We start from the raw sequence: 57,671 nt of genomic DNA, 5'->3' as shown, positions 1-57,671 counted from the left end.
CAAAGCGAGCTTGTGGCGCGAAGAAAACGCAAAATCAGACGCAGGAAAATACCGCCTGTGCCCATACGGAACATCACCCCACAAACCAACGCCAAAAGGAACCATCATGATGCATGACACCATCGCCGAGCGCATCGGCAACACCCCGATCGTCAAACTCCACAACATCATCGACGGCGTGCGCGCCACAATCGCCGTCAAAGTCGAATACTTCAATCCCGGCGGATCGTCGAAGGACCGCATCGCCGAACGCATCATCGACGACGCGGAGCGTGAAGGCAAACTCAAGCCGGGCGGCGTCATCGTCGAACCGACGTCAGGCAACACCGGCGTCGGCCTCGCGCTCGTCGCACAACAGCGCGGCTACCGCACGATCTTCGTCCTGCCGGACAAGGTGAGCGAAACGAAGCGCGCGGTGCTGCGCGCGTACGGCGCCGAAGTCGTCGTGACGCCGACCGACGTCGAACCGGACGACCCACGCTCCTACTACCGCGTCTCCGACCGCCTCGCACGCGAAATCCCGGGTGCGTTCAAACCGAACCAGTACTTCAATCCGGCGGGGCCGCGCAGCCACTATGAGACGACCGGACCGGAGATCTGGGAGCAGACGGACCACAAGGTCACGCATTTCGTCGCCGGCATCGGCACAGGCGGCACGATCTCCGGAACCGGCAACTTCCTCAAGGACGCGTCCGACGGCGCCGTGACCGTCATCGGAGCCGATCCGGAAGGCTCGATCTACTCGAACCCGAACGACATCCACGGGTATGACATCGAAGGGGTCGGCGAGGACTTCATGCCGGGCGCATATGACACGCACGTCGCCGACGCGATCGTCCAGGTCAGCGACGCAGAGGCGTTCCTCATGACGCGCAGGCTCGCGTCCGAAGAAGGCCTGCTCGTCGGCGGGTCGAGTGGCATGGCCGTCGCGGCCGCCGTGAAATACGCGAAGGCACACGACCTCGGCGAGGACGAGACCGTCGTCGTGCTGCTGCCGGATTCGGGACGCGGCTACCTCGAGAAGATCTTCAACGACGAATGGATGATCGAACACGGATACGCGGACGTCGTCGCCGCGACGACACGCCCGTCACTCGTCGACGAAGTGCTCCTCCCGGCGTGACGATGGCAGCGATGCATACAGGAACCCACGGGCACGGCACACATCTCACACATCCCACATACGGCACATCAGGAGACGACATGCATACGACAACCAAGCGCGCGGGCGGCGCAGTGTTCATCATCCACCACGCGCGGCTGCGCACCCACGGCGGCGGCAGCGTCACAAGCTACATCGCACAGCCGCACCATAACTGAACGCGCAGCTCGGCGCAATACAACACCACACCGCACACCCCCACAACCAGTAATCCATACGGCATGACAGACAAGGAACGACAGATGAGCACCTTCGACACGAACGAGACGACGACCTACGGCATCGCGACGCGCGGCATCCACGCAGGGCAGGAACCGGACCCGATCACGGGAGCCGTATCCACGCCGATCTATATGACGTCCACGTTCAAGCAGGACGGCGTCGGCGGCCTGCGCCACGGCTACGACTACAGCCGCTCCGTCAACCCGACGCGCGACTCGTTCACCGAGCAGCTCGCGGCCGTCGAAGGCGCGAAGCACGCGATCGCATTCTCATCGGGACTCGCGGCGATCGACGTGCTGCTGCGCTCGACGCTCAAACCGGGCGACGCGATCCTCATCGGCAACGACGTGTACGGGGGCACCTACCGCCTCCTCGCGAAGGTCTTCGTGCCGTGGGGCGTCGACCTCGACGTCATCGACATCACCGATCCGTCCGCCGTGAGCACGGCGCTCGCGCGCAAGTCGTACCGGTACATCTGGGTCGAGACGCCGTCCAACCCGCTCCTCAACATCACCGACATCGCGCTCACGTCGGCGCTCGCGCACGAGCATGGCACGCGCGTCGTAGTCGACAACACGTTCGCGTCGCCTGTGCTGCAGCATCCGCTTGACGACGGTGCAGACGTCGTCGTCTATTCGACGACGAAGTACATTGGTGGTCATTCGGATGTCGTCGGCGGCGCCGTCGTCACGAATGACGATGGAATTGCGGAGAGCGTCGCGTTCCTGCAGAACGCGGCCGGTGCCGTGCCGTCGCCGTTCGATTCGTGGCTTGACATCCGTGGTCTCAAGACGCTCGACCTTCGTGTGCGCAAGCACAGTGAGAACGCGCTGACGATCGCGCATTGGCTCGAAGGCCATGATGGTGTGGAGCGCGTCTGGTATCCCGGTCTCGAATCGCATCCGGGCCATGAGGTCGCCGCGCGCCAGATGCACGGCGGTTTCGGCGGCATGATCTCGGTCGAGATCGCGGGCGGTAAAGAGGCGGCCGAACGGTTCGCCTCGTCGACGCAGCTGTTCACACTCGCCGAATCGCTCGGTGGCGTCGAATCGCTCATCGAGGTGCCGGCCGCGATGACGCACATGTCGGTTTCCGGCACGGCGCTCGAAGTGCCCGCGAATCTTGTGCGTCTTTCGGTCGGCATCGAGGATGTCGACGACCTCATCGGCGACCTCGAACAGGCGTTCGACGCGCTCAAGTGACCTGAAGGCGCTTGACGCGAGCGTCCTGCGTTCCGTCGTGTCCGCGCGTCATAGCGACACGACGGAACGTGCTCAGTTGACTTGGCACTGGCCGGTGTGGACGCGGCGCGCGGCTTCGTCGGACGCGTCGGTCATCACATACCAGGTCGCCCCTTGTTCGGCGTTGTGCTGCAACATGTCGCGGTCGGCACCGAAGTACAGCGTCGCATAGCTGTTCGTGAGCGCTTCGGGGTCGACGCCGAGCGGCGGCTGCGTCGTGCCGCAAATACGGTGGATCAGCGCGTGCGCGAGTTCGTGTTTGACCGCGTTCGGATAGTAGATGTCGCTGATCTGCGCATCGAAGTCGTCGAGTCCCTGATTGATGTAGATGATGTCCTGTGTGACGGGGCAGTAGGCGCCAAGTGAACGGTCGTCGCCGAGACGCCCCGATGAGCAGACCTGGTGGACCGATTGGAAATCGTAGTTCGGCGTGAGGCCGACCGCTTTGGCGAGTGCTTCGCCTGTCTCAAGATAGGTGCCGTCCGCACCTTGGGTGATCGGCACGGCTGTGATGTTGTGTTCCCATTGTGCGATCGTCGCGTTCACGTCATCCGGTTTGGTGTATGCGGGTTCTTTGTCGCCGTCGACTTCGATGACGCGGCCGTCCGACGTTTTGATGCGTACGCTTGTGCCGAGTGGTTCACCGTTGAGCAATCGTTGTTCGAGTTCGTCGAGATAGTCGATCTGCCCTTGGTAGTAGTCGGTGATTTCCTGTGGGTCGGTTGTCGTGCGCGAGTCGCCGAAGGCGTTCGCGCTTTTGAGATCGGCGAGGATCGTCAGGAACGCGCCGAATTGTTTGACCCCTTCTTCCGAAAACTCAGGCAACGTGTCCTTGAGTTCGTCGTCCGACATGTTCATGTATTTGGCGTACATCGTATCGACCGCGGACTTGTACTGTTGGAAATCCTCCGAATCCGAGTAGCGGTAGACCTGTTCGTCGGTCACACGTCCGTTCGCGTCCACATAGTTGTCCGGGTCGTATCCGCGTCTGCGCAGGTCTTCCGTCGCGGCCGATGTGGCGTGGGTGATCGCGGCTTCGGTCATCGATCGCATCATATAGGCGAAGCCCCAGCCGATTGCGATGAATATGGCGATGATCGCCGCCGTCACGCCGATCGCGATCTTGACGCCGTTGCCGCCACGCTTGGGCGCCGCCGTGTCGAACGGTCCGGATGGGGTGCCTCCGCCGTATGGCATGTATGGCGGTCGGCCTGTGTACCCGTACGGCTGCTGCGCCTGCGGCGCGCCACCGGAACGATAGGGCGAATACGGTTGCTGTGGTTGCTGCGGCGGTTGCGGTTGTTGCGGGGAAGCGCCATGGTTCTGCCATCCGTATGGCGCGCTCCCTTGTCCGGGGGAGTCATAGGCGCCGTCCTGCGGGTAGCTGCCCTGCGAGTAGCCTTCTTGCGAATATCCGCCTTGGGCATAGCCGCCTTGTTCCCCGTACCCGTACGGTGCCGGTTGTCCGAATGGGTCTTGCGATGGGTCGTTCCCGTAGCTCATCGTGGTGTCCTCCTCGAAGTATGCGACGCCGCGGCACATCGTGCCCAACATATGCGGCATGGCCCCACATAGTCACTGTATCAGCGGCCGCCCACTTCGCCCACGGCATGACATGGCGCCGCGCTCAGTCCTCGAAATCGGCAATCGCCTGCATGAACCGCGCACCGTACTTCTCAAGTTTCGACGTACCGACACCGTTGACGTCGAGGAACTCGTCGTCGGTGTGCGGACGACGCACCGCCATATCACGCAACGCGCGATCCGAGAACACGATGTACGGAGGTTTGCCGATCTCACGTGCGATCTCGCGGCGCACTTCGCGCAACCGTTCGAACATCTCCTCATCCGAACCACCATGTCCGCCGCCGAACGTCGTCGGTTCCGCGGACGGTGCGGACGTTGCGGTATGCGCGGGCGTCTGCTCACGTTTCGGCCGCGTGATGCTCTTCATCTCATAGTGGAACGCGGGATCGATCGTTTCTGCCGCGCGCGGACCGAACATGACGATCGGCAGACGGCCCTCCGTGATCATCAGGAACCCATCGGACACCATCTGGTTGAGCACATCGCGCACCGTCGACTGCGGTACTGAAGCGAGTTTGCCGAATGTCTGCACATGGTCGAGCCCACGGTCGAGGATGTCCTTCGCCCGCGAACCGCGCAACACCGCGACGATCTTGCCGCTGCCATACGACTGAGCGAGGTCATGCACGCACATGCTGATCAGGCGCGCGATGTGCGAGACGTCGGTCGTCGAGAACGTGCTCTCGCAATTGACACAGCCGCCCACGCAATGCGGCGCCGCACCATCCGCACCCTCGTCCGTTTCGCCGAAATAGCGTGTCATATAGCGGTGCAGGCATTCGGTCGTACGGCAATAGCCGACCATCGTGTCGAGCAGATGCCGCTTCCAACGCCGCACCTGCTCCTGTTCGTCCTCGGTGAGGCGCTCGTTGCCGCCGCCGTTGTCGAGCAGACGGCGGCGCGTGACGATATCCGATTCGTTCCACAACAACGTGCAGCGGCTCGGCTCGCCGTCACGACCCGCGCGCCCGGCCTCCTGATAGTACGCTTCGATGCTCTCGGGCATGTTGTGGTGGATGACATACCGCACATTCGATTTGTCGATGCCCATGCCGAACGCGTTCGTCGCGACGACGAGCGGCACGGCGTCGGTCACGAAATCACGTTGCGCGCGCTCGCGGCGATCGGGCGTGAGTCCCGCGTGGTACGCGACGGCGATCGGTGATGTGGGGGAGGGCTGCGCCGCGCCCGCGCCCTGCCGTGCGCGCAGCTGCGGCACGAGTGTGTTGATTGTCTCGGCGAGTTCCTCGGTCTGTTTGCGCGTCGCGCAATAGATGATGCCGGATTCGTCGGCGTGGTCGGCGACGTAGTGCGCGATCCAGTTCGCCTTGTCACGTGTGCCGAGTTTGAGGATGTCGAAGTACAGGTTCGTGCGGTCGAATCCGGTGACGACGACCTTCGGGTCGTGCAGGCGCAGCATATGGATGATGTCGCGGCGCACACGTTCGGTCGCGGTCGCCGTGAACGCGGCGACCGTCGGACGGTCGGGGAGGGAGTCGATGAACTCGCCGATGCCAAGATACGACGAACGGAAATCCTGACCCCATTGCGACACGCAGTGCGCCTCGTCGACGGCGATGAGCGCGATGTCCGCATGGTTCGCGAAATTGCGGAAACGCGGCGTCTCAAGACGTTCCGGGGCGACGTACAACAGCCGGATATGGCCCGCGTTCGCCGCGGCGAGCACATCGTCCTGCTCCTCGGGCAGCAGTGAACTGTTGATGAACGCGGCGGGGATGCCGATCTCGTTCGCACCGTCGACCTGGTCCTTCATCAGCGAGATGAGCGGCGAGATGACGATCGTCAGCCCATGCAGCAGCACGGCCGGAATCTGGTAGCACAACGATTTGCCGGAACCGGTCGGCATGACGCCGAGCACGTCGCGCCCTTCGAGGATGCCGCCGATGAGCTCGCCTTGGCCGGGGCGGAACCTCTCGTATCCGAAGTACCTGCGCAGTGCGTCGAGCGCCTGTCCGTCAAGTTCCTGCTGCGAAATCGTCATAACGCACCAGTGTAACCGCCGCGTGCGCATGTGCCTAGATGCCGTGCGTGTGTGGTGTGGGGTCGGTGGTTTTGTGTGCGGAAAAGGGGCGCCGATGCACAACGGAAGGTAGGGCGTATGTAATTTGGATGGTAGGAGGTGGCATCATCCTCAAGGTTGATGCCGTCTCCGCCAGCCTCTCGGATTCATCCTGCAGCCCGATGCCGCGTCCCGTCCGCGGCCCGTATCTTGTAATCATCAAGCAACAAGGGCAGCGCACCAAGCGCACGGATGAAAGGACAGGATGATGGACTTCCTCAACACGATCTTCGGTTTCGACCACACGACGAACGGCATTCCGGCAACGTCGATGAACTCGGCGGCGACGGTCTCGGTCATGACCGAGCTCGCGGCCCGCGACGCGAAGTGATCCGCACCGCAAAACCGCCACAGACCAGGCAACACCACCATGATGTGCAGTTCGGGGGACGCCGCCAACGTAGCCGGCGTCCCCCGATCCGTTGTTGTGTGTCCTCACATCCTCACGTACCATGGGGGAGACGCCATCCCGACCTCGACGATGAAAGGCCGTCTTCATGCCGAACACTGTGACCATCCAGCAGGACACGCTGACTCCTGAACTGTTCCTGCAGTTGTACACCTCCGTCGGCTGGGATGCGCCCGGCATCGACCAGGTGCGCGCCGCGCTCGCGCACTCGACCGCCACATTCACCGCATACACCGGAGACGAAGCTGTGGGCATGGTCAGATTGATTGGCGACGGTGGCATGTCCTTCTACATCAAGGATTTCGCAGTCGTGCCCACCGCCCAGTCGCAAGGCGTGGGGCAAGCGCTCCTCTGCGAGCTCGAGCGTTGCGTGCGCAGCAGGATAGGGTCTGGCTGGGCTGTGAGCCTTGAACTCATCTCTTCGCAACATGCCGTTGGATTCTACGAGCGGCACGGTTTTGAGGCACGCCCCAACGCGTGGGATGGCCCGGGCATGTTCAAGATGGTCCGCGCATAGCGCATGGCGTGGCGCATACAATCCCCGTATGTCTTCCATCGCACCCGCCGCCATCCGCGCGCGTCTCGAATCGTTCGCCGACCCCGCATACAAGGCGTTCAACGCGAAACTCATTCCGAACGTCGACCCGGACACGATGATCGGCATCCGCGTTCCCGTGCTGCGTGCGTTCGCGAAGGAGCTGCGCCGAGGTGGCGCCGACGCCGCCGCGCCGTTCCTTGCCGACCTTCCGCACCGTTATTTCGAAGAGAACATGCTCCACGCGATCCTCGTCGGCGACGTGAGCGCAACGGTTCCGGACGCAATCGCGCAGCTTACGCGATTCCTGCCATACGTGGACAACTGGGCCGTGACCGACACGATCCGCATCCGCGCACTGCGCCGCGCCGACGCCGACATCCGCCAATGGCTCGACCAACTCGCGCAATGGATGCAAGGTGGTCACACCTATACGATCCGCTACGCGATTGTTGCGTTGATGACCGATTTCCTCGACGACCGTTTCGACACATCCCAACTGCAGCTGGTACAGGACGTCGATTCCGACGAATACTACGTGAACATGGCGCGCGCATGGTATGTCGCGACCGCGCTCGCGAAGCAATGGAATCACGCGCTTCCGCTGTTGCAGGACCGCCGACTCGATCCATGGACGCACAACAAGGCGATCCAGAAGGCCTGCGAATCCTACCGTGTGTCCGCCGAGCGCAAGGCCCTGTTGCGTGAGCTGCGCGTGTGATTGTGCCGCGGGCGGCCCCACCCCTTACAGCACCTTGTAGTACTGCAGCAGTTCGTACAGGCCGAGCAGGATGAGGATCACGCCGCCGAACGCGCCGCCTTTCGCGCCGACCTTATGGCCGAGCTTGTGTCCGGCGGACATCGCGGGCACGGTGATCGCGAGCGATACGAGCGCCGCGGACAGCGCCGCCCACCAGATATCGAGCCTGTGGCCGAGCGCGAGCGAGACGCCGACGGCGAGCGCGTCGAGGCTCATCGTCAGCGACAGTATCGACATTGATTTGACGTCCATTTTCGCGAGCAGGTCCTGCTGTTTCGCGTCGTCGTCGTTCTTGCTGAACGTTTCGCGCACCATGTTCGCGCCGATGAGCATGAGCAGGCCGTCGGCGATCCATTCGGCCACGGCGCTTGAGCCTTTCGAGAACAGGCTTGCGCCGTAGAATCCGATGATGAGCATGACGCCTTGGAATATCGCGAAATACAGTCCGGTGATCCACGGGTCCGCACGCCGCATGTGTTTGACCTGCACACCTTTGATCGTGCCGACCGCGAGTTCGTCGAGCGAGACGCTCACGCCGATGAGCAGGTATTTGAGGAATTCCACATCCGCCTCCAAGCTGGTACCGCCTATACCGCTCAACCTAGCCGTGTCCGCTCGGCGTGTGTGGTTGTGCGCTCGTCGCGTATCGAGCGGATGGTGGACAATGTGGTTCCCATGCACCAAGATGTCCGATGACGGCGCTTCCGTTCCGCGGTAGAGTGTGGACGAATCCATCCGTTGTATTGCATGAGAGATGAGGAACGCCGATGACACAGAGCATGGAAGACCAGACGATGGTGCCGACGCAGCACAAGAATGACGACGACAAGTGCGACGCGTGCCCGTTCAGGACGTGGGCACAACAGCATAAGACGTTGCTCATTGCCTGCTTCGGCGTGCTGGGGGTGCTTCTGCTGCTGATGTTCGCCAACCGCAAGACCGTGCTGAACATCGCGAACCAGCCGTCGCAGGCGGGCGGCAATACGGCGAAGGTGATGGTCATCGACAACCACGGGTTCTCGATGTTCCAGTGGATTACCATCGGCAACGGTTCGAACAACCATCCGACGAACAGCGGCAACACGTCGAACTGTGCCAACACAAAGCGCGCGTGAGCGCCGCGGAAGGGCCGTGTTGATTGATGTTCAGAGATGGACACTATGTCATCGCTAGCATTGCGCACCCGAACATCGTGCCGCCCGATGTTCGAAATGAGTCCCTATATTGTACGCTAAGCGCTTTAGTGTTCAGGATGAGCCCTCAAGTTGTGCATACGATGCTCGTACGATCGACGATTCTGTGCACTACATGTGCCTATGTTTGAGATGGGTCTTGATGTTAAGCGATCGGTTCTTTTGTGTTCAGGCAAGGGCGTTGAGATTCAGATGCGATTGGGTTTGTGGACGTCGTGGAACATTGATCGCCAAGTAAGAACGATGGAATCGCCGCGACGCATCACGCCTTCGCGAGCAGACCAGCAATGCATTCGGCAAGTTCTTCCGGAGGCAGCAGCGCGTACACGTCGCCGGACAGCTCGTCGATGACCGCCGGATCGAGTGCCTCCGTCATCTTTCGCGCATCGCCGCCGAACCGCTTGAGCAACATACAGCGGAGCGGCGAGCGCTCGCGTATCCGCGTGACCGTATACGCGCCGTCCTCAAGTGCCCACGCCACTTGCGTATGCTCGTCGTCGTCGAGTTCCTCTTTGCCGGGGTAGAGTGCGCGTTCCATGAGTTCGTAGAGCACATCGAGCAGACCGGTGTCATCGGTCGCCGCACCCTCGTCGAGTACGCGTACGATGCGCTGCGGATCAACTTGTTCGATCGATTGCGCATAGCTGTCTTCCAACTCGTGATCCCTATCTGCATACGGTGCCATGCTTTGCATCGTAAGATATGAGCCTGGCATCCGATACGCGCGATGCGTGAGCGCACAAATCGCGTTTCCGCTTGCACAGCAGAGTTGTGAACGGACACCCTGTGTGCAACGCTCCCATGGTAATCACAACTGTGCGATATTGTTCGAAAATATGTGCATGTATGCGCATACAACACATCGATTGTATGGTTCTGTTCGATTCCGGATGATGTAGTCGGGTGCCGCTGAGCCACCCAAGTCATATCTTGATTTTCCGATCGATTTTACGATTTATGACCTATCCCAACTCCCACCATCACCACTGACAATACGTGAGCAGTCGCAGCCGCCATGTTATCCCGATGGAACCGACATCGTATCCCGCGATCGTGTCGCCACGGCCACGCGTTGTATCCTGGATCCAACCATTCGTCCGTGAAAAGAGGATGTATGTCGGCTGAAGCACCAAACAAACCGTGGTTTCAGATTAGATAGAACAAATGTTCGACTACTTCTGACGTTCGCTGGGTCAGAAAGTTAACATTTTGGTATATGATGGTCCCATGACCGTCGAACAAAAGTCCGAAGATACTGCGTTGAAACTCATTGCGACCTTGCGTCAGTCAATGACGCGCAAGCAACTTGCCGATGCCCTGTCGGTAACGACGCAGACTGTTGAGCGTTGGGAAACTGGCAAAACGGAGTGCAAGGCCGGATATGTTCCTGCGCTCAAGGAACTGTATCATGGTACGACTCATGAGGATGGTCTCGATTTTTCCCTCATTGATCTCTTTGCGGGGATCGGCGGCATTCGACGCGGTTTCGCTCAAGCTGGCGGCCATGCTGTGTATTCCAGTGAATGGAACAAGTACTCCGTATGTACGTATCGCACCAATTACGGTTTTGCGGATGAGGTCGACGGGGACATCACGCAGGTGAGTGCTGATGACATACCTGATTGTGATGTGGTACTTGCGGGGTTCCCTTGCCAGCCATTCAGCCTTGCGGGCGTATCGAAGAAACGTAGTCTGGGGCGTGACACCGGTTTCAAGGATAAGACACAAGGTACTTTGTTCTTTGATGTGGCGCGGATTATCGCTGCAAAGCGTCCGGCGGCATTCCTGTTGGAGAATGTGAAGAACTTACAATCCCATGATGGTGGGCGTACATTCCAGGTGATACTTGATACGCTGCAAAATGAGCTTGGTTATGAGGTGCATTACAAAGTCATCGATGCTCAACACTTTGTTCCTCAGCATCGCGAGCGAATCTATATTGTTGGTTTCCGTTCTCCGACCCACTTTACGTGGGATGATTTACGCTATCCTGACCATACTCCGAAGTTGCAGGACATCCTGCACAAAACGGATGGGACTGAACCAGAGCTACCGTGGGACAAAGGTAGGTATTTTGATTATGAATCCAATACGGTTCCGGAGAAGTATACATTGACTCCACGTTTGTGGCAGTATCTGCAGGATTACAAGGCGAAGCACGAAGCGCTGGGGCATGGATTTGGTTTCGGACTTGTGACGCCGGATATGGTGTCACGTACACTATCTGCCCGCTATCATAAAGATGGGTCTGAAATCCTCGTGGATCAGGGGGAAGGACGGCGTCCGCGTCGCCTGACTCCTCGAGAATGTGCACGTTTGATGGGATATCCAGATGAATTCCGTATTCCCGTATCCGACACACAGGCTTATAGGCAATTCGGCAATAGCGTTTGCGTGCCGGTCATTGCCGAGATAGCACGTTTGATGAAGCCTTACATCATGGACATTAAATCATTGGAAGACGATGGGATCATGGAGGAGGATAGCCTGCGGAATATTGAGAACGCGAAGAAGATGGCCATCGCCAACGCTAAGGTTTGATGTCAACTACACTGTGAGGGTATGAGCGATATGAATGGCATCCGAGAGGCCGCCGGTGATGTTGCGCCTTGGTATGACACGATTACTTTGGATGAGGTTCTGGAGAAGTTCGAAGCCATAGGAGCCCATGCGGTATGGGCTAAATACTTGGTAAGGAACAACAATTCCAAGAATCAGATTTATGTGGCCCCGAATGTAAATAAATTGGCTTTCCTACCGATGGGTCATCCTGTCTATACGCCGGGAAAGTCGCAAAAGCCTGGATTAAATAAATCAAAGAGAACACGTGAGCTGGTACGTATTCCATTGAACTGGACTTGGATTGATGAGGATGGTGAAGAATACGCTGCGCCAAAAACAGCATTCAGTTACTATCCGCAGTATCCTGAGGTTCGCTTGAGTGGTATGTTGTCTGGCTGCCCTGCGGCGCCCAGCAAACTGTTCAATATCGAACATCAGGGACATGACGAAGGAAGAATTCTGTTCCTAGGAGTCGTTGGTAATCCTGATTCTTCGGATGCCCATATCGCTGCCATTGCAACCGGGAAGGATGCGCCAGCATCGCAGGAAGTCTTGGGGGCGGAAGAGTTTATGCCGGGAACGCTTTTTGCGGTGCCCTTCAGCTCTTCTGTGGAGGAGATTGAGCGTGATTCTAAGGAGCATATCGGCAAGGCAGATGAATTCAGTGTGTTGAGTAACGCGTTGGAACATATTGTCGGTTATCCGATAATTCCTTGGCGCCTTCGCAATGATGGCACAAGGGAGGATCCTTACAGAAGCCCGAATGCGCCTGGGCTGACGTTGGAGGCTGAATTAGGCGTTGGGGAGAACGCGATTCCGGGACCTGATTTCGACATCTGGGAACTCAAAGCATATAAGGTTGATGATTTTCAAAAGCCTTTCAGCAGTCATCGCATCACATTGTTCACGCCGCAACCGGATTTTGGTGTAATAACAGATATAGGACAGTCAGCGTTTGTTGAAACATATGGTCATATCAATGAGAAATATGCGTCTCGTGGTATTGAACGATATGATTTCACCACTAAGGATTTTAACGGAATTGGGCAGGATGATCCTAATGCAGCGTTGGATCTACGCGTTTTTGGTATGGATGGTAATTCCTACAGCATGAGTGGCTCCGTGTCGCTAGTGGATCGAATCACGGGAGTGATTGTTGCTGGATGGTCATTTACCAAGCTACTTGGGCATTGGCAGAAGAAACATGATAGGGCGGCCTATATTCCATATTGTACATTTGGCAGTAAAGAAGATTATTGTGTCGAATATGGGCCGAACGTGTTATTGGGCATGGGGACGGATTTTGGAATGTTCCTCAATGCATTCCAAGAAGGGGAGATAGTTTTCGATCCAGCATTTCATATCAAGAGACGTGAAGACGGTGGCTGGGAGACCAAGTCTAGGAGTCAGTTCCGTATAGCGCTCGGGAATTTGGATTCAATCTATGAATCTGTGAAGGAAGTTTCCGTGGAAGCTCGATGAAGGATTGTCTGCTCTCAATGCGGCGACTAGAGAGAGCAGACATCTATCGCTGGTCATTGCGTGCATTATTTGCGCGGAGACAAGATGCTGGCGGCGAATCCTCGTCGTATCGCCTTGCTCCGAAGATCCCAGAGTAGCTCCACTTCCGCATCGGTCAATTCGACAGACCGCTCAAGTTTGCCAAGAGCCGCCAAATCTTGTTGAGTGTTATTGGAGTTACGCTCGCGCCAGCGCATGAAGATGTTCCAATTCTGTGAGGGTATTTTTTGCAGGTATGAACGTTTGTCATCTACGGACCATGATTCAGATTGCACCGTGGAGGATGAGGAAGATAAAGCAATCACCTTTTCCTGCGATTCAGTGGTCGCTAATGACTGGCTCTGCCTGTGTAAGGGTGCCGTAACAGGGGCAGTCTGCTGTGTAATCGTAGATTGTCTTTGACGGTGAGGGGTCTGATGAGATGGTCCCAGAGGATCATCTTTCTTCTCTGGCTCGATTGGCTTGGGGTGTGTCGGATTGGGGTTCGCTGTATCAGGGGTCAGACAGCTGGGGAATGTCTTCAGCTGTTCCCAGCATTCAGTATGCTTGGCCCATTCTGAGCAGTTGGTGACAGGGCGTGATGGATCGTTGATGACATCGCTAGCTTGTTTGGCTGCTCTCATGAGGTGCCCAAGCATTTCTGGGCCTATGCTTTGCGCATTCCATATTTCGGAGAAGTTGCACTGCAAACCAGCTCGGTATAAATCATAGGAATATTTTGCTATCGCGTACTCTGCGATATTCATCTGATATGCACCAAGATACCAATTCATCTTTTTGATGTTTCTGTGTGTTGTATCAAAAATAATGCGTTTGCACACTAATTCTTTGAAATAATCTTTATCTACTTGACTAATTATTTTCTTGTCATTTGTTTCAATGGCAAATTTGGCAAAGCACTTTTGTGAGCCAAGGCTAGCTATTTCCGGGAACCCCTGCCAGCACATGAGATATTTGGCAGCATCAACCATCTTGATTCGTTGTCTTGTCGGATTGGCTTCCGTGAACTGCTTGCGCTGGGCGCCTTGCAGACGGCTCTTTTCGACATCATATTGACCCCGTACCCGTTCGTAGTACCAGCGTGTTTGACGTTTGCCGGCCACCAAAGGCGTGAGTACCGTTCGGGATATCTGTTCAAGCTTGACTTGGAACTCACTATTGGCGGAGAAATCCGCTTCAGCTACCTTATTTTGACTATTGGTAAAACGAGATATATCAGGAATAAGATTCCTGGATTCAGTGGGATCGACAACGACAAGCTTGACGGGGATCACCACTTTTTCAAGTTCCGCGTTCGATGATGTGTTCCCTGTATAGTAAATCGACGCAGTGGTCTGTCCGCCGTTGACAATCTGCAGGTCGGTAATTGATGTGATGTTGCCGAGTGTGTTGAACTCTACGTTGGAAGCTGTCGCGGTAAGCCCGTTGTTGTATGCTACAAAACGATTCGGTGCCTCGAGTATGGTATTGCGGATTCCTTTGTTGATCTTGCCTCTCATAGACAGGAATGAACGGACGTTGGATTCCATGAGCTTCGAGCCGTATTCCTGATAGAGCTTCGCGAGCACATCGCCAGTCAGGAACAGCAGATAGGTTTTCATGCTGGTGTCGACTACCGGCGCATGAACAGCTGGGACACCGGGATTGTCAAGGTGAACGACTAGGTTTTCGCTACTTCCGGTTATCTCGGCTGCATCGCGTAATCGAGCCAAGTCCCATAGATGCGCCTCGATGCCGATTCCGCCTTCTTTTTTAGTTGGGGAATAGATATCCTGCACGGGCTGAATACCGGCATCACGCCCAGTGAATTCCCTATCCGTGATGTAGTACAGCCGGACTCGGCGAATACTGTCTTTGTGCTCGTGCATAAACTGAGCAAGTCCATAGACCTCGGAACTTTCTTCGGCTTGCTCCAAGAATGTGCCTTTGAGTGCGGAAATTACGAAATTCCGCATGCCTTGAAGACTTCTCTTGTATTCCAGTGTCTGAATGGTGGGTAATTCTTTGTTTTGATGGATGGAATAATCGTTGTCGCATCCGATGATGACGATGGATTCGTCTTGGTCATAGGAGGAGAAATCATAGCCATCTACCATCATGAAATTACTGCTGCCCTGACCGTGGAAGAAGTAGGGGGCGGGTGCATATTCTGCGATTACATCATTGTTGCGTAGGAGCTCGCAAGCGACATTGAAGAACGCCTCTTGATCCAACAGTTCTTCCTCGGCGGCATAGTTCTGCACTTGCTCAACAAGGTCGTGATGGTATTCTTCAAGTGATTCCATTGGGGATCATTACTCCATGATAATCAGTGGGTCATCTTCTGCCATTATTCTATACGGTTCGATTGCGTCGCGGTCGATGCTGTATGTCAGCGCATGTATCCCGCATGGCAGCGTACTCGCCATCACTCGCGGGAAATCGTCGCACACATCGTATATGGACACGGTGTGGGGGAGGAGCCTTGTCTCTTGAACGGATGACGAATAGATACGCAAGCCAGCGTTGAAGATGTCGTCTTCTAGTTTCGTGCGCACATTTTCCGGATTCTTGGAGAGGTCACATATGCGTCGCATGAGATCGTAGATGGTTATGCCTTTGCCGTCATCTTCCGTATTGAGCTCCAGTTCCACAGTGACGAGCCGAATGGGGAATTGGGCGGTATCCAGTTGCTCCGGCGAGGAAATCATGATGTCATGGCTGAACGCGTGAATTGCTTTCGCTTCCCAAGCGCATTCCTGACTGGGGAACGTGAAGTCTTGCGGCGCGCCAAGGGGACCGGTCCAGCAATCAATGATGGTGTCCATCGGTATACTCGTTGTCCGCTGTATGAATACTGCGGCTATGAGCTCGGCAGCCACCCCCCGCACTATCTGCTCTGTTTGTTCGGCGGCCAATGGTTGGAGGAGTCGCTTCCACTGGCTTATGGATGCATATATTTGTTCGAGTGCCGCCTGCTGGGTATCAACCTCATATATGCGCGCTGCGAATGTTGAGCATAATTCGGCGAAGGCGTGGCGAAGCGACCAATCCTCCAATGTGAATACCAAAGCCCAGTTTTCACCGGAGATTGATGGGCGACGATCATTGAGCGCCACGGTGATTGCACGCATGCTGTTGACGTCACGCGGTTTGTCACTGGATAGCACCATGATGTAAGGCTTGTGGTCGGCAACACCGACCACAAGTGGCAACACCAAGGAAGTGTCCAGCTCTCTGTTAGGCAAAGAGTCGTCCTGCATTTGTGACCGCCATATGGCGAGAATGGAATCACTATCGAAATCAGCCATCAATCCTCCCCTTCAAATTCTTCCTGCTGGAGTTGCTGCTCATAGAATTGCCGTGCAGCGACCGTATTGAGATAGAAGGTGGCTTTCCCTCTGCCCGTAGGACTTCCTGGAGTGTCTGAGGGCACGACGATCTTTGCTGCAAGAAGCCCATCGGAGTCAGGAATCGACGCTACCTCGTTGGTCGCGGAGTTGATGAGCGCGACACGGTAGAGCATGAGCGTTGGATGATCGCCGAACAATTTGGTGTCATAGAAGTCACGTTCATTTCGAATCTCTCTGGTAATTGGCTTCCCTGTAATGGCTTGGGCGACTTTGACGACATCGGTTTTGGAACCGAGGCGAAGTTTGTTGCCGCTGACTTGGTAGATGTGAGCGGAGGGATCTTCCTTGTAGGCACGTTGTATGGTTGTCCAATGGAAGGGGACATCGATGGCGCCAAGTCTGCCATTCATGAAGGCGACGTTCCATGTCAGATCAGGACGTTCATCATGTTGTGTCTGCGCGAATTGCTGAGCCATTGTTGTCTCAAGCTCGCGAGGATCCATGTTTCTGTAATGGAGTAGCGTCTTGCCGAAATAGGTGTCACCGTATCCCGCACGATACCGTTGAAGGAATGACGCGATTGCATTGGCGGGTACACCTTCGAACACTACTGTGTTGCCTTTGGGATCTGTGCTGTGTGCCACGGCATCATCAGAGAGTATCGTTTGCAGCAGTTGTGAGAATGCCTCGTTGTTGGTCTGGCTTATCTCGGTCTTTGTACTGAGCTTCACAGACTCGATGATGAGGTTCTCGAGGTCGAAATCAATTCCCTGTCCTTCTTCGGCGTGCCGCATTTTCGCAGGATTTGTGATGCGGACGCCGGTGCTTGGATTCTTCCGGACTGCAATACCGAATTGCTTAGGGGTGCCGTGTCGTTTTTGGATATCACGCGCAGTCGCCTTGATGTCCTCGATGATGGAGCCGGAATATTTGAAATCCGCAACCGTCTGTGGAAGCAGCCAAACTCGTTGCAGCTCCTCGTAATTGGGACGGTATCCAAACCAACGACCCATCTGGAGTAGCGTATCGGCTGCAGTGACCTGACGATAGAAAATACTGCAGATAAGACCTCGTAATGTCATGCCACGAGACAGTTGATTGCCTCCAACATAGATAGTGCACTCATTGGAATCTTCCTCTTGATCATCTTCATTGCCGGCGCCGTGGAGATGATTCCAATCGTCTGATGTGGAGTTCTCGAGTCGAACGACGACACGGTTGTCGCGTATCAGTCTTTTGAGATCATGCAGCACATCCTCCCATGACTTGCCGTGTTGGCTGGCATATGCTGCATATTCCTCATCGAAGGAAGCATGGAGCGATTGTATGCGTGGATCAAGATTGGCAGATGAATTGGCGTGAAAACGGAGAGCGTTGTTCAGTGATTCGATATAGAGATATACACGGTCGGCAATTTGCTGTTGCACATCTTGGAAACGTGACATGTGAATCAGCATGGACTGCCGCTTATGAATACCATCCGGTCGCAAAATGCAAGCTATCAGGAAACAGTTGATGGCATGACGGACCTGCGCATCCAGCAGATCATCGACACTGTCCTCAGTGGTTTGCAGTTCGGTGCTGGTGTTTGGCCTTTGCTCCTCGAACGAAAACGTTTTTTTATGAATGAGCGGCAGCCAGTGACCTAGAGAGTCCTGGTCAAGGAGGCGAACGGGCGATTCAGCTGGTAGGCCTTCGGGTTGATCGTTTTCCGCCGCATCCTCTTCATTGCGATTGCCAAAAATCTTGAGCACGCCGATATACTCCGCTGGAGTGGGGAGAATGTAGATGAAATCCTCCGGGAAGAGATCTTCAGCCTCTTCATCATCAATGAAAATATTGGCGAATGGTGTCGCTGTGACCGCCGCATAGGAGGTTCGCGTGCTGATGGAACACAGTCGGCGAAGTAATGCGTTGATGGCAGTAGGATCTGCGCCGATTTTACTGGAGTTGACGGAAGCATAGTCGCTTTCGTCGTCGATGATCAGTATCGGAATATCCTTCGTGAAGTCATCATTGTCCAGCCATTCGATGAATTTTTTGAGTACGCTGCCATTCTTCTTCATCACTGCGAGAAGTGGCCTGCTTCGCCAGTTCGGCCGGGGCATATTGTCAAATGCCTGCTTCGAACGTGTCGCAAAATCATCTTCCATGTTGGTGAGGCATTGTAGATGCTCACCCTTTGGCAAGTATTCACCGACACCGACGTATTTGCCTCTCTTCAGACCAATGCAGTCCGTGTCAATACGGTCCTGGGTCTGCTTACGAAGCTTCTCGTTGTCACTGGTGAGCACGATGACGAGTTTGTATCCACGGTCAACGGCTTTGTTCATCAATGCCATGTACGTGCGTGTCTTACCTGACTGTACGTCACCGAGCAACAGACCTTTCCGGCTGATGGGGGCGGACGATTCCCGCGGATCCGACAAGAGATTCATTATGTTGTTGGTGTCTTTGTCAAGCTGCGTGTACATTGCATCTTGATCATTGAACAGATATTGATAGTACGCATCGGTATGAGGCGTGGGGAGCTCGCTCATTTCGGAAAGCCAAGGATGCCATTGCGCATTTTCATTGCGTATGGTGATGCTCCCAGTGTCAATCTGCAGATTGAGAGCTTGGCGCACATTGCGGAATACTTGACGAACTTGGTCGTCGGTAAGTTTGATACCTTTCCTTTCGGCGAGCACAGGAATCGTGGAGAAGATTTGCATGTCATCTATTGTGGCTCCATCGTCCTGCGAAGGTGTCAGAAATAATGTAAGAAAACGTTCAAGTTCTTTGATGCGTTGCACATAACCACTGTCACCCATGACAGACCTCCTCCAATATGCGTTCGGCATTCTTTGACAAAGAGAACGGTTCGCTGTCCTTATATCTTTGCACAAATTCCTCTGGCGTCAAATGAGTGACCATCATATTGAGCATCCAGAATTCTTGGGCACTGGTACGAAGTTGATCGTCCAACGCATCGGTCACGCCAACTCGCTCATCCATGGCAAAACGTGTTTGCATATCTTCATAGGGCAATGTTGAGGCGAGCGACGCCATCATAGTCTCAAAATTGCGCCGTTGCTCAGGCGTCAGAGTACGAACGAAGGACTCGATATAAGGATTGGCTTGATTCACTTCATATCGGAACTCATGATTACGCTCTTGTATGAGCGACCACATTTGCGCCCGGGGATCCTTGTTGATTTTCCGACCGCGGAATTGCTGAACCTTGCGACTTGGTTTTGCCAATGATTTCGCGAATCTACGCATGGCATCGCGTACAATTTTCGGGGGAGTGGCGGTAGATTTCTTGATGTCGAGAGCCCATTGGGAATCCAACGTGTTGGGGATGTCTATGCGTACTCGGCATAGTTTGTTGATGTCGGACCGTGCCATCATCCGATACCAGCTGCCCCATGTGATGAGTCTATAGGCGCGATAGATATAGAACCCCTGAGTGTCGAACAGTGTCTTGCCTCGTTCTTCGGATAGTCCCAACAATGAGCGATCTTCATCAGTGAGACGGTTCTGGTAGGGGAGGGTGTAACCGTAGAGAACGGCATCGGTCCCCTCGATGAGTTGTGGGGGAGCCTTCTGCACGGCGGGGTTATTGACGAGGAAGGGATCACGCCGCGGAACATCATCATTGTTGATTCGGATATGAATTTGATTCACAGGGTCATCGTGGTATGGGTATAGGTACCTATGGAATACCAGAGCCAAGTAGTCTGCAAGGTCGGACATGGCCTTGTCTAGGTCGGCCACGGTTTTCCCAAGGATGCTGTTCAGCCGGTCAAGATTACGCCATAGTACGCAGGTTCCATGTCTTGTGGGCAAGGCATCCCTGACTTTGTTTGGGAGCGATCTAATGATTTCGGGCTCGGACAACTCTTCCAATGACCATGACTTGGATTGGGCCAACCTGTCGAGGTCCCAACGAAATGCGGCATAGGAGCCTTCCTGCCGGGAAACAAGTGTCAGCGATCTTCCCTGTGACAACGAAGCCGTCTTCAAGCCGAGGCCAAAACGACCAAGGTCCTGAGCGCTGCGGTCAGTTGATGTGTTGTTACCGGCAAGCTGCATGGCGCGGATCGCTGTACCGCGGTCCATCCCTCTGCCATCGTCGACGATGGCGATGAACGGCTCTTCACCATAGTCGTGGTAGTAGATGTCGATATTGCGGGCATCCGCGGCGATTGAATTATCGATGACATCAGCAACGGCCGTATTAAGGTCGTACCCAACTGATCGCATGGACTCCATCAGCGTCGGATCCGGTTCGCATAGTATCTCGGGCATGATGGGTTCCTTCTCTTTTGGAATATCTAGCTTTGACACATGGTACACATCGAGCATATGTGCAGGACTTCCCCATATTTGCTATGCTCTCTTGAATAAGTTGGCATGGTCATGTCGAGAAAGGGGGAGTCGTGACTCCACGTGAAAGGAATGGTTTCATAGAATGGACCGCATTGGGGCTGTTGGCGCATAACATATGCGCTTTCCAAATGCCAAAAGGAACGTCGTTTGGTTTCATGCTTAGAGAGGCTTTGGAAGAGAGTGATGCTCCTTATCATTTTGATTTATATGAAGATCCGGATAAAATAATCGAGAATTCGATTAATCATTCAAGGTAACAAATATTTGATGCACGTTGGGATGGATTTACATATAACAATAATTACTGTCTTGCTGTCCGTTTTGTGTCCTCGGCGGAACAAAATGCTTTTACATCAGGGGAAGATGGATTGTGTCTGGTTGCTGAAATTTATCAAAAGGAGCCAGAAGTCATCAAAAAGATGAGTTTTTATCGTTTTGGTGAATTCATGATGAAAAAACTGAAGTCGGAAGATTGCTCAATGTATACGTATAGAAAAGAGGATGAATAGGGGAGTATGGGCATGCTTGATTGTGAACTAATGAGTACTTAATTGATACATTGAAGGAAGCGGTCGTGCAGTGGTTTCCGATGGCATACCATACCGACGCCCAGTTCGAATCGGCGCTCCGAGTGCTCGATTGGTCGTTCGTCGACGGCCCCATGAAGAAATCGTATGGTGAGCGTGCGCTCATCGTACGCGCGGCGGATGGTGTCGGCCTCGCGCTCGAGTTCGCGGCGATGCTCAATGGCAACGATACGTTCCGACGGTTCTTTGTCGACAATGTGCGTACCGGTCTGAAACGATTCGCGGATTTGCTAGAGGAATCCACCAAAACCGGCCATTCCTTGCAGGACGATCGCGGATTCGTCTATAAGCATCGATACAAGATGTTCGAGGTGGAACGGCTGCTCGGATGGCCCAAGCAGATCAACGGCAGTAGTGTCGGCGGCTATCTGCTTCCCAAAGATGAGGGGAGCATGCCGGTGTTCGTCAAATACGCGAACAGCCAGTACGCGGACCGTTTCCTCAATCCCCAGGAGATGCATTGGTTCAGCAAGGACAAACGCAGTTTCAAATCGCGTGAGATCGAATGGATGGAGCAGGGGATAAGCAGTGACGATTGGTCCGCGACGCATTTCATTCCATTGTTCGTCATGCGCAAGGCGGACGCCGAGAAACTCAAGATGTACTACTACGTCGGCCGTGTCGGGTCGTGCGCGAACATGCGGGAGACGGTGCGCGACAACAATGGCGAAACGGTCAGGCTCGTCGAGATGGATCTGCGGCTGACGAAGCCGTTGAGCGCGGAGTTGTACCAGCACCTGACGGACAGGCTTGAACCATGACCGGACAAGGCGCCGATGATTTGCGTGCGGGCTGGAACTTGATTCGTGTAATCAGATTGTGGATAGAGTCATTCCAGTGATAGAATGACAACGTTTGGATATCGAATAGAAGTCATTGTGTGTACTTGTAAAGGAGGTGTGCAGAATGGCGAAAGTGGTCGCGAATGTTGATGACGACGTGAAAAGGCGCGCGTCTGCTTTATATGAGGAGATGGGGCTGAGCCTGAGTTCGGCGGTCAACATGTTCCTCAAGCAGTCCATCCGTGATGGCGGGATGCCTTTTACCCCTTCTGTGCGGAAAGCGCATATGGATGCGGCCGGGCGTGCGGCTGGGGCAAACACAACCGCTAAAACGATGCCGAGGAATCCTGAAACCGGTCGCATAGTGCTGCCATCCGAATGGGATGATCCCGAGGATGATGTGTATGACAACCTCTGAATTACAGTTGTATGAGGTGTGGTTGATGTGGGTGGAATTTACCGACCATCCAGGCGTCGGGAAGGTTCGGCCCGTCGTGATCACAGATTTGGAATCTGATGGTTTGGCAGGAATAGTCGTCAAGATAACCAGTAATACGAATTATCAGGGAGCTACTGATGTGCTGCTCGAGGATTGGACTCAAGAGGGTCTTTTGAAGCCTTCGGTGGCTCGCTGTTCGCAAGAGTTCAAGTTCGAATTCATGGACTTGAAGCGAATGCTGGGGAGTTTGACGGCTTATGATGCTCAGCGCATCTCATCCACCATGGCCTTGGTAAGGTTTGAGTCTGGTGAATGAATATAACAAGTTCGACTAGCGAATCATCCGGCAAAGTGGCGACTGGCGGGGAATGGGGCAAAAGCGATGCCTGAATCGTGGGAACGCTATAGGCTGACGGCATGAGCAAACCTGCGACGCGTGCGACAACGACGAATGGGACGAAAGCGCCGAATATCGCGCGCTTTGAGCCTGCAGGCCATCTGTATGAGGCACGGCTGTCGTTGTTGGAACGGGAGGGCTCCTACGATTCCGCACGTTTCTTCGACCAGCACGGGGATGAGCTTGACGCGCAGCTCGCCACGTTCCTGGACTGTGTGTTCGAACAATCCCAAGCGTCGTCGCTGACGCTCGACCGTGCGCATATCAGCCACACGATGTTCGCGGCTTGCGGCGTCGCGCAACTGCATGCGGCCGGCGCGGGATTCGCGGACTGCTCGTTCACGGGCTGCCGTTTCGGATCGTTCGCCGCGATGGAATCATCGATGCGTTCGGTCGAGATACACGACTGCCATATCGGCTATCTCAATCTGCGCGACGCCATATGGCGCGACGTGCGGTTCGTCGACTGTGTGATCGACGAATTCGACGCCGTCGGCGCGCAATTGACCCGCGTGGCATTCCCGGGCACGCGTATCGAATCAATCAATCTGCAGCATGCCACAGTCGGCGATGTCGATCTGCGTGGCGCGCAACTACGCCGTATTGAGGGTGTTGAGTATTTGCGCGGAACCACGATGTCGCTCGACCAGATCGCCGACCTCGCCGCCGCGTTCGCCGCGAGCCTCGGCATACGCACGGATTGATGCATAACATACGCGGCGGTACGGTGAGAGGTGCCGTAGCGTACCGCAGTGCGGAACGGGTGCGCGCAACACGGTTGTGACCAAATGAATGTTCACGATGGGGTCACAATCGGGTGTTCTCGTGGTCAACATATGAGAAAACGCTGCAAACAATCGAAGTGAAATGATATCCGATGCGAGGAAGCACGATGGTGTGTCGAATACCGAATGATATGGATATTGACAATCGAACATGCGATATCATTGTGATATCTGTGTGTGAACAACCGCTTGAAAATGGCCGTTTCTTCGGTGTGGGTAGATAGAGTCGTCGATGTTGGTCGCGGTCAGGGGAAACGGGATGTGGATATTATTTCCTCATACATGGTCGCGTGTTGAATTTGTGAAAATGGAATTACTTATTATAATTCGCTGTTAGCGATCGAATCATCGCGGGAGATGAGACGTGTTACCCCGATTCTTGGTGGTGATGCTACCAAGATGCCGTGGCGAAGTGCTGTTGTGCCACGACGAGCGATTGCGTGAACCGAAGGGCATGATTCCAAGGAGCGTGATACGGCAACGACGACACCCGTTATCGTGCGCATCCGTCGGGGGATGCGCGAAAGGAAACGATACGACCACACGACAATGCGGATTGCATAGGAAAGGATGCAACAGATATGTCACACACAGCACCACGGCATAGCGAACGTTTTATGCGCGCCCTTGATGCCGATACCACGATTACCTCGAAGGAGCGTACTTCGATGAACGACCATCACACGATGCTCAAGGCGTCGATCGCCACAATCGCCACAGCGGCCACACTTGTGGGCGGCGTCGCCCCCGCCATGGCGGACGAGGCGGCCGCGACCAATCCGGATGCCATCGCCACGAACGAGACGGTGAACGCGAACGCCAACGAAGCCACCCAGCAGACCGATACCGCCAAATCCGCGGTCGAACAGGCGAAGGAAAACGTCACTGCTGCACAGCAGGTCGTGAACCAGGCGCAGACCGACACCGACGCGGCCAAAGCGGCGCAGCAGACCGCTGCCGACGCGCTGAACGCCGCGCAGGCGAAGCTTGATCAGGCGAACGACACCCTCGCTGCGGCGAACAACGATGTCGCGAACGCGTCCGCCAACGCGGACAAGGCCGCTGCGGACGTCACCTCCAATCAGAACACCGTGGATGCGCTGACGAACGACGTCAACGAGGCGCAGCAGAAGCTCGACTCCTTCGACCAGGCTGCGGCGGACAAGGCGATCGAGGAAGCGAACGCCGCACTTGATGACGCCAAGGATGCGCTCAAGACCGCACAGGACACCGCTGACGCGTCCGCGAAGAAGGCCGCCGATACCGCCGACGCGCAGGCGCAGGCGCAGACGAAGGCCGATGCCGCCCAGAAGCAGCTCGACGCGTCGAACAAGGCCGTCACCGATATCGAAGCCAATGTGCCCGACAGCGTCAAGAACCTTGAAGCGGCACGAAAGGCGGCCGAACAAGCCGCGGCCGATGCGAAGAAGGCACAGGAGACAGCCGACGGCAAGGCCGCTGCGGCGGACAATGCCGACGCCGCCAAGACGACCGCGGAACAGGCCCGTGACGCTGCGACGGCCGCGCAGGCCACGGCGCAGAACAATGCCGATGCGGCCAAGACCGCTGCCGACGATGCACAAAGGCAGATCAAGCGTGGCTCCCTTGGGTTCTTCGAATCCCGTGGGGCCAAGGATGCAATCGATGTCCTGACGAACCCGGAGACAACCAAGTACATCGACGCTATCAAGCTGGGTGACGAAAACGATGCGACAAGCCTGAAGAACATGGCCTATGCCCTGAGCTGGGTCAGTACAGTCAACGACTACCGTGCCAAGCATGGCTTGAAGCCTTATCAGGTCTCGGATACCCTCATGGCCATGGCGCAGGCCAACGCCGATTGGTCGAAGGACCATATCGCGCATTCGAATCAGTTCGCAACCGCCGAGAACCTTGCATGGGGCGGCGGCAACCCGGTTGACCGTTGGTATTCAGAAAAGGAAATCTGGGATGCCGAGGTCAAGAAGAACCCGGAATTGGCGACGCTTTCGCCATCACAGGTGTACATGAAGTATCCTGATCTGTTCATGCAGGTCGGGCACTATTTGAACATCATCGACCCCAACGACACCGTCATGGGCGTTGCAACGAACACCGACCCGAACGGCGTCTGGGGCATTGTCGATGCAATGGAGACCCAGAGCTGGACCTCGCCGACCGACCAATCCGTCGAGGACTACAAGGCCGCGTTCGACACCTACTATAACGGTCTCAAGAATGCACCTGAGGCCTACAAATCGGCCCTTGCCAAGCTCAATGAGGCCAAGGCGAACACGAAGACCGCATCCGATGCGTACGACAAGGCAGTCGCTGCGGCGACCGCCGCGCATGACGAAGCCGTCAAGGCACGTGACGCGTATCTTGAAGCCGACAAGAAGGCGAAGGACGCGCAGGCGGCCTACGAAGCGCTCAAGGCGCAGGCGGACAAGGACCAGGCCGATTATGAGGCCCGCCTCGCAGCCGCCAAGGCCAAGGCTGAGCAGGACCAGAAGGCGCTCGACGCAGCGAACACCGCGCTTGACACCGCCAGGACGGAAGCGGCCAACGCGAAGGCGCAGCACGAAAGCGACGTCAAGGCCGTGGATGCCGCCAAGAAGACGCTTGCCGACGCTGAGGCCCGACTCGACCAGGCCAAGAAAGACGCTTCGCCCGCCGACCTTGAACAGGCCGTCGCCGACGCGAAGGCCGCCCTCAAGGACGCGCAGGACAAGCTCGCCGAGGCACAAGCCGCGAAGGATGCCGCCGACAAGGCGCTCGCCGACGCCAAGGCGAAGCAGGCCGACGCAAGCGAGGCGGTCGACGCCGCACTTGCGGAGCATGACAAGGCCGCCGATGCGAAGACCGCGGCCGACAAGGCGCTCGCCGATGCGCAAGCCAAGCTCGAACATGCGAACAAGGATCTCAAGGCCGCCAAGGACGCCTACGCGAAGGCCGTCGCCGACGCCGACAAGGCGGACAACACCGTGATTGACATCATCGTCAAGCCGAACACGACGACGGCAACTTCGACGGTAACGTCCACGTCGCAGCACGGCAATGCCGCGACTGGCGCCGCCGCTACGAAGACCGGTGCGAACACGGCAAGCACCGGCGGCGTGCCGCTCTCCGCGACCGGCGCCGATTCCGCCGCGATTGTGTGGCTCGCTGCGGCGACGCTCGCCGCCGGCATCGGCTTGGGTGTCGTCTCGCGCCGCCGCGCCTGATGCACGGCTGAACCGCCGGGCATTGCTGCAACCGCATGCACGCCGCCGACGGTGGTCGGTCGCGCATGCCGGATACGACGGCCGCTTGTGCAGCACCTCCGTGTGCAGCACAAGCGGCCGCTTTTGTATCCCGCCGAACATCGTCGGATGGCTCGAATCGACATCCTTGTACCAACATCGGCGCATCATGAACATCAATGACACATGACACAACGGCGGCCCCGATTCCCGCACTGCGCATCGCGCGGCGCATCATCGCGTCATACGGGGACACGTATTTCCTGACGAACCTCAAACTCAACCTGCTCGTCTACTGGTGTCAGGTCGCCGCACTGCGACGCGTGGATGCGCCGCTGTTCACGGATGGGGTCACGGTCGGCGAATGCGGACCCGTCGTGCCGCACGTGTGGGAAGCGTACGAACACTTCGGGCTTCGTATGGTCCGTGAGCGCGACGAATGGCAGGAGGAACCGCTCAACGATGATGCCGAAGCCATCATCGCGCATGTCGTGGGGAGGTGCGCACCGCTCACCGCGGTCGATCTGCTCGCGTTGTCGAGCGCGGATGACGGCGCATGGTCGCGCGCACGTGCACACGGCAGCGCATATGTCAGCATCGACGACATCCTCACATCGGCGGATATGCGGCGCGCAGTGCCGACGCATACGCTCGCGCACTGTGTCGCCGACGTGACTCACGCATACCCGAACGCGCTGCGTCTGTTGGAGCGTTCATGACGACGAAGGGGTGGAACATGGCACGACGGAACATGGAGCGACGGAACGGAAAGCAGGACGTGGAACAACAGATGGAACGATGTGCGGAACCGATCGAACTCGACGGCAAGCAGATGCGTATGGATGCGCTCGCGGAATCGGTTTTCGAAGTGTACATCGACACGATACGCGGAACCGGACTTGACATCACGGCGACCGCTCCGGCGACGGTCGACGAGAGGATCCTCGGACGTGTGCAGTCGGTGCTCGGTTCGACGTTCCTCACCTTCTTCGGTGTCGCCCCGCGCGAACGGTACGCGGACATCTTCGCGCAGATCTCCGATTTCGCGACACGGTTCGCGAAAGACCATATCTTCCCCGACGGCAACAAACGCACTGCGGTGAAGATGGCGCTCGCGATTCTGAAGATGCACGGTTGGGACGTGCGCGCCAAGGACGCCGAGGACGCGGCGGACAACGAGCTGTACCAGTGGGTGCAGGACATCGTCACCGGACGCGGCAGCGCGGACGACCTTGCCGCATTCGTGCGCGACCACGCGGTGTGGGTGGAGTAGCGCCGCGTTGGTGGAGGATTAGGAATCCTTGTAATGCTCACGGCATGAGAGCACGACGACCATGTTCGCTTTGGGCATATAGATGATGCGGTGCTTCTCGCTGATGCGCCGCGACCACGCGCCTGCGAAATCCCATTGCAGCGGTTCGGGTTTGCCGATGCCCTCGAAGGGGTCGACGCGAACGGGCACAATCGCGGCGGAAGCGTTACAGGATCTGTTCCATGCCGTATTTGTAGACACTCATGCCGAGATGTTCGTAGAATGTGACGGCGGCCGGGTTCGCGGCCCACGCGTTGAGCGTCACATTGTGGTGGCCGTGTGCGCGCGCATGGTCGAGGACATGTTCGTACAGTGCGGTGCCCACATGCTTGCCGCGCGCGGCTTCGTCGACGCAGATGTCGTCGATGTACAGTGTGCGGATCGGCTGCAGGTTGTTCGCGTCCGTATGGTCCTCGTCGACGCAGAACGCGTAACCGACGACCGTGTCGTCATCGTCGGTCGCGACGAATATCGGACGCGCATCGTCGGCGATGATGTGCGCGAGTTCGTCGGTTGTGTATTTCGTCTTGCCTTCGATGAACAGGTCGGGGCGGCCGTGCGCGTGCACGTCGTTGACCTGATGGAGCAGGCGCATGATGGCGTCCGCGTCGGTGGCTTGTGCGCGGCGGATCGTTTGTGTCGTCATGCCTCTCATCGTAGATACGGGGAGGAATAAAAAAGCATAGGCGGCGACGGTCGTGAATGGTGCTGTGGGCGCATGCCCGCGCGTGTCGCGCGAAGCGGATATATTGACCGTACAGAAGAGAGTCAATACGAGAACATTCTAGGGACATTATGGTTCAGCATATGGGAGGACATCGGGTGGAACGCCACACACAGGTGAACGGTGTGCATGTGAACGGTCCGACGGTCGGCCAGTCGGACGGCACGAAGGCGAAGCGGCCCAAAAACGCCGCATTGGAAGGGTTGAGGGCGCTCGCGATCATCGGCATCGTGCTCTACCATATGCGTCCTTCGATGCTGCAAGGCGGTTTTCTTGGTGTCACGGTCTTCTTCGTGCTCACCGGGTTCCTCATCACGCGCAGCATCCTGCGGGCCTTGGCGAACGGCGTGTTCTCCTACGGGTCGTATCTTGTCAAGCGGCTCAAACGCCTCGTCGTCCCGACATTGTCGATCATCACGGTCACCGCGGTCGCGATCTACCTGTGGAGCCCGAGCCTGTTGCCGAAAGTGCAGGCCGATGCGCTTCCCGGCGCGTTGTTCTATGAGAACTGGGCGAACATCTTCCGCAAGGTCTCGTATTTCGAAGCGGCCGGATTGCCTTCGCCGCTCACGCCACTGTGGTTCCTCGGTGTCACGATGCAGTTCTATATCGTATGGCCGGTGCTCGTCGCGATGATCTCGGCGTTCGTGCGGCGCAAGCCGCGGCCTGCCCGTCTCACTGTGTTCATTGGTATCACATTCGTGCTCGCATTGTTGTCGACGGTGCTCATGGCCGTGCTGTACCGCAATGGTGAGGGGACGACGCGCGTGTATTACGGCACCGACACGCGTGCGGCCGAACTGCTCACCGGCGCGCTCGCGGCGATGGTGTTGGAATGGTTCCGCAAGCCTGCGCGCCCGAGGCGCATAAGTTCGAATGGCGACAATGACCGTGGCGGCCGCGGAGCCAATGCACCGGCGCACGCCGCTCGACGCAATGACGCCCCAGACATCTCGCAGGGCATCACCGCGAATGTTGCAGCTGTGGCATGTCTTGTGGTGATTGTCGTGGCGTCGGTGTGCTGCAATGGGGAAAGCGCGTTCCTGTACCGGGGCGGCTACTGGCTGTTCGCGGCCATCGTGGCCGTCACCGTCGCCCTTGTGCAGCGTCCTTCGTGCATCGTCTCGCGCGTGCTCGCGTGCAAGCCGCTCACGTATCTGGGCGGGCGTTCGTTCTCGATCTATCTCGTGCATTATCCGATCATCCTCATCATGAACCCGGCGACGCGCACACGTGCATTGGCATGGTGGGAGCCGGTTGTGCAGCTGATCGTGATCCTCATCGTGGGCGAGGTGTTCTACCGTCTGATTGAAGGCCCCTCAATCCGCTTCGGCATCGCAAGCCGTGTGACATGCGCGGTGATGGCGGTGTGCGTGGCCTTCTTGGCGTTCGCGCCGGTCCCATGGCAGCGGATCGCGACGGCCCGCGCACAGCAGCTGCGCCCCGAGACGGCCGTCACGGCGAGCGCCAAGCCGAAGCCTTCGCCTTCCGGCACGACCGATGCGAACGCGGGGGAGCAGGCGCAGCCCTCGGCACAGCCTTCCGAATCGGCTCAGCCGCAGGGCCCGCAGGCGGAGAAGGTGCCCGCCAATCTCGACTGGCAGCGGTGGCATTGTGATGAGGCCGCCGGCACATGCGACGCGGACATGATCATGATCGGTGATTCGGTCACGGCGGGTGCGGCGCCGGTCCTGCAGCAGATGCTGCCGAACTCGTATATCGACGGTGCCGTGAGCCGGCAGCTGTATGTCGGACAGGACATATACGCGCAGGACGTCGCGGCCGGCCATGACGGCAGCGTCATCATCTATGCGCTCGGCACGAACAGTCTGATCCGCGACCCCTCGACCGTGCAGACGCTCATCGACTCGGCGAACGGGAAGCCGGTGTATTTCGTGACGATCCGCTGCCCCTACCCGATGCAGGACATGAACAACGAGGTCCTCAGGGAGTATGCGGCGAAGAACAGCAATGTCGGCATCATCGATTGGCATGGCGCAAGCGAAGGCCATAGCGAATACCTGTTGGATGACGGCACACATCTGACCGAGGCCGGCCAGCAGGCCTACGGCGAGCTCATCCGTAAGGCGCTGTGCGGCAAGTGAACCAGATGCGGCAAGCATGATGCCCGGTGCGCCTGTTTCGCAGTGCGGTACGCTACGGCCTGCCACCGTACCGCACTGCGCAACAGGCATCTAGCGTATGCTGCGAAACAGACGGCGTGGGTGTATGCGTCAGAAGGCCTCGACGGTCCTCATCGCATCGATGATCTGTCCGGCGGTCACGCCCGGCACGGCCGCGTGGAACGGCGAGCCATCGGCGGCGGCGAATTCGGCGACCGTGTGGAGGTTCTCGTCGGTGAATGGCAGGTTCATCTGCCTGAACGAATGCGGCAGGCCGATCCGGTCATAGAACGGCAGCAGCTTGCGCGCCTCGTCCTCCTTGCCTTCCGTGACGAGCTGGACCATGACGCCGTACGCGACCTTCTCGCCGTGCATCGTCGCCGCCGAACCCGGAATGCGCGTCAGGCCGTCATGCACGGTGTGGGCGCCGGATTCACGGGCGCGCACACCACCGAAACCGGCGACGGTGCCGGCCAGACCGATGATCGTGTCGATGAGCGTGCGCACATGCGGATCGTCGGTGCGTCCCGCGCGCAGCGCCTCAAGCGCCGGTTCGCTTTCCGCGAGCAACGTGTCGCGTACGAGGCGCGCGCTGTGCCAGGAGAGGCGGTCGAACACGGTCAGGTCGTCGGCCTGCGCGAAGACCGGGTCGGATTCGTAGAACTTCGCAAGCGTGTCGCCTATGCCGCCGACGAACTTGTCCGCCGGTGCCTCGGCGATCATCGCCGCGTCGACGAGCAGCGCGATGCTGTTCCTTGCATGCACCGGCACGCCGAGGAATCGGTGCTCGTCGTCATAGTCGACCGAATACGGTGAGTACGCGGCGCATGCGCATGCGAGCGTCGGCACGATGATGAGGTCCACGCCGAGCATGTCCGCGACGTTCTTCGCCGTGTCCGAAAGCTTGCCGGCGCCGATCGCGACGATCGCGTCCGCGTCGAGGTCCTTCGCCTGCACGGCGAGTTCGCGCGCGTTGCGTTCGCTTGACGACCCGTCATAGCGCAACGCGGGCGCGAAGAACTCGTCCGTGCCGTTGTAGTCGAGGAACGCCTTCGCCGACTTCTCGCCGGTGAGGATGACCGGATGCGCATAGTCCTCGAGGTATTTCGGGACGATCGTGGCGACCCCCGGATCGCTCACATAACGGTTCGGGCCGGGGCGGACATCGGTGTCTTGGACGAAGGTGGCCATGGAAAAGCTCTTCTTTCCTGCAATGCTGTGTTGCAATGGTTGTCGAATATGGGTTCGGTCGTGGGTGCCGTGGCGCCGGTGTTCTGGTGGAACGGGTGTGCGTGGGCGGGCACGGCGGGAAGAGCTTGTGGCGGGCCGCCGTATGTGTTGGTCATCGTATGAACGACGCCCAACAATGTTCACCGTGGGGGAATGCAATGGTTGCACACGGTTGACTCTGTCTAATAAATCAACGTATGAATGATTTCGTTATCGATTGTATTTTTCGTACGTTATCGATTTTGATTATCGCAGATGTCTGTCCACACGGTGCACGTGGCGCCGTCTCACCGTCTCCAAATGAACACTGGTGGGCAAAGGCGCGGCGCGGCGATACACTGTGGGTGGCGGCGGCCGCCTGATGCGCGCGCCGCGCACAAGATGCCCCGGCGAACAACGAAACGAGGAGACCATGGCACACGAGCAGCAGGACAAGCCCGTCGTCGAAAGCTTCCAGCTCGACCATACGAAAGTGAAGGCGCCATACGTGCGCTACATCGACACGGAAACCGGTCCGAACGGCGACGTCATCTCGAACTACGACCTGCGCCTCGTGCAGCCGAATGAGAACGCGATCCCGACAGGCGGCCTACATACGATCGAACACACGATCGCCGTGCTGCTGCGCGAACGCATCCCCGGATACATCGACTGCTCGCCGTTCGGATGCCGCACCGGGTTCCACCTGCTCACATGGGGCGAACATTCGACCGAGGACGTCGCGAAGGCGCTCAAGGAGTCGCTCGAATTCATCGCGAACGAGGCGACATGGGACGACGTGCCCGCGACGACGATCGAAAGCTGCGGCAACTACCGCGACCACAGCCTGTTCACGGCGAAGGAATGGGCGAAGGACATCCTCGCGCAAGGCATCAGCTCCGACCCGTTCGAACGCAAGGTCGTCTGAGCGCAGGCGGCGCAGCAGTCAGCAGGTTTTCCACAGCAACAGGCAAAGGACGTTGGCAGGACTCATGGCCAGTGCATCGACACGACGGTTCCGACATGCGACGATGAAGGACTATCCGCAGATCGAACGCAACTATGCGCGGGCGCGCGACCTCATGGCGCGCAACGGCAACCCGACGCAATGGGGGAGCACGTTCCCGAGAGCCGAAGTCGTCAAGGACGACATCGCGAACCACAGGACGATGCTGCTCGTCGACACGGTCGGCGGCCATGAGCGCATCCTCGCGCAGTTCGCCGTATGCCCCGGCATCGACCCGACCTATGTGAAGATCAACGGGGCGTGGCTCGACAACGACTCCTATGTGACGATCCACAGGATCGCGTCGAGCGGGCTCGTGCGCCACGCGGCGCGCGACTGCGTCGAATGGTGCCTCAAACACTACGGCAACGTGCGCGTCGACACCCATCCGAACAACAAGGCGATGCAACACGTGCTCGAAACGTGCGGATTCGCGCGTTGCGGCCTCATCCAACTGCTCGACCGCGACGAGGACACGACACGCATCGCCTACCAGCGGCACGAATGGTGACGGCGAACGTCACGGAGACGTCACACAGGGGAGGAACAATACCGACTATGAGCGCACAAGCACTTGCCGATCCACGATTCTCGTCGCCGCAGGGCGAAGCCAACTACCATGCCGCGCGCCGCGCATACCCGGCGCAGGCGATCGTCGACCTCGCCGTGATCCGCGACAACATGCGCCATCTCGTCGACATCGTCAACCGCGAAGGCGGTGAGACGCAGGTCATGGGCGTCGTCAAAGCGGACGCGTACGGCCACGGCCTCATCCCGACCGCGCTCGCCGCGCTCGCGGGCGGCGCGACATGGCTCGGCACGGCGCAGGCGCGCGAAGCGCTCCTGCTGCGCCACGCCGGCATCGGCGCGGACCGCGCGCACATCCTCACCTGGGTCAACAACCCGCTCGAAGCCCCGTACCGCGAACTCATCGACGCGGACATCGACCTGTCGGTCGCGACACTGACGGCGCTCGAACACATCGCCGACGCGGCGCGCGAAGCGGGACGCCCCGCACGCATCCACATCAAGGTCGACACCGGCTTCGGCCGCAACGGCTTCACATTCGAGAACCTGCCCGAGGCGATCGAGATGCTCATGGCGTTGCACGACGAAGGCGTCATCGACATCGTCGGACAGTGGAGCCACCTCGCCGTCGCCGACGCGCCGGACAACGCCGACTTCGTCGAACAGACCGAAACACAGATCGCACGGTTCGAAGCGTTCACGCAGCGCCTCAACGACGCGGGCATCGAACCAAGAATCCGGCACCTGGCGAACACGGCGGCCACATTGAGCCGCCCGGAAATCCACTACGACCTCGTGCGACCGGGCGTCGCGCTCTACGGCTACGAGGCGGACCCGGCGATGGGCAGACCCGAACAGTACGGGCTCAAACCGGCGATGACCCTGCAGGCGCAACTGAGCTCCGTCAAAGACGTCGACGAGAACAGCGGACTGTCCTACGGACGCATCTACCTGACGGAAGCGCGCACAAGCGTCGCGATCGTACCGGTCGGCTACGCGGACGGCATCCACCGTTCGGCATCCGGATCCGACGAACGCGGCGCGCTCGGCCGCACGATGCCCGGCGGCCCGGTACGCGTCATGACGAAGGACGGCCCACGCCTCATGCGCGTGAGCGGACGCGTCTGCATGGACCAGTTCATCATCGACCTGCACGGCATGGCCGACGACCTCGGCGTCGCGATCGGCGACACCGTCGAACTCTTCGGCCCCGGCCGCGGCGAGGCATACGCCGAACCGACCGCCGACGACTGGGCTCGCGCCGCAGACACGATCAGCTACGAGATCTTCACATGCCTGCGCAACCGCGTACCACGCCTCTACGCGCACGCGACGGACGTCCTGTCCACCGAGGACCTCGACAGGCTCGACCCCGCAAGCATCCTGTAACGCGTCCAGCGCCCGGGCACACCACGGCGGACGATGGGGGAGACGATGAGCGAACAGACAGCGCACAGCGCACACGAAGGATACACCGAACACGACATCGCGCGATGGGCGCCCGAAGCACCCAAATCAGGCGGCCGTACCGCGTTCGAACGCGACCGCGCGCGCCTCATCCACTCATCGGCACTGCGCAGGCTCGGCGCGAAAAGCCAGATCCTCGTCGCCGGAACCGACGACTTCGCACGCACACGCCTCACCCACACGCTCGAAGTCGCACAAATCGGACGGCAGATCGCGAAAATGCTCGGCTGCGACCCCGACGTCGTCGACTGCGCATGCCTCGCACACGACCTCGGACACCCACCATTCGGGCACAACGGCGAACGCGCGCTCGCGGCGCTCGCGAACAACATCGGCGGATTCGAAGGCAACGCACAGACCTTCCGCCTGCTCACGCGCCTCGAACCGAAAGTGTTCTTCAGGGACGGGCGTTCCGCGGGCGTCAACCTCACACGCGCATGCCTCGACGCGGCCGTCAAATACCCATGGGACCACGCGCACGCCGACGCCCACCCGAAAGGCGAACGCAGCCGCAAATTCGGCGTGTACCCGGACGACATCGACGCCTTCCTGTGGCTCAAGGAAGGCGCACCGGAAGCGACGGTGCCGCTCGAAGGGCAGATCATGGACCTCGCCGACGACATCGCGTACAGCGTGCACGACGTCGAGGACGCGGTCGCGACCGGCGCGGCCGACCTGACGGCGTTGCGCAGCCCCCGCACCATCGACGCGATCGTCGACGAAATCATCGCATGGTACGGCAGCCAATGGGACCCGGATGGCCTCGTGCGCGCATTCGGCAGGCTCGAATCAATCGGCGCGTTCCCCGAAACCTTCGACGGTTCGCGGCGCGCACTCGCGCAACTCAAGAACGTCACGAGCATGCTCATCGGCAGGTTCGCGCTGAGCGTCGAAGCGGCGATGCGCGCGGCCCACGGACCCGGCGCGCTCACACGGTACGCGTGCGCGCTCGAAGTCCCGTACGAGACACGGTATGAGATCCTCGTACTCAAAGGCATCGCCGTGCACTATCTGATGGAACCACGCGACCATTCCCCGATGAAAGAGGACGAACAGCGAATCGTGACCGACCTTGTGGAAACAATCGTCAACGACACGTCGACGCCGCCGTTCGCGCTCGAACGTGTGTTCTGGGAGGACTGGATGCGTGCGGAGACCGACGGCGAACGGCTGCGTGTCGCGATTGACGAGGTCGCGAGCCTCACCGATGCGTCGGCGATGACGATGCATACGCTGCTGTGTTCGTGAACGGGACGTGGTACGCGGCGCGACGGCTGATATGATGTTGGCTCATGGCGGGCTTGATCAGACAAGAGGACATCGACAAGGTAAGGAACGCGGCCGATCTGTACGACATCGTGTCCGCAAGCGTGAAACTCAATCCGGCGGGCGTCGGATCGTTCTCCGGACTGTGCCCGTTCCATGACGAGAAGACACCGAGCTTCTATGTGCGCCCATCGATGGGCCTGTGGCACTGCTTCGGCTGCGGACGCTCCGGCGACGTCTTCGGCTACGTGCAGGAGCGTGAGAACCTCGATTTCCCGGACGCCGTCGAACTGCTCGCCGACAAATACCACATCGAGCTGCGGCGCGAGGCGGGACGCGGCAACGACAACGCGCGCAAAGGCTCGAAACGCACACGTCTGCTCGAGATGAACGAGGAGGCGCAGCGTTTCTTCACCGAACAGCTCAAGACACCGGAGGCGCTCCCCGCGCGCCAACTGCTCGGCGGACGCGACTTCAGCCAGGAGGACTGCGCGAGGTTCGGTTGCGGCTACGCGCCACAGGGATGGGACAACCTCGTGCGCCACCTCGCGAACAAAGGCTACACACAGCAGGAGATGCTCGACGCGGGACTCGCGCGCCAAGGGCAGCGCGGCATCTACGACTACTTCCGTGGGCGTGCGACATGGCCGATCCGTGATTCGACGGGACGCACACTCGGCTTCGGCGCGCGCAAGCTCTACGACGACGACCAGATCGGCGCGAAATACATCAACACACCGGACACGCAGCTCTACCACAAGAACCAGGTGCTCTACGGCATCGACCTCGCGAAGGACGCCATCGTCAAGAAACGGCAGGTCGTCATCGTCGAAGGCTACACCGACGTCATGGCGATGCACCTCGCAGGCATCGACACGGCCGTCGCGACATGCGGCACGGCATTCGGCGAAGAGCACGCGAAAATCGTGCGCAGGCTCATCCACGACGATTCACTCGGCGCGGTGCAGCTCGTCGGACCACTCAAAGTCGAAGGACAGGCGCTCAGCTCGCGCATCGTCTTCACGTTCGACGGCGACGCCGCCGGGCAGAAGGCGGCATTGCACGCGTTCGGCCTCGACACGGCGTTCCTGTCGCAGACCTTCGTCGCCGTCGCCGACGACAACCTCGACCCGTGCGACCTGCGCATCCAACGCGGCGACGAAGCATTGCGCGCGCTCATCGAGAATGCGAAACCACTGTATGACTTCGTCCTGTCCGCCGCCGTCAACCGTTTCGACACGACATACACGACGGGGCGCATGGGCGCCGTCAAGGCGACCGCGCCACTCATCGCGCAGATCCGCGACCGTTCGTTGTGGGACATGTACGCACGCAAGGAGGCGCGTGCAATCGGCGTCGACCTCGACGTCATGCGGCACGAAGTCATCGAAGCGCGCAAAACGATGCGGATCCGCGATGAAGACGCGTACGCGCCCAAACGCAACCGCTACGCGCGCGCCGCGGAAAGCGGACAGCAGGAGCCGACGGCCGTGCAGGTGCGCCTCATCGAGCAGGCGAACGCGGAACGGCAGACGTTCTACCGCATCCCCGATCCGGTGTTCATCTGCGAACAGCAGTTCATGGCGACGCTCATCCAAATACCGCGCGCAATCAACGCGGAACTGTTCCGCGGACTCAACGTGCACTGTTTCCAGACGCCCGTGTTCCAATCGATGTACCAGGCCGTCGACGTCGCGGGCGGGCTGCCGCCGGACTCGGCGACACAGCAGCAGTGGTTCGGGCATCTGCTCGACGCGGGCGGCCCGATGCTCGGACAGGTCATCAACGAACTCGCCGTCATGCCATTGCCGCTCAAGTTCGACGAAGGCGCCGTGCAGCGCGAACAGGACACGAACGGCGGTGCGGGCGTCGCCGCGCAGCCGCTGTGCGAAGCGAGCCAAGCGGAACGGCAGTACGCGAACCAACTGCTCGCGAAACTCCTCGACGCCGGCTACATGCGCACGATCGAACAGACGAAGCACCGCATCGCGCACGTGCAGGATTCGAAACAGCAGATCGAACTGCTCGGCATATTGCAGCATCTCGAGACCGCGAGGAAGGAACTCAAGGCGAGCATCTTCGGCGGATGACGGTGCGCGGTGCGTGTAGACCGTGTGTGGTGTGCGTATGTCGTGTGAGGTGTGTGGTGTGCGTCGTGCGCGTACGTGTGCATGGCCGAGCGCACACGTTCGCAATCGTGAAAACGTCGGCGTCCGAACGTAATGATTGCAAGAGATGCGGAGTGAACATCGGCGGAAACGGTCGGAAAACACCACGCCGAATCGTTGCAATGGGGCGATTTCGTGTAGGATGGACCTGTTTTGCAAATGTGTTCTGGAGGATGAATGCGGCAACGGGTGCTCACGTTCATGCGCAGCGAGACCATATTGATCGTCGCGTCCATACTCGCGTTGATATCATGCTTCATCGTGCCACCCGACGGCGAATACGGCGGCTACGTGCACGTGAGCACGATCTCACAGCTCATATGCCTCATGCTCGTCGTCGCGGGCTTCCAACGCATCGGCGTGTTCAGGATCATCGGCGCGAGTCTGCTGCGGCGTGTGCACACCGCGCGCGGCCTCGTGCTCACGTTGCTCTCGCTCACGTTCTTCTCATCGATGTTCATCACGAACGACGTCGCATTGCTCACGTTCGTGCCGTTCGGACTCGCCGTGCTCACCATGGCGCACATGGAGGACCGCGCGATCATCGTATGCGCGCTCATGACCGTCGCCGCGAACACCGGCAGCATGCTCACACCGGTCGGCAACGCGCACAACCTCTACTTCAAAGCGCTCACCGGGATGAGCACGGGACGCTTCCTCGAAATCATGGCGCCATACTCGGCGCTCGCGGCGGTGCTGCTCGTCATCGTCACGGCCGTCGTGTTCCGCGGGCGCACAATCACCGAATTCGAAGGGATGGACAGCAAAGGCATCGAACGCGGCGTGCTCGCGCCCGACTCGTCGCGCGCACAGCCGGACGAGATCAAAGTCACCGGCTACGGTGCGGGATACGGCGGATGGCGTGCGATCGTGTACACGGTCGTGTTCCTCGTGTGCGTGCTCGCGGTGAGCGACATCGTACCGTTGTGGGTCATGTGCGTCGTCACTGTGGTGGCAATGCTCGTGTGCGACAGGCGTTCGTTCGCGCACGCGGACTGGGGGTTGCCGCTCACGTTCATCATGTTCTTCATCTTCATCGGCAACATGAAGCGCGTGCCGGAATTCGCAGGGATCGCACAGGCGTTCGTCGGGCAGCATCCGCTCGAAGTGTCGATCATCTCGAGCCAGATCATCAGCAACGTGCCGACGTCGTTGCTGTTGTCCGGGTTCTGCGACGAATGGGTGCCGCTCATCATCGGCACGAACATCGGCGGCATGGGCACGCTCATCGCGTCGATGGCGTCGCTCATCACCTACAAGAACTACGCTCGCGCCTATCCGCACGAGAAGAGCCGATATCTGGCCGTGTACACCGCCGTGAGCGTGCTGTTCCTGCTGCTGCTCTACGGCCTCGCGCTCATCATCGAGTAGCGTGCGGCGTCCGGTTTGGCAGGTGGCGGCGGTGGGCCGGGACGCCGCCGGGCTGTTTTGCGTCCGGCTTCGCAGATGGTGCCGGTGGGCCGGGACGCTGCGGGTTGTTCGGCCGGTGTGGTCTGCGGTTCGGGATGTAACTGGGCTGTTTAGCGGGTGGCTTCGTAGATGACGCCCGCGGTCTGGGACGCTGTGTCCGTTTCAGCAGATAGCGCCTACTGTTCGGGGCACAACCGGGCTGTTTTGCGTCCGGCTTCGCAGATGGTGCCGATGATTCGGGACGCAAATGAGTGGCGTGGCGGGTGGTTTCGCAGGTGGTGCCTGTGGTTCGGCGCGCTGCGGATCATGGGCATGCGGGTGGTGGGACCATTCCGGACGGTGCGCTATACTGATTCAGGTTTGGCCCCGTAGCTCAGCTGGATAGAGCATGTGACTTCTAATCTCAAGGTCGACGGTTCGAGCCCGTCCGGGGTCACGGCCAGGGATGGCGCATGCGTCATCCCTTTTTGCATATGTACCTAGGCCTTTGCGTCCGGAGTTGTAGGCGGCTCCGGCGGTTCGGGACGTAAAAGGGCGCATTTGCGGGTGGTTTGGCAGGTGCGGCCGATGGTTTGGGATGCTGTCCGTTTTTGGCGGCTGACAGCTGCGGATCTGGACGCAAAAGGGTGGGTTTGCAGGTGGGATTGCAGCTGTGAGCTGTGACGTGGTGGTGGTGAAGGCGAATCCGTGCACAGTGGCACAACGCACAGCAGCACAGCACACTGGGATGGGAAAGGCGGTGCGGTCCAGACAATGGGCCGCACCGCCTCTTCTTCATGCCTGCCGCCGCTGCGCGCGCACACGTACAGCCGCTCGCAACCGCTAGAACGTGAGCACGACTTTGCCGAACAGATTCCCCGACATGACGCGCGCGAACGCGTCCTTCGCGTATTCGGCCGGATATGTCGCGTCGATGACCGGGTGCAGGTTCGCGTGTTCGACGAAGCGCAGCATGCGTGCGAAGTCGTCACGCGAGCCCATCGTGTTGCCTTGGATGCGGATGTCCTGGAAGAACACACGTGTCAGTTCGGCGCCTGGTTGGTCGCCACTCGTCGCGCCGCATGTGACGACCGTCCCTCCGGGTCGTACCGAACGGATCGAATGGCTCCATGTGACCGATCCGACCGAGTCGAGCACGGCGTCGACCTTGTGTGGCAGGCGTTCGCCGACGCGCACGGCGACGTCCGCGCCGATGCGCCGTGCGACGTCGAGTTTCTCCGCGCTGCGCGACGTCACGAACACTTCGAGTCCCGCTGCGTGCGCAAGCTGGATCGCCGCACTTGAGACGCCGCCGCCGGCGCCTTGGATGAGGACGCTGTCTCCCGGCTGCACTTGTGCGCCGTGGTCACATGAGAACAGCATCGAATACGCGGTGAGCCAGCTTGTGCCGAGCGCGGCCGCTTCCTCGATCGTGCAGTTCGCCGGTTTCGCGAAGAGGTTCGCCGCGGGCACTTGCGTTTCGTCGGCCATCGTTCCCGGGTATTTCTCCGAGAGGATCGTGCGCCGTTCACCTGCGAGCACACCCGCGCCGTCCGCTCCGACGACGGTGTACGCGACGACTTCGTCGCCCGCCTTGAGTCCCGTATGCCCCTGTGGTTCCTCCTCGAGGACACCGCACACGTCGGTGCCGAGGATCATCGGCGTCATGTCCGCGGACAGTCCCACCCCCTTGAGCGACCAGATGTCATGATGGTTGATCGATACCGCGCGTGTGCGGATACGTGTCCACCCGTATGGCAGCGGCGTCTGCGGCAGTTCGCCCACCGCGAGCGCGTCCAACGGTCGATCCGGATTGATGTCCTGTACGTATACGGCTCGCATATGCCGCTCCTTCGCGTCTGTCCGTGCGACCTTTTCACGGCCGTCATCCGTCATTCTAACGCGGCGCCCCGCGGCCCGGCAGGACGACACACTATAATATGGTTCGCGAGACGCACACCTGCGTCCGTTGGACGAGACCGTAAGGATTTGATCAGGCTCATGACCGGCGACATTCTGGCGAACATGCATGCTCCCGCGGATGTGAAGGGGCTCGACGGGGGCGAATTGGAGGCCCTGTGCGCGCAGATCCGTGCGACGCTCATCGAGTTCGGCAAACGCCATGGCGGCCATATCGGCTCCAATCTCGGCCTCATCGAGGCGTGTGTCGCGTTGCACCGTGTGTTCGAGTCGCCGTTCGACAAGATCGTGTTCGACGTCTCCCATCAGAGCTATGTCCATAAGATGCTCACGGGGCGCGCGCAGGCGTTCCGCGAAGCCGCGCTGTTCGGTACGGTGACGGGGTTCACGAACCCATCCGAAAGCGGCCATGACATGTTCGTGCTCGGGCATACGGGCACGTCGGTTTCGCTCGCATGTGGGCTTGCGAAGGAGCGCGACATGCTGCGCGCGGCGGCGGAGACGCCGCAGACGGGCAATGTCATCGCCGTCATCGGCGATGGCGCGCTCAGTTCGGGCATCGCGTTCGAGGGGCTCAACAATGCGGCCGCGCAGGGCGGCAACCTCATCATCGTGTTCAACGACAATGAGATGTCGATCGCCGACAACCAGGGTGGCATGTATGCGACGCTCGCCGAGATGCGCGCGTCGCATGGACGTTCGGATGTGAACCTGTTCCGTGGGTTCGGCCTTGACTACCGCTATCTTGAGGATGGCAACGATGTGCACGCGCTTGTGCGTCTGTTCGAGGAAGTGAAGGACATCGACCATCCGATTGTTCTGCACATCCATACGACGAAGGGTCTTGGCTTGGACGCCGAGGATGCCGCGCATGGCATCGAGGAAGGGCGGTGTGAGGCGAATCATTGGCAGGCGCCGATCGCTGACGAGCATAAGCCGCTTGGCGCGCGCAAATACTATGGGCGGATCGCGATGGCGTCGCTTGAGCGCCGCTTCGATGCGGAGCCTGGGCTTGTCGTCATCTCACCGGCGACGCCGGGTTCGAACGGCATCACACAGGAATTCCGTGCACGTGCGGGCGCGCATTATGTGGATACCGGCATAACCGAGGAGCATGCGGTCGCGTTCGCGTCGGGGCTTGCGAAGGGCGGCGGCCGCCCGGTCGTCGCGACGTCCGCGACGTTCTTCCAGCGGGCCTTCGACCAATTGCAGCAGGAGCTCGCGCTCAACGGCACACCGGTGACGTTGCTGTCGTTCGGCGGCGGCATATCGGATGCCGACAACACGCATTCGGGGGCCTTCGACGTCACGATGTTCGGCAACATCCCCGGATTGCGCTGCCTGGCGCCGACGTCACGGCAGATGTTCCTCGACATGCTCGCATGGGCGACGTCCGCGGACAACACGGCGCCGACGCTCATCCGCGTGCCCGGCAACGCAATCCTCGACGCGGAGCGTGCGGGGGTCCTCGATCCACAGATGACGGCCGAACCGCAGCGCACCGACGCGGACGCGCCGTGGAGCGGCTACCGCATCGACCATGACGGCTCCGGTGTGGCCGTCATCGGCCTCGGCAACGCCTATGCGTGCGCGAAGGCCATCGTCGAACGGCTCGCCGCGCCGGTGGATAAAGGCACGCCTGCAATCGACGCGACCCTCATCAACCCGTTGCAGTTCTCGACACTCGACGAGGCGACGCTCGCATCGCTCGCGCCTAAACACCGCGTCGTCGTCACACTCGAGGACGCGCAGCTTGAAGGCGGCTGGGGTGAGAAAATCACCGCATACTATGCGAACGAGATGCCCGACGCCGGCATGCATGTCCTCAATTTCGGCGCCGACAAGGAGTTCACCGACCGCACGCCGCTCGCCGAGCTCAATTCGCGCTACCATATGACGCCTGACGCCATCACCGACGCGATCCGCGCACTGCTGCGATAGCTTCTAGCGCCCCACGGGGCATCGCGATGTGAGACGCGACAAGCGCCGGCGGCCGTCCAACGCGCCGGGTCGGCGTACAGTGGAACACGATGCAACCACCCGTCCACATCTTTGCGGAGGTAACAATGACAGCCAGCAAGCCCGAAGTGGCCGTGATCATGGGATCGGCCAGCGACTGGGAGACGATGAAGCACGCGTGCGAGATGCTCGACCGCTTCGGCGTCCCGTATCTCAAGCAGGTCGTGTCCGCGCATCGCACGCCCGAGCTCATGGGTGAGTTCGCCCATGCTGCGCGCGCGAACGGCATCAAGGTCATCATCGCCGGAGCCGGCGGAGCCGCGCATCTGCCGGGCATGGTCGCCGCGCAGACGACGCTTCCCGTCATCGGCGTGCCAGTGCAGTCGCATGCGCTCTCCGGATGGGATTCGCTGCTGTCGATCGTGCAGATGCCGGGCGGTATCCCCGTCGCGACGACGGCGATCGGCAAGTCAGGCGCGACGAACGCAGGCCTGCTCGCCGTAAGCATGCTCAGCATGGCCGACGAACGCCTCGCGCATGCACTCGACGACTACCGTGAGGAACTCAAGAAGAAGGTGGACGAATCCAATGCCAAGCTTGTCTGAGGAAACGAACGGCGCCGTCGACATGCTCGCGCCGGGCGCGACGATTGGCATCGTCGGCGGCGGACAGCTCGGCCGTATGATGGCGCTCGCCGCGAAATACATGGGATTCCGCGTCGGTACGCTCGACCCGACCGAGGATTGCCCGACCGCGCAGGTCGCCGACTTCCAGATTGTCGCCGACTATGACGACACCGCCGCGATCCGCGAACTCGCCGACCGCAGTGACGTGCTCACGTACGAATTCGAGAACGTCGACGCCGACGCGCTCGACGCGGTGCGCGACCGCGTCGCGATTCCACAGGGCACCGACCTGCTGCGCGTGACGCAGAACCGCATCGCCGAAAAGACGTTCATCAACGACCATGGCATCGCGACCGCGCCTTGGGCGCCTGTGCGCAACCACGCCGAACTCCTCGCCGCGCTCGATGAGATCGGATACCCGGCCGTCCTCAAGACGGCCGAAGGCGGCTACGACGGCCACGGCCAAATCGTGCTCACGAGCGCCGACGACCTCGAACAGGTCTGGCCCGACGACGCGTTCCCGACCGCGATCCTCGAAGGCTTCGTCGACTTCGCGTATGAGGCGTCGATCCTCGTGAGCGGCAACGGCGGCGACTATGTGACGTTCCCGGTCGTGCGCAACATCCACTGCGACAACATCCTGCACAAGACGATCATGCCGGCGCCGATGGATGGTGCGATGCAGCAGGAGGCGCGCGCGCTCGCGGTCGAACTCGCGAAGGGCTTCGAACTCGCGGGCACGCTCGCGATCGAACTGTTCGTCTGCGCGGACGGCACGCTCATCGTCAACGAGCTCGCGCCACGTCCGCACAATTCGGGGCATTACACGATCGAGGCGTGCGATTTCGACCAGTACGACCTGCATGTGCGCGGCATATGCGGATGGCCGCTCGCGCAGCCGCAGCAGCTCACACCGGCGGCCGTCATGGTCAACGTGCTCGGCCAGCATGTCGAACCGACGCGCGCGGCGATCGCCGACCATCCCGAATGGCATGTGCACGATTATGGCAAGGCCGAGGCGAAGCACAACCGCAAGATGGGGCATATCACCGTCCTGACCGACGACGTGGAGCGTACGGTCGCCGGCCTCGACGCGACCGGCTGCTGGGCGGACATCACCGACCGCGGCTGAACACGCACACGGTTCGTGTGCGTTCCGTGTGTATCGGCGCACATGTGCCACGCCCGCGCCCGACGCCGTGTAGTATCATGGACGCCCGCGGACAACGCCACCACCTGATGATGGTGCGCACGACCGGCAGCGTCATTGGAAAGGAGCACCTCGACCGCATGCGCAATACACGGCAGAAGGATGTGATCCGCGAATCGCTCGCGCATACGGACGGGTTCGTCTCCGCGCAGCGGTTGCATGAACGCCTTGAGGACGACGGTGAGCATATCTCGCTCGCGACCGTCTACCGTCAGCTCAACGCGATGGAGGAGCAGGGGCTCGTCGACACGGTTCGCATGAACGGCCAACAACTGTTCCGTTTGTGCAGTGACGACCGCCACCACCACCATCTCGTCTGTGTGTCGTGCGGCAAGACCGTCGAGATCGATCCGCCGAGTGAGGCATGGCTGAGGAACGTCGCCGATACGTATGGGTTCACGATCGAATCCCATACGCTTGAGGTGTTCGGCCTGTGCGCCGACTGCCGTAGGAAGGGCGACGCCGGGGATTCCACGGACACCGATTGATGGAGAGAGCGGCAAGTGGGTGTGCACGAGGATTCGTGCACACCCACTTCTGTATTGCCATGGTGTTGGTGGCGGTGGGCCATGTTGCCCGGCACGTTTTTCCGCAGTGCGATACGCTACGGCGCCTCCCACCGCACTGCGGAAAACAGGTTCGCGCTGAGTGGTCACTCCTGGGCGTGTTGGGTCGGCGCATCCTTCGGGGCCGTGTCCGCGTCAGGTTCCTTGTCCGGTTTGGCCGGTTGGGCGTCCGTTTTCCTGGCGTCCGACGTATTGGTGGTCGATTTCTTCTTGTCTGATTGTTTGTCGTCCGATTTCTTCGGTTTGAAGCTCGACAGCATGCCGAGTGCGCCGCGGAACGTGAGCGTCGGCAGATATGCGCGCACGATCGCGATGCCGAGGTTCGCGAGGAGCGCCGAATCCGGGTAGCAGATGTAGACCGGATGTTCGGACGGTTGGAACTTCTTCTTGAAGTTGTAGAGCGATTTGAACCCGTACACGGGCTCGAGCAGGTCCGCGACGAGCGCGAGCGAATGCTGGAGCATGACGGTGCCGTCGATGTTCGACGTGTCGTCCGGTTTCGCGTCCGATGCGCTGTGCAGTCCGGTGAGCGGCGCCGCGGACAACGAGATGAACCTGATCTGCTCGTCCGGATGTTCGACGCCCCAATCATGCATCCGCTGCGCCATACGCGCGATGAGGAACTCCATGATGCCGTTGTAGCTGCCGATGCGGTAGCGCATGAAATCAAGCGTCCAGCCGATGACACGGCCGTTGTGCCATGTCGGCAGCCAGCTCGTGACCGCCTGCACGACGCCGTCGCCGTCGATCGCGTAGAGCACCTGCACGCGCGGGTCCTTGAGCTCCTCGACACCACCGAGCGTGAACTTCATCTCCGGCAATGCCTTGCCTTGCGACCATTGGTCGGAGATCTCCTGGATCTGCTCCTGCACGTCGGCCGGCGCATCCTCATAGGTGCCCATCTCGTCGGTGATGCCTTCGCGCTTCGCCTTGTTGATCGCCGTGCGCACATCCTGCCACTTCTTGCCGGTCGTCTTCCAGCTTTGCGGGTCGATGACCATCTCGTCGCCGACCATGATCGAATGCCAGCCGAGCTTCGCAAGATGGTCGCGCGCCGGCTCATGCACCGCGTAGAACACCGGCGACCATGAATGGTCGCGGCAGAAGCGCGCGAACTCGTCGAGATCGCTCATCCATTCCTCCGGATCGCCGAACGGTCCCGTCGTCGTCAACGCGATATGGTTGAGCACACGGTATGCGACCGCGGACCGTTTCGTGCCCGAAAGCCAGTATTCGTTGCCTTCCCAAGTCGCCATGAAGCTCATCGACTCACCACCATGCTCGACGAGCTCCTCGGCACGCGCATGCGCCTTCCTGTCATAGTCGATCGTCGCGTTGAGCCATGCGAACGCGACGACGACGAACACGATCCAGAACATGACGCCGACGCCTTGGTAGACGAACGACGCGAGGGGCGTGTCCGGTACGAACGCGAGACGCGTGTTCGTCAGGAACCCGACCGGCAGGAAACGCCCCGACAATTCGGCGAGCAGGACGCGTAGCCCGGGACGTGGCATGAAATCATCGCCGCGCACGAGCCCGAAGACGAGATAGATCGCCGCACAGACGACGAACGTCGCCGCAAGGACGAACAGGCCGATGCGCAGCGGACGCTCCTTCGTGCGAATCGAGAACGCAGGCAGCTCGATGATGAGCACGATTGCATAGATGAGCGGGACAAGTGTGTTGATGAGGCACGTCTCAAGCGCGCGGCCCGAGAACGGCATCGCCGCGTTCGCGGCAACCGACGGCATGACGACGTAATAGCACACCGTGATCACGGCGGACGCGATATAGAAGACGATGCTGCACACCGCCGCCGTACGCCGGCCAAGATAGACACCCCATGCGAGCGCGACCATCACGAGGAGCGGCAGCACCGAGCGGATCAGGTCGCCCGTCATGCTCGCGCGCATGAGCTCGTACTGTTCGAAGCAGCCGTTCGTGATATGGCCATGCATGCATGATGCGAGCTTGCCGGTGTTGACCGACGCGGGGGAGAGCACCCAGGCGAGTCCGGTGAGCGGGCCGGCATGCGAACGCGACGTCGCGGCGACGATCGGGCCGAGCGCGAGCACGATGCCGATCGAGCCGAGGACGCGGCGCACTTCCGCGGAACTGCTGTACTGCCAATGCCATGCGTCGTCCTCGATCGGCGGACCCGCCATCGCCCGGCCGATGAGCTGGCCGGCGACCGCGGCGACGAGCATGCAATAGTCGCCCGGGTTGCCGCCATAGAGCAGGACGACGAGGATCGCCGTATAGCCGATGAGGCGTATGCGGCGGCGCCACTGTTGGTAGGCGAACGCCGTCGATGCGAACAGGGCCCCAACGACAAGCACGAGCGGCGACAACGTGAACGACACATGGTAGATGATCGCCTTGTCCTGCAACAACGTATTGAACCCCGCGCACAGCAGCAGGCCGAGCACGACGCCGATCGCCGCGCTCGCGAGCGCCGATCCGACCGTGCGCCACACGCCCATCATCGGTTCGGCGATGCACAGCATGCACAGGATGAGAAGCGCCTCGACGATGAGTTGGAACACGCCGCGTGTCAGGATGAGCGACGGCATGAGGTGCGCGATGTCGAACGCGCCGAGCGTCGTGTCCATCGACGCGTACGGCAATGTGCGGTGCCGCACCGCGTATGCGAGCCACCAGCACACATTGATGACGACGAATCCGAACGTCGTCCATAGCGCGAAACGTTGCTCATGCGCCCATTGGCGCAGGTCGTGCGCGAGTTGCGCGCCGACGCCGTCGCCGTTCGCATGCGGCCTCGCCTTCGGTTGTGCGTTCATCGCAGCACCTCGATTCCTGGATTCGTCTCCATCGTGTCCATCCTCCCGTCGTCCTCGTCCTTCCCTCGGCCGGAGCCCGCCGCGAGGCCCATGCGGTCGCACAGCCATGGCAGCGCCGCGTCGAGCGTGGCGTTGACGGCGCGCCAATCATGTCCGGCACCTTTGGCCTTGATCCGCACGACCGTCCATCCGGCCTTGGTCGCTTCGTTTCCAATCGTAGCGATGTTCGCCATCGATACGACGTCCTTTTCTCCCGCCGCCAGAATCATCAGCTGGTCCGACGGGGCGTGCGCGCGCAGCGCGTTGACGGGGACCTGCCGTTCATAGGCGGCGCGGTCGCCGCCGAAATACCCGTCGACCATCGCGTCGACGCCGCCGGCGTTCGGCGCGAGCTCGCCGTCGACGGCGAGCACATTGCCGTAGATGAGCGGATGGTTCGGGCCGATCTGCGTCGAACAGGTGCCGCCCTGCGAGAAGCCGCCGATCGTCCAATCCCGCGCGTCGTCGCTCACCGGCAGGTGTGTGCGGATCCAATCGGGCACGTCCTTCGTCAGATACGTCTCGGCGTTGCCGTATTTGACCGTGTCCGCGCACAGCGAATTGCGCGTCATCGACGTGTTCTGGTCGGGGGAGACGACGATCGGCGCAAGCCCGTTGTGCGCGTGCGCGTACCTCGTCAGGACGTCGATTGTGTTGCTCGCGGTGAAATAGCGTGTGGGGCTGCCCGGCTGCCCGGCGAGCATGACGATGACGGGCAGCCGTGGCGGTCGTTTCGCGAGCGCCGACGGCGGCAGCCAGACGAGCGCCTTGCGCGCGGCGAACTTCGACGCGGGGTTCGCAATGTCGGCCGACAGCAGACGGCCTTCCTTCGCGGGTGTCTGCGTATGCGCGTCGACGTCGCGGTTCCATTCGGGTATGGAAACCGTGTCAAGCGAGACGTCGGACGCGGTGATGTACGGATACGGCGAATAGTCGACGAGTGAACCGATCGTCTGGTATTCGCCGTAGATCATGTTGATGCGCACCGCCGTCGTGACGAACGTGAGCGGCACCATGACGATCGCAAGCACGCGCCGCCAGCCGCGCGCCGCGACCGCGGCCGCGATGAAGAACCCAAGGACGAGGAATCCGATCGCCGACGAGATGATGACATCCCAACCCAATTCGACACCGAACAGGACGATGCCGTCCGAGATGAACCATACGATCGCACCGCCGACGCCGCCCACGGCGAGCGCGGCGGCCCATTCGCGCATCAGGCGCCTGCGCGCGTGGCGACGCATCTGCGTGACACTGAGCACAATGAGCGCGGCGAGCGTCGCGATGAAGAACAGCGCGGGGAACCAACCGGTCGTGATACGGACCGCGTACAGCTCCTCCCATACGGCGATGGAAGCCATGTCGTCGTCCTCCTTCGTCCACGCGGCATTCGGCGCGGACCGTACACACTGTAGCGGCACATGCCTACGCGTCCGCATCGCGCACAGCCCAGCGCACAGCGTATTGTCAGCTTGTCGGAGGAAAATGGACGCGGCTTTTTCACATACGACCCACGACACGAACGAACCATCTGGAGCGGCACATAGTGGACAACGGACAACAGCGACAGGACAACGAGATCGAGGAACTCTCGATCCGCACAATCAACCCGGACGACAGCGGCGGCGCGCAGCGCACCCACGGGACGCGCACCGCGCGCGCGATATGGGCGGTCGTATACGCGGTGCTCTTCCTGCTCGTCGACTACGCGTCGCTCGCGATCATGCAGTGGGGCGTCGCACTCACGTCGACGCGTGTACAACTGTCCAGCACAGGCGAGAACCTCGGCACGATGTGGCACAAAATGGTCACGCAAGGCAACTGTGTGCTGCTGCTCAACCTCATCATCATCGCACTCGTCTACCTCATGCTGCTCATGGCGACGAACCGGTTCTGGATAGCGACGCCGATCCTGCTGTCGGCGGCGGCCGTCATCGCGGCGACCGAGAAGATGAAGATCGCGACACGCTACGAGGCGATCCTGCCATCCGACCTCAACTTCCTCGGGAAGAACACCGGCGACCTGATGAAGTTCCTGCCACCCGAAGCGCCGATGATCTTCGGCATCGCGGCGGCCATCATCGTCGTCTCGATCGTCGCATCGGTCATCTGCGCACACTTCGACCCACGCCACGGCGCGCTCATCGCGGGCGGCAACAACGCGGTCGGCGCATGCGTGCGCGTACTGCTCGTGCTCGCGCCCGCGCTCGCGATCGGCGGCTACGGGCAGTCCGTCGGTGTCGTCGACTCGTGGGGATACCACGTCTCGCGCGGCATGGGCGACAAACCATCGATGTGGGATTCGGTCTACGACGCGCAACGCAACGGCGTCGTCGTCTCGTTCCTGCGGCAGGTCGACCCGAAGGTCATGGACATGCCGGCGACGTACAGCAAGGAGACGATGGACGAGGTCGCGGCACGCTACCGCAAGGACGCCGCGCGGATCAACGAGACACGTACGCATTCGCTCGACGACAGCACCGTCATCTACGTGCTGTCGGAATCGTTCTCCGACCCCACGCGTGTGCCCGGCGTCGAACTCAACAAGGACCCGATGCCGAACATCCGCAAGATCAAAGGGGAGACGACAAGCGGCCTCATGCTCTCATCCGGATACGGCGGCGGCACCGCGAACCTCGAATACATGGGATTGACCGGATTGAGCATGGCCAACTTCGACGCGTCCCTCACAAGCCCATACCAGCAGCTCGTGCCGGGCGCATGCTGGACGCCGAGCGTCAACCAGCTGTGGGGGCCGCCGGAGAACTCGATCGGGCTGCACCCGTACGAACCGAGCATGTATTCGCGTGAGACGAACTACAAGAAACTCGGATTCTCACACTTCTACGCGCTCAAAGGCGACGACATCATCTCGCACCAGGACAGGATCGACGATTCACCATACGTCTCCGACGAAGCGACCTACGAGAGCACAATCGAGGAACTGAAGAAAACGGACGGCAACCAGTTCCTCCAAGTCATCACGATGCAGAACCACATGCCGTACAACGACTGGTACACCAACAACGAATTCGAAGTACACGACGCGGACGGTTCGACGAAACCACTCACCGACAAGGAGAAGAAGTCGATCCGCACGTATGCGAAAGGCATGGAACTGACCGACGACGCGACACTCAAGTTCCTTGAGGAACTCGACGACATCGACAAACCGGTCACCGTCGTGTTCTACGGCGACCATCTCCCCGGCATCTACGCGACGGCGGGCGCGGACACGAAGAACTCGATCGACCTTCATCTGACCGACTACTTCATCTGGTCGAACAAGGCGTCATGGAGCCATGACACGAAGATCGACGACAGCGCGTACTCGTCGCCGAACTTCTTCATCGCGCAGGCGGCGGAACAGATGAACGCGAAAGTCTCCCCATACATCGGTTTCCTCACGCTCATGCACGAGCATGTGGCCGCGATGGAACCCCCGGTCGTCAACACAATCCAAGGATGGGACCGCATCCCCGAAGGACAGGCGATCTACCTTGGCCAGGACGGCAAGCCGATGAGCGTTGCGGACATGGACGCGGCGACGAAGCAGCTGCTCGACGACTACAAGCTCATCCAATACGACATCACCGCGGGCGCGAACTACCTCAAGGACACCGACTTCATGTCACTCCCGAAGTAGTCGGCGGCCGCGGCGGTGCCGCAATAGACAGCCGTCTACAACGCGCACGTGGCAGTAGTTGGCGGCGGCGCCACGACGCACGGTCATCCACAACGCGCGCATCGTGCACAAAAGGGGTGGTCGGCATCCTCATGGATGCCGACCACCCCTGTATATGTGTACGTATCGCAGGTGACGGTAGCGGGAACGTCAGTCCTTGAGCGCCTTCGCGCCGATGTCGTGGCGGTAGAACATGCCGGTCGTATCCGCGGAGTCGAGGATCGCGTAGACCTTCTGCTGCGCTTCGGCGAGCGTCGGAGCGGACGATTCGACAAGCAGGACGCGGCCGGAGTTCGCGACGAGACCGTCGTCATCGCGCGCGACGCCCGCATAGTAGACGTGGGAGTCGGCGTCGACGTGCAGCGCGGGGATGCGTGCGCCCTTGACGACATCATTCGGATACCCGTCGGACGCGAGCACGACGCCGAGCGTCGCATTGTCCTCGTCCCACGTGAACTCGGGCGTGTCACCATTGAGGATCGCGTCGATCGCGGCACCGAGGTCGCTCGTGAGCTTCGGCAGCACGACTTCGGTCTCCGGGTCGCCGAAACGCGCGTTGAACTCGATGACCTTCGGGCCGTCCGCGGTCGCGATGAGACCCGCGTAGAGGATGCCGGTGAACGGCGTGTTCTCCTGCGCCATCGCCTCGACGGTCGGCTTGACGATCGTCTTGATCGCCTCGTCGACGACATCCTGCCCGATCTGAGGCACCGGGCTGTACGCGCCCATGCCGCCCGTGTTCGGGCCCTTGTCGTCGTCATAGGCGCGCTTGTGGTCCTGGCTGATCGGCATCGGCCAGAACTCGGTGCCGTTCACGAAGCTCATCAGTGAGAACTCCTGACCTTCGAGGAAGTCCTCGATGACGACCTTCGCACCGGCGGAACCGAAACGATGGTCGACGAAGATGTCGTTGAGCGCGGCGACGGCCGTGTCCTCGTCCATCGCGACGGTCACGCCCTTGCCGGCGGCGAGCCCGTCCGCCTTGATGACGATCGGCGCGCCATGCTCATGCACATAGTCGACCGCCGGCACGAGCTCGTCGAACGTCCTGTACGCGGCCGTCGGAATGTCGTAACGCGCCATGAGCTGCTTCGCGAAGTCCTTCGACCCCTCGATCTGCGCGGCCGCCTTGCGCGGACCGAACGCCTTGATGCCCGCTTCGGCGAACGCGTCGACGATGCCGTCGATGAGCGGCACCTCGGGGCCGACGAACACCCAGTCATAGTCGTTGTTGCGCACAAAATCGATGAGTGCGGCCTGGTTCGACGGCGCGAGCTGCAATGTGCGGATGCCCTCGTCAAGTTCCATGCCCGGGTTGCCGGGCGCGACCGTGACCTCTTCGACGCTGCCGCCGCGCAGCAGCGTGTCGGCGATCGCATGTTCGCGCGCGCCGGAACCGATGACCAAAACCTTCATGTCTCTTCTTTCTCGTGGTACTCGGAAATCTTCGTGATGATCCCGTCGTGGATCTGTGTTGTCCGTGGACAACGGCGGACGCGTACGCGCCCATGCCGAAGGCCGCGGCGCAAGCGCGCGCGGCCTTCACGATTGTTCAGATGAGTTCGACGTCCACCTCGGACTTCTTGACGACGGCACCGATGCGGTACGCCGCCTCGTTCGCATCGTCGAGGAGGTTCATGACCTCGTCGACGCGGTCGGCGGGGACGGCGACGACCATGCCGATGCCCATGTTGAAGATGTTGTACATCTCCATATGGTCGACGTCGCCGGCCCTCTCGATGACGTCGAAGATCGGCGGGACCGGCCATGCGCCGAGGTCGATGCGCGCGGCGAGGCCGTCGGGGAGCATACGCGGCACGTTCTCGATGAAACCGCCTCCCGTGATGTGCGCGACGCCGTGCACAAGGCCGGCTTCGAACAGCGGCATGAGCGCGTTCACGTAGATCTTCGTCGGCGTGAGCAGCACATCGCCGATCTCGCGGCCGTCGAGTTCGTCAAGACGCGTGTGCACGTCGTAGCCGGCCTGTGCGAAGAGCGCCTTGCGCACGAGGGAGAACCCGTTCGAATGCACGCCCGTCGACGGCAGGCCGATGAGCGCGTCGCCCTCGCGGATCGCCGAACCGTCGACGATCTTCGAGCGTTCGACGCAGCCGACCGTGAATCCGGCGAGGTCGTATTCGTCGGCGTCGTACATGCCCGGCATCTCCGCGGTCTCGCCGCCGATGAGCGCGGCGCCCGCCTGGACGCAGCCGTCGGCGACGCCCGAGACGACCTGTTCGAGCACGGCCGGGTCGTTCTTGCCGCACGCGATGTAATCGAGGAAGAACAGCGGCTGCGCGCCCTGCGCGACGACGTCGTTGACGCACATCGCGACGCAATCGATGCCGATCGTGTCATGTTTGTCCATGAGTTTGGCGATGACGAGCTTCGTGCCGACGCCGTCGGTGCCGGAGATGAGGACCGGCTCCTTGTAGTCGAGTGACGCGAGGTCGAAGAGGCCGCCGAAACCGCCGATGCCGCTGACGACACCGGGACGGTTCGTGCGCGCGACATGCGACTTGATGCGCTTGACGACCTCGTATCCCGCTTCGACGCTCACGCCGGCGTTCTCATATGCTTGTGGCATGTTCACCCTTTCTTAGGAAACTCGTGCCTGGTTGTGTGTTGGTGTGTTGGTGTCGGTATTGATGTGCGCATATGCGCACAGGGATGGTCACTCGTTCGCGATGCAGTATTCGGTCGGATCGGCGGCCGCATGCTCGCCGTGTGCGCGGCACGTGTATTCGGTGCCCTCGTAGAGCGTTTTGCGACCTTCGTACCCGGGAAGACGGACGCGGTCCGACGGTGTGAGCGAATCGAGGAAGTCCTGTTCGTAATCGTCGAGCGCGGTCGGATAGTCACCGTTGAAATAGGCGACGCACAATCCTCCATAGGGGGCGTCCGCGTTCAGTCCGATCGATTCGATGAGGCCGTCGAGCGAAAGGTAGGCGAGTGAGTCCGCACCGATGAATTCGCGGATCTCCTCGACCGATTTCTTCGCGGCGATGAGTTCCTGCGTCGTCGAGATGTCGATGCCGTAGAAGCAGGGGTATTTGAGCGGCGGTGAGCTGATGCGCATATGCACTTCGGCGGCGCCCGCCTCCTTGAGCAGCTGCACGATGCGCTTCGACGTCGTGCCGCGCACGATTGAATCGTCGAGGACGATGATGCGTTTGCCTTTGACGACCGATTTGACGGCCGAGAGCTTCATGCGCACGCCCTGTTCACGCAGCTCCTGCGTCGGCTGGATGAACGTGCGCGCGACGTACTGGTTCTTGATGAGACCCATTTCGTTCGGAAGTCCGGCTTCCTCGGAGTAGCCGGACGCGGCGGACAATGACGAGTTCGGCACGCCGATGACCATGTCCGCGTCGACGGGCGCCTCCTGCGCGAGGCGCGCGCCCATGCGCTTGCGCGCCGAATGCACGTTGACGCCGTAGATGTCGGAATCGGGACGTGCGAAGTAGATGTATTCCATCGAGCAGATCGACAGTTGCGTATGGCTCGTGTATTTGAGGGTGCGGTACCCGGAATCGTCGATGATGATCATTTCGCCCGGTTGGATGTCACGGATGCGTTCGGCGCCGACGACGTCGAGCGCGCACGTCTCGGACGCGAGGACGTAGGCGCCGTTCGTCATGCGGCCGAGCGAAAGCGGACGGAACCCGTTCGGGTCAAGTGCGCCGATCATCGCGTCCTCGGTCATGATGAGGTACGCGAAGCCGCCATGCACGGTGTTGAGCGCCTCCTGCAGCTTGTCGACGACGGTGCTGCGCACGGAACGGCGGATGAGGTGCATGAGTACTTCGGTGTCCGAATTGGAATGGAAGATCGCGCCTTCGTTTTCGAGCGCGCGGCGCAGCGAGAAGCAGTTCGTGAGGTTGCCGTTGTGGCACAGCGCCATGTCCCCGTCATGGAAACGGAAGATGAACGGCTGGATGTTGTCGAGGCCGCCCGAGCCGGCGGTCGCATAGCGGACGTGGCCGATCGCGCGGTCGCCCTGCAGTTTCTGGATGTCTTTCTCGTCTTTGAATACTTGTGTGAGCAGGCCGAGACCACGATGGCCGCTCAGATGACCGTGGTCGTTCGCGACGATGCCGGCGCCCTCCTGGCCGCGGTGCTGCAGCGCGTGCAGTCCGAAGTAGGTGAGACGGGCGGCGTCCGGGTGACCCCAGACACCGAAGATGCCGCATTCTTCATGGATCTCTTCGAGTTCAGCAGACAAGCCGAAGCTCCTTCCGGACAATGGAGACAAAGGGATTCGCTACGGGATAAACCCTAGCAAGCGTCGGCTACATCGGCAAACGAGTATTTTGTGAAAACGGCGGAATTCCAACGAAAGGAAACCGTACGCCCATTCACATGCCGGACATGGGCGTACGGTGTGGTGTCTCAGGCGCGGATGAGCCAATCGGGTGCCGCCGTCATCGGCGCATCCGTGGACAGGTGTTCGGCGAGCATGGGCACCGGTGTGTCGACCG

Annotated in this window: 47 protein-coding genes and 1 tRNA gene (1 of these 48 only partly in view); 30 read left to right on the top strand and 18 right to left on the bottom strand. The window is 60.0% G+C overall.

What is annotated here, in order from left to right; all coding sequences use genetic code 11:
• Positions 1-106 precede the first annotated feature (106 nt).
• Both B1526_RS02435 and B1526_RS02425 read left to right on the top strand, forming a co-directional pair.
• On the top strand, positions 107-1,123 hold the full coding sequence (locus B1526_RS02435) for a pyridoxal-phosphate dependent enzyme (RefSeq protein ID WP_407640981.1): 1,017 nt from the start codon (positions 107-109) through the stop codon (positions 1,121-1,123).
• 281 nt (positions 1,124-1,404) lie between these two features.
• Entirely contained in the window at positions 1,405-2,586 is a 1,182-nt protein-coding gene (locus B1526_RS02425) for a cystathionine gamma-synthase (RefSeq protein ID WP_095614522.1), read from the top strand.
• 72 nt (positions 2,587-2,658) lie between these two features.
• On the opposite strand, the gene B1526_RS08885 is transcribed toward B1526_RS02425, so the two are convergent.
• Together B1526_RS08885 and B1526_RS02415 are read right to left on the bottom strand one after the other, a co-directional pair.
• Complete coding sequence (locus B1526_RS08885) at positions 2,659-4,188, bottom strand: hypothetical protein (protein WP_106408090.1); 1,530 nt, start codon at positions 4,186-4,188, stop codon at positions 2,659-2,661.
• A 64-nt stretch (positions 4,189-4,252) separates the two neighbouring features.
• Positions 4,253-6,214: a RecQ family ATP-dependent DNA helicase gene (locus B1526_RS02415; protein ID WP_095614521.1), complete on the bottom strand. Its 1,962-nt coding sequence runs from the start codon at positions 6,212-6,214 to the stop codon at positions 4,253-4,255.
• 283 nt (positions 6,215-6,497) lie between these two features.
• Here B1526_RS02415 and B1526_RS09360 point away from each other — a divergent pair, with 283 nt between their 5' ends.
• From B1526_RS09360 to B1526_RS02405, 3 genes are all read left to right on the top strand, one after another.
• The gene (locus B1526_RS09360) at positions 6,498-6,623 is read left to right on the top strand and encodes a hypothetical protein (RefSeq protein ID WP_268802219.1); all 126 of its coding nucleotides are present in this window, start codon (positions 6,498-6,500) and stop codon (positions 6,621-6,623) included.
• 166 nt (positions 6,624-6,789) lie between these two features.
• Positions 6,790-7,218 carry a GNAT family N-acetyltransferase gene (locus B1526_RS02410; RefSeq protein ID WP_095614520.1) on the top strand — a complete coding sequence of 143 codons (429 nt, stop codon included), beginning with the start codon at positions 6,790-6,792 and terminating at the stop codon, positions 7,216-7,218.
• A gap of 28 nt (positions 7,219-7,246) precedes the next feature.
• Entirely contained in the window at positions 7,247-7,957 is a 711-nt protein-coding gene (locus B1526_RS02405; RefSeq protein ID WP_095614519.1) for a DNA alkylation repair protein, read from the top strand.
• 24 nt (positions 7,958-7,981) lie between these two features.
• On the opposite strand, the gene B1526_RS02400 is transcribed toward B1526_RS02405, so the two are convergent.
• Positions 7,982-8,560, bottom strand: coding sequence for a manganese efflux pump MntP (locus tag B1526_RS02400; protein ID WP_157908673.1), 579 nt, complete (start codon positions 8,558-8,560; stop codon positions 7,982-7,984).
• A gap of 203 nt (positions 8,561-8,763) precedes the next feature.
• On the opposite strand from B1526_RS02400, the gene B1526_RS02395 reads away from it, so the two are divergent.
• Positions 8,764-9,111, top strand: coding sequence for a hypothetical protein (locus B1526_RS02395; RefSeq protein ID WP_095614517.1), 348 nt, complete (start codon positions 8,764-8,766; stop codon positions 9,109-9,111).
• 340 nt (positions 9,112-9,451) lie between these two features.
• Here the strand turns inward: B1526_RS02395 and B1526_RS02390 are convergent, their stop codons facing one another.
• Positions 9,452-9,874, bottom strand: coding sequence for a hypothetical protein (locus tag B1526_RS02390; protein WP_095614516.1), 423 nt, complete (start codon positions 9,872-9,874; stop codon positions 9,452-9,454).
• A 542-nt stretch (positions 9,875-10,416) separates the two neighbouring features.
• Here B1526_RS02390 and dcm point away from each other — a divergent pair.
• The gene (dcm, locus tag B1526_RS02385) at positions 10,417-11,730 is read left to right on the top strand and encodes a DNA (cytosine-5-)-methyltransferase (RefSeq protein WP_095614515.1); all 1,314 of its coding nucleotides are present in this window, start codon (positions 10,417-10,419) and stop codon (positions 11,728-11,730) included.
• 21 nt (positions 11,731-11,751) lie between these two features.
• The gene (locus B1526_RS02380; RefSeq protein WP_095614514.1) at positions 11,752-13,233 is read left to right on the top strand and encodes an MvaI/BcnI family restriction endonuclease; all 1,482 of its coding nucleotides are present in this window, start codon (positions 11,752-11,754) and stop codon (positions 13,231-13,233) included.
• 65 nt (positions 13,234-13,298) lie between these two features.
• Here the strand turns inward: B1526_RS02380 and B1526_RS02375 are convergent, their stop codons facing one another.
• Genes B1526_RS02375 through B1526_RS02360 form a run of 4 tightly spaced genes read right to left on the bottom strand, consistent with a single transcriptional unit; the run spans position 13,299 to position 20,897 of the window.
• Positions 13,299-15,557, bottom strand: a complete 2,259-nt coding sequence (locus tag B1526_RS02375) for an AIPR family protein (RefSeq protein WP_095614513.1) — start codon at positions 15,555-15,557, stop codon at positions 13,299-13,301.
• 9 nt (positions 15,558-15,566) lie between these two features.
• A complete protein-coding gene (locus B1526_RS02370; protein WP_095614512.1) occupies positions 15,567-16,562 on the bottom strand; it encodes a PD-(D/E)XK motif protein in 996 nt (331 codons plus the stop codon).
• On the bottom strand, positions 16,562-19,417 hold the full coding sequence (locus B1526_RS02365; protein WP_157908672.1) for a Z1 domain-containing protein: 2,856 nt from the start codon (positions 19,415-19,417) through the stop codon (positions 16,562-16,564). The genes B1526_RS02370 and B1526_RS02365 overlap by 1 nt, the downstream gene beginning before the upstream one ends.
• The gene (locus B1526_RS02360; RefSeq protein ID WP_095614510.1) at positions 19,410-20,897 is read right to left on the bottom strand and encodes an ATP-binding protein; all 1,488 of its coding nucleotides are present in this window, start codon (positions 20,895-20,897) and stop codon (positions 19,410-19,412) included. Before B1526_RS02360 ends, B1526_RS02365 begins: the two co-directional genes overlap by 8 nt.
• Positions 20,898-21,028: 131 nt before the next feature.
• On the opposite strand from B1526_RS02360, the gene B1526_RS08945 reads away from it, so the two are divergent.
• The 8 genes from B1526_RS08945 to B1526_RS02325 all read left to right on the top strand — a co-directional run bounded on the left by B1526_RS08945 (position 21,029) and on the right by B1526_RS02325 (position 28,462).
• Entirely contained in the window at positions 21,029-21,235 is a 207-nt protein-coding gene (locus B1526_RS08945; RefSeq protein WP_133088408.1) for a hypothetical protein, read from the top strand.
• 332 nt (positions 21,236-21,567) lie between these two features.
• Positions 21,568-22,326: a DUF3427 domain-containing protein gene (locus B1526_RS02355; RefSeq protein WP_095614509.1), complete on the top strand. Its 759-nt coding sequence runs from the start codon at positions 21,568-21,570 to the stop codon at positions 22,324-22,326.
• Between the two features lie 145 nt (positions 22,327-22,471).
• Positions 22,472-22,765 carry a type II toxin-antitoxin system RelB/DinJ family antitoxin gene (locus tag B1526_RS02350; RefSeq protein ID WP_095614508.1) on the top strand — a complete coding sequence of 98 codons (294 nt, stop codon included), beginning with the start codon at positions 22,472-22,474 and terminating at the stop codon, positions 22,763-22,765.
• On the top strand, positions 22,752-23,102 hold the full coding sequence (locus B1526_RS02345; RefSeq protein ID WP_235606995.1) for a type II toxin-antitoxin system PemK/MazF family toxin: 351 nt from the start codon (positions 22,752-22,754) through the stop codon (positions 23,100-23,102). The genes B1526_RS02350 and B1526_RS02345 overlap by 14 nt, the downstream gene beginning before the upstream one ends.
• Positions 23,103-23,203: 101 nt before the next feature.
• Positions 23,204-23,887 carry a pentapeptide repeat-containing protein gene (locus B1526_RS02340; protein WP_095614507.1) on the top strand — a complete coding sequence of 228 codons (684 nt, stop codon included), beginning with the start codon at positions 23,204-23,206 and terminating at the stop codon, positions 23,885-23,887.
• Positions 23,888-24,636: 749 nt separating this feature from the next.
• Entirely contained in the window at positions 24,637-27,171 is a 2,535-nt protein-coding gene (locus B1526_RS02335; RefSeq protein WP_157908671.1) for a CAP domain-containing protein, read from the top strand.
• 197 nt (positions 27,172-27,368) lie between these two features.
• On the top strand, positions 27,369-27,908 hold the full coding sequence (locus B1526_RS02330; RefSeq protein ID WP_235606994.1) for a Panacea domain-containing protein: 540 nt from the start codon (positions 27,369-27,371) through the stop codon (positions 27,906-27,908).
• Between the two features lie 17 nt (positions 27,909-27,925).
• A complete protein-coding gene (locus B1526_RS02325) occupies positions 27,926-28,462 on the top strand; it encodes a Fic family protein (RefSeq protein ID WP_235606993.1) in 537 nt (178 codons plus the stop codon).
• Between the two features lie 18 nt (positions 28,463-28,480).
• Here the strand turns inward: B1526_RS02325 and B1526_RS02320 are convergent, their stop codons facing one another.
• A complete protein-coding gene (locus B1526_RS02320; protein WP_235606992.1) occupies positions 28,481-28,651 on the bottom strand; it encodes a Txe/YoeB family addiction module toxin in 171 nt (56 codons plus the stop codon).
• Between the two features lie 16 nt (positions 28,652-28,667).
• Positions 28,668-29,147, bottom strand: coding sequence for a GNAT family N-acetyltransferase (locus B1526_RS02315; protein WP_095614504.1), 480 nt, complete (start codon positions 29,145-29,147; stop codon positions 28,668-28,670).
• A 161-nt stretch (positions 29,148-29,308) separates the two neighbouring features.
• Between B1526_RS02315 and B1526_RS02310 the strand changes: the two genes are divergently transcribed.
• Complete coding sequence (locus B1526_RS02310; protein ID WP_095614503.1) at positions 29,309-31,330, top strand: acyltransferase family protein; 2,022 nt, start codon at positions 29,309-29,311, stop codon at positions 31,328-31,330.
• 129 nt (positions 31,331-31,459) lie between these two features.
• Here B1526_RS02310 and B1526_RS02305 read toward each other — a convergent pair whose 3' ends face one another.
• Complete coding sequence (locus B1526_RS02305) at positions 31,460-32,539, bottom strand: iron-containing alcohol dehydrogenase family protein (protein WP_095614502.1); 1,080 nt, start codon at positions 32,537-32,539, stop codon at positions 31,460-31,462.
• 236 nt (positions 32,540-32,775) lie between these two features.
• On the opposite strand from B1526_RS02305, the gene B1526_RS09055 reads away from it, so the two are divergent.
• From B1526_RS09055 to B1526_RS02270, 8 genes are all read left to right on the top strand, one after another.
• Positions 32,776-32,940 carry a hypothetical protein gene (locus B1526_RS09055; RefSeq protein WP_157908670.1) on the top strand — a complete coding sequence of 55 codons (165 nt, stop codon included), beginning with the start codon at positions 32,776-32,778 and terminating at the stop codon, positions 32,938-32,940.
• 50 nt (positions 32,941-32,990) lie between these two features.
• The gene (locus tag B1526_RS02300) at positions 32,991-33,485 is read left to right on the top strand and encodes an S-ribosylhomocysteine lyase (protein WP_095614501.1); all 495 of its coding nucleotides are present in this window, start codon (positions 32,991-32,993) and stop codon (positions 33,483-33,485) included.
• A 64-nt stretch (positions 33,486-33,549) separates the two neighbouring features.
• Positions 33,550-34,074, top strand: a complete 525-nt coding sequence (locus B1526_RS02295; protein ID WP_095614500.1) for a GNAT family N-acetyltransferase — start codon at positions 33,550-33,552, stop codon at positions 34,072-34,074.
• 47 nt (positions 34,075-34,121) lie between these two features.
• Positions 34,122-35,480: an alanine racemase gene (alr, locus tag B1526_RS02290; protein ID WP_095614499.1), complete on the top strand. Its 1,359-nt coding sequence runs from the start codon at positions 34,122-34,124 to the stop codon at positions 35,478-35,480.
• A 45-nt stretch (positions 35,481-35,525) separates the two neighbouring features.
• On the top strand, positions 35,526-36,806 hold the full coding sequence (locus tag B1526_RS02285) for a deoxyguanosinetriphosphate triphosphohydrolase (protein ID WP_095614691.1): 1,281 nt from the start codon (positions 35,526-35,528) through the stop codon (positions 36,804-36,806).
• Positions 36,807-36,850: 44 nt separating this feature from the next.
• The gene (gene dnaG, locus B1526_RS02280; RefSeq protein WP_095614498.1) at positions 36,851-38,914 is read left to right on the top strand and encodes a DNA primase; all 2,064 of its coding nucleotides are present in this window, start codon (positions 36,851-36,853) and stop codon (positions 38,912-38,914) included.
• Between the two features lie 255 nt (positions 38,915-39,169).
• The gene (locus tag B1526_RS02275; protein WP_095614497.1) at positions 39,170-40,363 is read left to right on the top strand and encodes an SLC13 family permease; all 1,194 of its coding nucleotides are present in this window, start codon (positions 39,170-39,172) and stop codon (positions 40,361-40,363) included.
• A 401-nt stretch (positions 40,364-40,764) separates the two neighbouring features.
• Positions 40,765-40,838 (top strand) — tRNA-Arg (locus B1526_RS02270).
• Positions 40,839-41,224: 386 nt separating this feature from the next.
• On the opposite strand, the gene B1526_RS02265 is transcribed toward B1526_RS02270, so the two are convergent.
• The gene (locus B1526_RS02265; RefSeq protein WP_095614496.1) at positions 41,225-42,223 is read right to left on the bottom strand and encodes a zinc-binding dehydrogenase; all 999 of its coding nucleotides are present in this window, start codon (positions 42,221-42,223) and stop codon (positions 41,225-41,227) included.
• 159 nt (positions 42,224-42,382) lie between these two features.
• On the opposite strand from B1526_RS02265, the gene B1526_RS02260 reads away from it, so the two are divergent.
• From B1526_RS02260 to B1526_RS02245, 4 genes are all read left to right on the top strand, one after another.
• Positions 42,383-44,242, top strand: coding sequence for a 1-deoxy-D-xylulose-5-phosphate synthase (locus tag B1526_RS02260; RefSeq protein ID WP_095614495.1), 1,860 nt, complete (start codon positions 42,383-42,385; stop codon positions 44,240-44,242).
• 125 nt (positions 44,243-44,367) lie between these two features.
• Positions 44,368-44,865 carry a 5-(carboxyamino)imidazole ribonucleotide mutase gene (gene purE, locus B1526_RS02255; RefSeq protein WP_095614494.1) on the top strand — a complete coding sequence of 166 codons (498 nt, stop codon included), beginning with the start codon at positions 44,368-44,370 and terminating at the stop codon, positions 44,863-44,865.
• On the top strand, positions 44,849-46,018 hold the full coding sequence (purK, locus tag B1526_RS02250; RefSeq protein ID WP_095614493.1) for a 5-(carboxyamino)imidazole ribonucleotide synthase: 1,170 nt from the start codon (positions 44,849-44,851) through the stop codon (positions 46,016-46,018). The genes purE and purK overlap by 17 nt, the downstream gene beginning before the upstream one ends.
• Positions 46,019-46,128: 110 nt before the next feature.
• Positions 46,129-46,584 carry a Fur family transcriptional regulator gene (locus tag B1526_RS02245; protein WP_095614690.1) on the top strand — a complete coding sequence of 152 codons (456 nt, stop codon included), beginning with the start codon at positions 46,129-46,131 and terminating at the stop codon, positions 46,582-46,584.
• A 164-nt stretch (positions 46,585-46,748) separates the two neighbouring features.
• Here B1526_RS02245 and B1526_RS02240 read toward each other — a convergent pair whose 3' ends face one another.
• A complete protein-coding gene (locus tag B1526_RS02240) occupies positions 46,749-49,466 on the bottom strand; it encodes a bifunctional lysylphosphatidylglycerol flippase/synthetase MprF (protein ID WP_095614492.1) in 2,718 nt (905 codons plus the stop codon).
• A complete protein-coding gene (locus B1526_RS02235; RefSeq protein ID WP_095614491.1) occupies positions 49,463-50,866 on the bottom strand; it encodes an alpha/beta hydrolase in 1,404 nt (467 codons plus the stop codon). Before B1526_RS02235 ends, B1526_RS02240 begins: the two co-directional genes overlap by 4 nt.
• 185 nt (positions 50,867-51,051) lie before the next feature.
• Here B1526_RS02235 and B1526_RS02230 point away from each other — a divergent pair, with 185 nt between their 5' ends.
• A complete protein-coding gene (locus B1526_RS02230) occupies positions 51,052-53,151 on the top strand; it encodes an LTA synthase family protein (RefSeq protein ID WP_235606991.1) in 2,100 nt (699 codons plus the stop codon).
• Positions 53,152-53,340: 189 nt separating this feature from the next.
• Here the strand turns inward: B1526_RS02230 and purD are convergent, their stop codons facing one another.
• The 4 genes from purD to B1526_RS02210 all read right to left on the bottom strand — a co-directional run.
• Positions 53,341-54,606 (bottom strand): phosphoribosylamine--glycine ligase, encoded by a 1,266-nt coding sequence (gene purD, locus B1526_RS02225; RefSeq protein ID WP_095614490.1) that lies wholly within the window; start codon positions 54,604-54,606, stop codon positions 53,341-53,343.
• A 136-nt stretch (positions 54,607-54,742) separates the two neighbouring features.
• Positions 54,743-55,777 carry a phosphoribosylformylglycinamidine cyclo-ligase gene (purM, locus tag B1526_RS02220; RefSeq protein ID WP_095614489.1) on the bottom strand — a complete coding sequence of 345 codons (1,035 nt, stop codon included), beginning with the start codon at positions 55,775-55,777 and terminating at the stop codon, positions 54,743-54,745.
• Between the two features lie 87 nt (positions 55,778-55,864).
• Positions 55,865-57,415: an amidophosphoribosyltransferase gene (gene purF, locus B1526_RS02215; RefSeq protein WP_095614488.1), complete on the bottom strand. Its 1,551-nt coding sequence runs from the start codon at positions 57,413-57,415 to the stop codon at positions 55,865-55,867.
• Between the two features lie 167 nt (positions 57,416-57,582).
• A protein-coding gene (locus B1526_RS02210; protein WP_095614487.1) for an amidohydrolase family protein crosses the window boundary here: on the bottom strand, positions 57,583-57,671 show its end. It continues 1,249 nt past the right edge of the window; the window shows 89 of its 1,338 coding nt (coding positions 1,250-1,338); its start codon lies beyond the right edge, outside the window — the gene reads right to left on this strand; its stop codon occupies positions 57,583-57,585.

Source organism: Bifidobacterium criceti (assembly GCF_002286935.1).
In the GTDB taxonomy this organism is placed as follows: Bacteria; Actinomycetota; Actinomycetes; order Actinomycetales; family Bifidobacteriaceae; genus Bifidobacterium; species Bifidobacterium criceti.
This window is presented reverse-complemented; position numbering and strand designations above follow the sequence as displayed.

Coding starts and splice junctions, on each gene's coding strand:
- B1526_RS02310 (WP_095614503.1), top strand. CDS start 29,309: ATGGGAGGACATCGGGTGGAACGCCACACACAGGTGAACGGTGTGCAT.
- B1526_RS02405 (WP_095614519.1), top strand. CDS start 7,247: ATGTCTTCCATCGCACCCGCCGCCATCCGCGCGCGTCTCGAATCGTTC.
- B1526_RS02300 (WP_095614501.1), top strand. CDS start 32,991: ATGGCACACGAGCAGCAGGACAAGCCCGTCGTCGAAAGCTTCCAGCTC.
- B1526_RS02340 (WP_095614507.1), top strand. CDS start 23,204: ATGAGCAAACCTGCGACGCGTGCGACAACGACGAATGGGACGAAAGCG.
- purD (WP_095614490.1), bottom strand. CDS start 54,606: ATGAAGGTTTTGGTCATCGGTTCCGGCGCGCGCGAACATGCGATCGCC.
- B1526_RS02360 (WP_095614510.1), bottom strand. CDS start 20,897: ATGCCCGAGATACTATGCGAACCGGATCCGACGCTGATGGAGTCCATG.
- B1526_RS02380 (WP_095614514.1), top strand. CDS start 11,752: ATGAGCGATATGAATGGCATCCGAGAGGCCGCCGGTGATGTTGCGCCT.
- B1526_RS02435 (WP_407640981.1), top strand. CDS start 107: ATGATGCATGACACCATCGCCGAGCGCATCGGCAACACCCCGATCGTC.
- B1526_RS02370 (WP_095614512.1), bottom strand. CDS start 16,562: ATGGCTGATTTCGATAGTGATTCCATTCTCGCCATATGGCGGTCACAA.
- B1526_RS02285 (WP_095614691.1), top strand. CDS start 35,526: ATGAGCGAACAGACAGCGCACAGCGCACACGAAGGATACACCGAACAC.
- B1526_RS02390 (WP_095614516.1), bottom strand. CDS start 9,874: ATGGCACCGTATGCAGATAGGGATCACGAGTTGGAAGACAGCTATGCG.
- purE (WP_095614494.1), top strand. CDS start 44,368: ATGACAGCCAGCAAGCCCGAAGTGGCCGTGATCATGGGATCGGCCAGC.
- alr (WP_095614499.1), top strand. CDS start 34,122: ATGAGCGCACAAGCACTTGCCGATCCACGATTCTCGTCGCCGCAGGGC.
- B1526_RS02245 (WP_095614690.1), top strand. CDS start 46,129: ATGGTGCGCACGACCGGCAGCGTCATTGGAAAGGAGCACCTCGACCGC.
- dcm (WP_095614515.1), top strand. CDS start 10,417: ATGACCGTCGAACAAAAGTCCGAAGATACTGCGTTGAAACTCATTGCG.
- B1526_RS02350 (WP_095614508.1), top strand. CDS start 22,472: ATGGCGAAAGTGGTCGCGAATGTTGATGACGACGTGAAAAGGCGCGCG.
- B1526_RS02365 (WP_157908672.1), bottom strand. CDS start 19,417: ATGGGTGACAGTGGTTATGTGCAACGCATCAAAGAACTTGAACGTTTT.
- B1526_RS02330 (WP_235606994.1), top strand. CDS start 27,369: ATGACACATGACACAACGGCGGCCCCGATTCCCGCACTGCGCATCGCG.
- purM (WP_095614489.1), bottom strand. CDS start 55,777: ATGCCACAAGCATATGAGAACGCCGGCGTGAGCGTCGAAGCGGGATAC.
- B1526_RS02305 (WP_095614502.1), bottom strand. CDS start 32,539: ATGGCCACCTTCGTCCAAGACACCGATGTCCGCCCCGGCCCGAACCGT.
- B1526_RS02325 (WP_235606993.1), top strand. CDS start 27,926: ATGGCACGACGGAACATGGAGCGACGGAACGGAAAGCAGGACGTGGAA.
- B1526_RS02260 (WP_095614495.1), top strand. CDS start 42,383: ATGACCGGCGACATTCTGGCGAACATGCATGCTCCCGCGGATGTGAAG.
- B1526_RS02425 (WP_095614522.1), top strand. CDS start 1,405: ATGAGCACCTTCGACACGAACGAGACGACGACCTACGGCATCGCGACG.
- B1526_RS09055 (WP_157908670.1), top strand. CDS start 32,776: ATGAATGATTTCGTTATCGATTGTATTTTTCGTACGTTATCGATTTTG.
- B1526_RS02415 (WP_095614521.1), bottom strand. CDS start 6,214: ATGACGATTTCGCAGCAGGAACTTGACGGACAGGCGCTCGACGCACTG.
- dnaG (WP_095614498.1), top strand. CDS start 36,851: ATGGCGGGCTTGATCAGACAAGAGGACATCGACAAGGTAAGGAACGCG.
- B1526_RS02335 (WP_157908671.1), top strand. CDS start 24,637: ATGAACGACCATCACACGATGCTCAAGGCGTCGATCGCCACAATCGCC.
- B1526_RS02315 (WP_095614504.1), bottom strand. CDS start 29,147: ATGACGACACAAACGATCCGCCGCGCACAAGCCACCGACGCGGACGCC.
- B1526_RS02275 (WP_095614497.1), top strand. CDS start 39,170: ATGCGGCAACGGGTGCTCACGTTCATGCGCAGCGAGACCATATTGATC.
- B1526_RS02345 (WP_235606995.1), top strand. CDS start 22,752: ATGACAACCTCTGAATTACAGTTGTATGAGGTGTGGTTGATGTGGGTG.
- B1526_RS02375 (WP_095614513.1), bottom strand. CDS start 15,557: ATGGAATCACTTGAAGAATACCATCACGACCTTGTTGAGCAAGTGCAG.
- B1526_RS02355 (WP_095614509.1), top strand. CDS start 21,568: ATGGCATACCATACCGACGCCCAGTTCGAATCGGCGCTCCGAGTGCTC.
- B1526_RS09360 (WP_268802219.1), top strand. CDS start 6,498: ATGATGGACTTCCTCAACACGATCTTCGGTTTCGACCACACGACGAAC.
- B1526_RS02240 (WP_095614492.1), bottom strand. CDS start 49,466: ATGAACGCACAACCGAAGGCGAGGCCGCATGCGAACGGCGACGGCGTC.
- B1526_RS02235 (WP_095614491.1), bottom strand. CDS start 50,866: ATGGCTTCCATCGCCGTATGGGAGGAGCTGTACGCGGTCCGTATCACG.
- B1526_RS02295 (WP_095614500.1), top strand. CDS start 33,550: ATGGCCAGTGCATCGACACGACGGTTCCGACATGCGACGATGAAGGAC.
- B1526_RS02410 (WP_095614520.1), top strand. CDS start 6,790: ATGCCGAACACTGTGACCATCCAGCAGGACACGCTGACTCCTGAACTG.
- B1526_RS02265 (WP_095614496.1), bottom strand. CDS start 42,223: ATGCGAGCCGTATACGTACAGGACATCAATCCGGATCGACCGTTGGAC.
- B1526_RS02395 (WP_095614517.1), top strand. CDS start 8,764: ATGACACAGAGCATGGAAGACCAGACGATGGTGCCGACGCAGCACAAG.
- purK (WP_095614493.1), top strand. CDS start 44,849: ATGCCAAGCTTGTCTGAGGAAACGAACGGCGCCGTCGACATGCTCGCG.
- B1526_RS08885 (WP_106408090.1), bottom strand. CDS start 4,188: ATGCCGCATATGTTGGGCACGATGTGCCGCGGCGTCGCATACTTCGAG.